This window comes from Carboxylicivirga litoralis (assembly GCF_025499605.1).
GTDB lineage: Bacteria > Bacteroidota > Bacteroidia > Bacteroidales > Marinilabiliaceae > Carboxylicivirga > Carboxylicivirga litoralis.
Map to the genome: position 1 here is coordinate 115,344 of NZ_JAFMVC010000001.1, position 57,671 is coordinate 173,014.

The following is a 57,671-nucleotide window of genomic DNA, read 5'->3' on the forward strand; positions in this document are numbered from 1 at the left end:
CAAGATGCTGATTTTCTTTCGGAAGTGTTTCCAGAATATCTAAATATTCCTCTTCTGTCAAGAAATCCATTTTATTGATGCCATCCTCAGCTTTAATACCAGGATTAATTACAACATAGCGTTCGTAATAAATGATGGTATCCAACTTTTTAGTTGGCAAACCAAGTAAGTAACCAATTTTGTTTGGCAACGACTTAAAGTACCAAATGTGTGCAACAGGCACCACCAATGAGATGTGTCCCATACGCTCACGACGTACTTTTTTCTCTGTTACCTCTACCCCACATCGATCACAAACGATGCCACGGTAACGAATTCGCTTATATTTACCACAGTGACATTCGTAATCCTTAACAGGACCGAAAATTCTCTCACAGAATAATCCGTCACGCTCAGGTTTGTATGTACGGTAATTTATTGTTTCTGGCTTCAATACCTCACCACTCGACATCTCCAGAATCTCTTCAGGAGAAGCTAGTCCAATCGTGATTTTATTGAAGTTACTCTTTTGTTTCTGATCTCTTCTAAATGCCATATAGCGTAGAGTATTATTGTAAATTATATAATATGGTTATCAAGAGAGAAGCACAGAGCCTCTCTCTTCGATCAGACTATTATTCTAGGTTCACACTTAGTCCAAGACCTCTCATCTCATGAAGCAATACGTTCAATGATTCAGGAATACCTGGTTGTGGTAGTCCATCACCCTTAACGATTGATTCGTAAGCTTTAGCTCGACCAATCACGTCATCCGACTTAACAGTCAAGATTTCTTGCAGGATATTAGCGGCACCAAAGGCTTCTAATGCCCATACCTCCATCTCACCAAAACGCTGACCACCAAACTGTGCTTTACCACCTAATGGTTGCTGCGTAATTAATGAGTAAGGACCGATTGAACGCGCGTGCATCTTATCTTCAACCATGTGACCAAGCTTCAGCATATAAATAACACCTACTGTTGCTGGCTGGTGGAAACGTTCTCCAGTACCACCATCGTAAAGATAAGTACGACCATATCTTGGAACACCGGCATCATCCGTCCACTTGTTCATATCTTCCATCTTAGCACCATCGAAAATAGGAGTTGCAAACTTAACGCCTAACTTCAATCCGGCCCAACCAAGAACAGTTTCATAAATCTGTCCAAGGTTCATACGCGATGGTACACCTAGTGGGTTCAATACGATATCCACAGGCGTTCCGTCTTCTAAGAATGGCATATCTTCTGCTCGAACAATACGCGAAACGATACCTTTGTTACCGTGACGACCTGCCATCTTATCACCTACTGTAATCTTACGTTTCTTAGCGATATAAACTTTAGCAAGTTGTACGATACCAGCTGGAAGTTCATCACCAATAGTCACATTGTACTTTTGGCGTTTTTCTTTCGCTTCCAACTCTTTATATTTCATCCTGTAGTTGTGAATTACTTTGGCGATAAGTTCATTCTTGTCCTTATCAGTCGTCCACTTGTTAGGATTTACATTGATATAATCAATATCATTTAAGATCTTCTGAGTGAACTTAGTTCCTTTAGAAACAACATCAACTTCATAGTAATCTTTAACACCTTGTGATGTTTTACCGTTCACCTGAGTAAACAATTTGTCTACTAAACGTCCTTTCAACTCTTCAGTACCTCTGATGAAATCCTCATCAATCTTAGCAATCTGACTCTTTTCAGAAGTTCTTGACTTACGATCCTTAACGATACGGGAAAATAACTTCTTATCAATTACAACACCTTTCAATGATGGCGAAGCTTTTAATGATGCATCTTTAACATCACCAGCTTTTTCACCAAAGATAGCACGCAATAATTTCTCTTCCGGTGTTGGGTCGCTCTCTCCCTTTGGTGTAATCTTACCAATTAAGATGTCACCTGGGGTTACGTGCGCTCCAATTCGAATTAAACCGTTTTCGTCAAGATCTTTAGTTGCTTCTTCACTTACGTTTGGAATATCAGAAGTTAGCTCTTCTAAACCACGTTTTGTATCTCGCACCTCTAAAGAGTATTCATCGATGTGAATTGAAGTAAATACATCGTTACGAACCACTTTTTCCGAGATTACAATCGCATCCTCAAAGTTGTACCCTTTCCATGGCATAAAGGCCACTTTAAGGTTACGTCCAAGACCAAGCTCTCCTTTTTCGGTTGAGTAACCATCAGTAAGAATCATACCTTTCTCTACGCGTTGTCCTTTGCTAACAAGAGGCTTCACATCGATACAGGTACTTTGGTTAGTCTTTTGATACTTAACGATTGGGTAACGTTTCGTTTCACCTTCGAAGCTTACAAAGCGCTCATCATCAGTCAAGTCGTAACGTATAACAATTTCATCAGCATCTACATACTCAACAACACCATCGCCTTCTGCAACAATGTGTGTACGTGAATCCTGAATTAATTTACCTTCAAGACCTGTACCTACAATTGGAGATTCAGGACGTAATAAAGGAACTGCCTGGCGCATCATGTTTGATCCCATCAGTGCACGGTTCGCATCATCGTGCTCTAAGAAAGGAATTAATGATGCAGCAACCGAAGCAATCTGGTTAGGCGCCACGTCCATCATGTGAACTTCAGCTGGCTCTACAACCGGGAAATCACCCTCTTCACGTGCTTTTACACGCTCATTTTGGAAATGACCATCTTCTTTTAATGGTGCATTAGCCTGGGCAATAATCTTCGATTCTTCCTCTTCAGCAGTTAAGTATGAAACACCCTCGTTAGATAAGTCAACCTGACCATCTTCTACCTTACGGTAGGGCGTTTCAATAAAACCAAGATCATTAATCTTAGCATAAACACACAAAGAAGAAATCAAACCAATGTTTGGCCCTTCCGGTGTTTCAATCGGACAAAGACGTCCGTAATGAGTATAGTGAACGTCACGCACCTCGAAACCTGCTCTTTCACGCGAAAGACCACCAGGTCCAAGAGCTGACATACGTCTCTTGTGAGTAATCTCAGCCAGTGGATTCGTTTGATCCATAAACTGAGATAAAGCATTTGTTCCAAAGAAACTGTTGATTACAGAAGATAAAGTCTTGCTGTTAATCAAGTCAATTGGAGTAAATACTTCGTTGTCACGCACATTCATACGTTCACGAATAGTACGTGCCATACGTGCTAAACCAACACCAAATTGATTAGCCATTTGTTCACCAACGGTTCTTACACGACGGTTACTTAAGTGGTCAATATCATCAACGTCAGTTTTTGAGTTAATCAACTGTATTAAGTGTTTGATAATCGCGATAATATCTTCACGAGTTAACACTTTGTTTTCCCAGTCGGTACTCAGGTTTAATTTTTTGTTCAATCGGTAACGACCAACTTCTCCTAAGTCATAACGCTTGTCAGAGAAGAATAATTTGTCGATGACGTCACGAGCTGTTGCCTCATCAGGTGGCTCAGCATTACGCAACTGTCGGTAGATGTGAACTACAGCTTCTTTTTCAGAGTTACATGGGTCTTTCTGAAGTGTATTGTAAATAATCGCGAAATCAGAAAGGTTTTGATTCTCTTTATGAAGAAGAATTGTTTTGGTACCGGAGTCAATAATTTCCTCAACGTGCTCATCAGTGATGATGGTTTCACGGTCGATGATTACTTCGTTACGTTCGATAGATACAACTTCACCTGTATCTTCATCTACGAAGTCTTCGATCCAACTCTTTAGAACACGAGCTGCCAGCTTACGGCCAACAACTTTTTTAAGGCTTGCTTTATTAACTTTAATTTCGTCGGCCAAATCGAAGATGGCTAAAATGTCTTTATCACCTTCGTAACCAATGGCTCTTAACAGTGTTGTTACCGGAAGCTTTTTCTTACGGTCGATGTAGGCATACATCACACTGTTGATATCGGTAGCAAACTCAATCCATGACCCTTTGAAAGGGATTATACGTGCAGAGTATAATTTTGTACCATTGGCGTGTACGCTCTGTCCGAAGAATACACCAGGTGAACGGTGCAACTGACTAACAACAACACGCTCAGCTCCGTTAATAATGAAGCTACCCTTATCGGTCATATAAGGGATTGTGCCTAAGTATACATCTTGTACAACTGTATCGAAATCCTCATGCTCAGGATCGGTACAATACAATTTTAACTTGGCTTTTAGAGGTACACTGTACGTTAAACCTCTTTCAATGCACTCTGGAATGGTGTAACGGGCCGGATCAATCGAGAAATCAAGAAACTCTAACACAAAGTTATTCCTTGTGTCGGTAATTGGGAAGTTCTCGTTGAACACCTGATACAACCCCTCCAATGTCCGCTCTTCGGGAGTGGTTCCCATTTGAAAAAATTCGCGGAAAGATTTTAATTGCACCTCCAGTAAATCAGGGTAATTTAACCTGTTCTGGATGGAAGCAAAACTAATCCTTTCTGTAGTATTTGGAGTCATCTATCAACTTATTTATTGAACCTAAAATATAAAAGCACAAAAAGGTTTAGGAGTCAGCTCGCACTGATTCCTAAACCGAAAATCCTTATATAGGACTAAAATTACTTAAGTTCAACTTCTGCTCCCGCTTCTTCTAATTGAGATTTTAATGCTTCAGCTTCTTCTTTAGTAACTTTCTCCTTTAATGCAGTTGGAGCTTTGTCAACTAATTCTTTAGCTTCTTTAAGACCAACGCCAGTCATTTCTTTTACTAACTTAACGATAGCTAACTTAGAACCACCAGCAGAGTTTAAAATTACGTCAAACTCAGTTTGCTCAGCAGCAGCACCAGCTTCACCACCAGCAGCAGGACCTGCAACAGCTACAGCTGCAGCAGCAGGTTCGATACCATACTCTTCTTTTAATACTTCAGCAAGCTCGTTAACTTCTTTAACAGTTAAATTTACTAACTCTTCTGCCAACTTTTTGATATCAGCCATTTTTCTATTTATTAAATATTGTTTGTACTTTTTTTATTCTTTTTCTGCTAAGGTTTGTAATAAACCGTGAATTGTTGAACCTCCAGATGAAAGCGCAGAAACAACATTCTTCATTGGAGACTGTAATAATCCGATAACATCGCCAAGTAACTCTTCCTTAGACTTGATGTTAACAAGAGCTTCTAGCTGGTCTGCACCAACGTAAATTGACTCTTCAACATAAGCCCCTTTAAGTTCTGGCTTAGCGTTATCTTTAGCGAATTCTTTAATCAACTTCGCCGGAACGTTACCAGTATTTGAAAACAATACTGCTGTTGTTCCTTTTAAAGTAGGATAAATCTCTTCGTATTCGCCTTCCATTTGCTCTAACGCTTTCTTGAAAATGGTATTTTTAACCATCACCATTTTCACTTCTTTGTTAAAGCACTCGCGGCGTAGATTACTACTAACTTCTGCATTCAAACCACCCGCTTCCGTTACATAGAAGTGGCTGTACTCATTAAGGTTTGTAAGCAGTTCGTTGACTAATGTATTTTTATCTTCTTTTCTCATGATTCCTTCGTCTTTTTAAAGATTAAACATTAAGCATCCACTGATTTAGCATCGATGCGAATACCAGGACTCATAGTACTAGAAAGACTAACACTCTTTACGTAAGTTCCTTTAGCAGATGAAGGCTTAAGCTTCATAATCGTGCTCATAAATTCCTTTACGTTGTCAACTATTTTATCTTCAGTAAATGATACTTTACCGATTGATGTATGAACAATACCGTAACGATCAACCTTAAAGTCAATCTTACCAGCTTTCACTTCGTTTACAGCTTTAGCGATATCCATGGTTACAGTACCACTCTTTGGGTTTGGCATAAGACCACGTGGTCCTAAGATACGCCCTAAAGCACCTACTTTAGCCATTACGCTAGGCATTGTTATGATCACGTCTACATCAGTCCAACCGCCTTTGATTTTCTCAATGTATTCGTCTAATCCAACAAAATCAGCGCCTGCAGCCTTTGCTTCTTCTTCCTTGTCTGGAGTACACATTACAAGAACGCGAGTCTCCTTACCAGTTCCGTGAGGCAAAGTTACAACTCCTCTAACCATTTGATTTGCTTTACGAGGGTCAACTCCTAAACGCACATCAACGTCAACAGAGGCATCAAATTTGGTAGTGGTGATTTCCTTTACCAATTTTGCTGCTTCTTCAAGAGTGTAATGCTTTGAGGCATCCAATTTCTCTAACGCTAACTTTTTATTTTTTGTTAGTTTTGTCATTTTCGCAAAAAGGTCTTAATTAGTTACTACCAGGGAATTCTCCCGAAACGGTTACTCCCATACTTCGGGCGGTACCGGCGATCATCCTCATTGCAGATTCTACAGTAAAACAATTCAAGTCAGCCATCTTATCTTCGGCAATTACTCTTACCTGTTCCCAAGTAACAGATCCAACTTTCTTACGGTTAGGTTCTGCTGAACCACCTTTAAGCTTAGCTGCTTCCAATACTTGAACAGATGCCGGAGGTGTTTTAATAACGAAGTCAAAAGACTTGTCTTTATACACCGAGATGACCACAGGTAAAACTTTACCAGCTTTCTCCTGTGTTCTGGCATTGAATTGCTTACAGAATTCCATGATGTTCACTCCTTTAGCACCTAATGCTGGTCCTACCGGAGGTGAAGGATTTGCTGCACCACCTTTGATCTGAAGTTTGATAAAGGTTTCTACTTCTTTAGCCATTGTAGCAATTCGTATTTATTAATAAATATAGTTTATCGGTAAAAAATTTAGTACTTGTAAATGCAAACAAGTTGCACGGAAGCGATTCTTACTAAGTATTACTCTTTTTCTACCTGCATAAAACTCAATTCCAATGGTGTTTTTCTTCCGAAAATTTTCACCATCACTTTTAATTTCTTTTTCTCTTCGTTGACTTCTTCAATTAAACCGTTAAAGCCGTTGAATGGTCCATCAATCACTTTTACAGTTTCACCAACAAAGTAAGGCACATTGATTTCCTCATCGGTCTCATTCAACTCATCAACCTTACCTAAAATACGGTTAACTTCAGATTGACGCAATGGCACCGGTGTATCATCATTGTCATTTAAGAATCCGATAACATTTGGGATATTTCTTAAGATATGCGGTATCTCACCAACCATAGCAGCTTCTACCAATACGTACCCTGGCAAATAAGGACGCTCTTTACTCACCTTTTTACCGTTACGAATTTGATATACTTTTTCGGTTGGTATCAACACCTGGCTAACGTAATCGGTCAGCTTTAAGCCGGCGATTTCGCTCTCCACATATTCTTTTACCTTTTTCTCTTTTCCTCCGATTGCTCGAAGAACATACCATTTTTTATTGACTTCTGCCATTATCTGAGAGTCCTAATAAGATTAGTAAAGGCGTTTATATACCCAATCAAGAATGTTATCAAACGAGTAATCCATAGCGAAGATGATGCCAGCAATAATTACTGAAGCAATCATTACAACAATTGCGCTATTTGTTAACTCCGACCAGCTTGGCCATGAAGTCTTGTTCATCAACTCGTTCTGAACGTCCTTGAAATATGTTGTTATCTTACTCATAGTATTTTCATTAGTTTGCCGGCTCTAAATTTGCTACAATCTAAAACCGGCTCTTTTAGCACGGGAGGAGCGACTCGAACGCCCGACACCTGGTTTTGGAGACCAGTGCTCTACCAACTGAGCTACACCCGTAAAATAACCGGAAGCAATACTTCCGGTTATCTATATTCTAATCAGTGATTAGTCAAGAATTTCAGTAACCTGACCAGCACCTACAGTTCTACCACCTTCACGGATAGCGAAACGTAGACCTTGGTTCAATGCAACTGGGTAAATCAAATCTACTGTAATAGTTACGTTATCACCAGGCATTACCATTTCAGTTCCTTCAGGAAGAGTAATCTCACCAGTTACGTCTAATGTACGTAAATAGAACTGAGGACGGTATTTGTTGTGGAAAGGAGTGTGACGCCCACCTTCTTCTTTCTTCAATACATAAATCTCACCTTTAAACTTAGAGTGAGGGTTAATTGAACCAGGCTTAGCTAATACCATACCACGCTTGATCTCTTTCTTGTCGATACCACGTAATAATAGACCAACGTTATCACCAGCTTCACCACGGTCAAGAATCTTACGGAACATCTCAACACCAGTACATACAGTTTTCTTACCTTCAGCACCAAGACCGATGATCTGCATTTCTTCACCTGAGTTGATTACACCAGTTTCGATACGACCAGTTGCTACAGTACCACGACCAGTAATCGAGAATACGTCCTCAACAGGCATCAAGAAATCTTTTTCAACGTCACGTGGAGGAAGTGGAATCCACTCATCTACAGCGGCCATTAGTTCCATGATTTTGTCAACCCACTCTGGCTCGTTGTTCAAACCACCAAGTGCAGAACCCATGATTACTGGAGAATCATCACCTTCGAATTCGTAGAAATTCAATAGGTCACGAACTTCCATTTCAACAAGCTCTAATAATTCTTCATCGTCAACCATGTCAACTTTGTTCAAGAAAACAACGATTTTAGGAACGTTTACCTGACGACAAAGTAGGATGTGCTCACGAGTCTGAGGCATAGGACCGTCAGTAGCAGCACATACAAGGATAGCACCGTCCATCTGAGCAGCACCAGTTACCATGTTCTTTACGTAGTCGGCGTGACCTGGACAGTCAACGTGAGCGTAGTGACGGTTTTCTGTTTGGTACTCAACGTGAGCAGTGTTAATTGTAATACCCCTTTCTTTTTCTTCAGGAGCGTTATCAATCTGATCGAAGTCTTTCACTTCAGAAAGTCCTTTTTCTGCCAATACTTTAGTAATTGCAGCAGTCAAAGTAGTTTTACCGTGGTCAACGTGACCAATGGTACCGATATTAACGTGAGGCTTCGTTCTTACAAATGTTTCTTTAGCCATAACTCGAAATATTAGACAATTAGATATAAATTGAATCTTTAATTAATATTTTTAAGGAATCGTCATCACAGCTCCTAAAGAGAGCGGGAGACGGGGCTCAAACCCGCGACCCTCAGCTTGGAAGGCTGATGCTCTATCAACTGAGCTACTCCCGCATTTTTTCGCAGGACGTTAAAGATAAGTAAATTCCATCTTAATGTCAGCAAAAAATAGATTTAGATCCTAAAAAAGTGGGGAGAGCAGGATTCGAACCTACGAAGACATAAGTCAGCGGAGTTACAGTCCGCCCCAGTTGGCCACTTTGGTATCTCCCCAATTAAAATCACATCACTTTTACAAAGATCGTTGTTAGCAAAACACTAACTTTATTTCATTTCAATAGGCCGATAACCTTAGTCAATCAGCCTATTTATAGTACTTTAGCATAGTTTTACTACCCTAAAATCGGTGTGCAAATGTATAATTTATTTTCAAGAACACAAAAAAAACTATTCTTTTTTTCATTATTTGGCACGCACCTTTTCCTTCCATTTAATCAGTTGTTTACGCAAAGCGTCTACCGACAAATCAACCCCTTCTTCGAATGTTTTGCACTGCTTTTTTGCAAACAGATTTTCTCCAGGAATATTAAGATTTATTTCAGCCACTTTATTCTCTGTTGAATCTGACTTATCCAAGCGCAGAATAATCTCTGCAGAAACAATCCCATCAAAAAATTGATCTAATTTTCCTACCTTCTGCTGAATAAACTCCTCTAACTGTGCTGACGCTGTAAAACGTACGGATTGAATTGTAATATTCATATATAATCCTCCATCTTTTCGGCTCTGGGATGAGCCTGTTTATAAATAGAATTAAGTTTTTCAAATGTATTATGCGTATATACCTCTGTTGCTGCCAGGTTAGCATGCCCCAACAACTCTTTTATCGCATTTAAGTCCGCCCCTCTGTTCAACAAAGCTGTAGCAAATGAATGCCGAATCACATGAGGACTTTTTTTAACAACAGTTGACACCTGACTCAAGTAGGCATTCACCACACGATACACTAATTTATGATACACAGGCAAACCCTTTTCGGTTAATAGCAGACTTGAATTAGCCCTATCAGGAAACACTTTGTTTCGTTCATTTATATAACGAACAAGCGATATCTTTAGTTCTTTTATTATGGGAACAATTCGTTCTTTATTTCGCTTACCCCATATTTTGAATACACCATTCCCAAAATCTATGCTTTCATCTTTTAAGCCAACCAATTCAGACAAACGCATGCCGGTGTGATAAAAAATCTCAACTATCAACCTATCGCGTAAACCCTTAAAATCAGAACCGAAATCGACACTATCCAACAAAAAGTCCATTTCCCTTTCTTTTACAAAAACAGGCAGACGCTTAGGCACTTTAGGCGTAACAACATGTTCGGCCACATTATTATCAACCACCTCCTGAACCATTAAAAATCGAAAGAATACTTTGAGTGTGGACACCTTGCGTGTCACCGTCCTTGGCGATGCTCCTCCGTTAACCAAAGACACCATCCAGGAACGGACGGTTTTTGAAGTTACTGTTGTCCAGAGCTCGATTTTTTCTTGCTCCAGAAACTCACAAAATTGATTTAAATCCTTTTTGTAAGCAGTAATCGTATGAGCCGAATTTCTTCGCTCATACACTAAATAATTATAGAAAGATTCTAAGTATTGCATTAACAGAGGGTGTCTTTTTATGCTGTAAACGAATATACGAAAAAAGCAGTAAACAGACGCCCTCCGCGAGCAATTTATTCAGACTCGCGCTGCAATTGCTCGATATATATAGCTTTCTTTACTTGCTCTCTTCTTACTACAGAAGGTTTAGTAAATGCCTGACGAGACCTTAACTCACGCATAGCACCTGTCTTCTCGAATTTTCTTTTAAATTTCTTTAAGGCTCTCTCAATGTTCTCGCCTTCTTTAATAGGAATTACTATCATAACGCTTACTTTTTATTTGAACCGCAAAATTAGTCATTAAACCGCAAAAATTCAACATTTTGAAGCTTACCAAAGCAGCTCCCTCGAAATTTTGCAGGTGCAAAGAAAATGAAGTTTACCGACTACAACAAATTTTTAGCCATACTTTTTTCAATTAATTCTCTCCACTCGCTTCTTTTCCAACCACAAAATAGCGTTTAAGCTTGCTTGTATCGGCTTTCTGAAAACAATCTGACTCCCTAAACTGCATAATAGAAATCAACTGCTCCGCCTTACGTGCTTCATATATTTCCTTTGCCATATAAAAATCTAAATAGGGATGATTCTTCATTTGTCGCAGACTAGCTGTCGAAATATCCATTGGCTCCATAGCTGTTTCATCTACTTCCAAATAAGGTAAGTTATAATCGATCACCTCTTGCGAAAGACCATAAACCTCAGTTAATTGTTGAATCGAATAGTATCCTCCTATCTTCTTGCGGTAGGCCACAATTCGTCTCGATAGTACAGGACCAATGCCCTTTAACAGCGCAAACATAGCAGTATCAGCAGTATTAATCTCGAGCTGTAGATCTACCCTATCTGACACCTCCTCATTTTCATCAACTCTATTTATCTGAACCTTATTAAAAGAGCCCCTGGAAGATGCATACTCATATTTCTTCTTTGGCTTTTGTTGCTTAATATCCAGTGCAATATAACCCTTTAGTTTATCAAACAACATTGAGTCTATTCCATAAATTTGCTTCAACTTATCCGGCGACTTAATGACTCCACCAGCTTCGCGATACTTTAACAGATTGACAATGGCCAAATTGGAAAACCCGAGCATCTGCAGGCGCTTAACACTTTCAGTATTGGGATTAAAGCGAAAGACCGTATCTTTCTTTGATTTAATGACATTTTCAGACAATCGTACACTTTCGACCCAATTGAGCAACTGTTTATCTATTTCTTTTTCAGCAACAGGGCGTTTCTTGAAAATCACACCAACAACAATAAACAAAATGACAACCAGACCAATAAAACCTAATTGCTCTCTTCGGGAGAGAGATAACCAATCGCGCCACATAAGCCGTAAGTTTTAATTAACCTAGCAAACCAACCGAATAAAGAAAAACGAGTGCAATCGCAAATGGGGCTATAAATCGAATGATAAAATATAAAGTATCGAACAGCTTGAGTTTAAAAGTGCCTTCATTGGATAATTCTCCATAGAAATCACTTCGTTTAATGGCCCAACCTGCAAACAAAGCGATTAAAAAGCCACCAAGAGGCAACATTACATTGGAGGACAAATATTCCATCGCACCAAAAATATCCCGTCCAAATATTTTCACATCGCTTAACACATTATTCGACAATGAACAGAACACACCTAAAGTGGTAATTAAGATGGTAGTGATTATGGTTGCTTTCACCCTGTTTACCTTCAATTCTTCTGCAAAATAAGCCACAGCAACTTCCAATAAAGAAATACTGGATGTTAAAGCTGCTACTGCCAACAGCAGGAAGAATGCCAAGGTCCAGAAATAACCTCCAACCATTTTTTGAAATATACTTGGTAATACGGTAAAAACCAGTCCAGGTCCTTCAGTTGGTGCCACATTAAAGTAAAAAACTGCAGGAAATATAGCAATCCCAGCCAATAAAGCAATTAGGGTATCCAGAAATGCAACCTGAATAGCTGTCCTATTCAAGTTATTATCCTTACGAATATATGACCCATAAGTAATAATCGTTCCCATGCCCAGGCTTAAAGAAAAGAAAGCCTGACCTAAAGCATCAAGAATGACATCAATATTAACTTTGGAAAAATCTGGCTGAAACAAGAACTTCAATCCATCAAATGAACGACCAATTACCTCACCAGACGCCGATTCGTTAGTTCCAAGCGTTAAAGAACGCACCCCCATCACAATAATGATAACTAACAATACCGGCATCAGTACTTTTGTAAGCTTTTCAATACCATTTTTGATTCCTCCGATGACCACAATTGCAGTCAGTATCATAAACAACACTTGCCACACAATGGGGCGGATGGGATTACTCAAAAAAGTATTAAACCCTTCAGATAATTCAGATGGCGACATCCCTTTAAATGAGTTTATCACAGCCTGATAAATATATTCCAATGTCCACCCTGCTACCACTCCATAAAAGGCCAATATCATAAAAGCAGCGGCTACTCCCATAACGCCTGTAAAATACCATGGACGATTCGGAGTTAGTTTCTTAAAAGCTCTCACTGCATTGGCATTGGTTCGACGACCAATAACAAATTCCGAAATCATAATGGGTAAACCAATTGTGATGATAAAGAAGAAATAGAAAACCAGGAAAGCTCCACCACCATTTTGCCCAACTTCATAAGGGAATTTCCAGATATTGCCCAAGCCGACAGCCGAACCTGCTGCCGCAGCAATAACTCCAAATTTACTCGTAAAACTATCTCTTGACGATGGTGATGTAGGACGCATAATGATGTGTTAGATTATCTATTCGATATAGTGAAGCACCAAAATAAAAAAAAAGAGGCACAATGTATAACATTGCGCCTCTTTGTTTATGTATTATCGGTATATTATAAACGATCGATGCAGTTAAGATCTTCGAAGGCTACTTTTAAACGGTCCACCAAAGTCTCTTGTCCTTTGCGTAACCAAACGCGAGGATCATAGTACTTTTTGTTTGGCTTGTCGTCACCCTCTGGGTTACCAATCTGAGCTTGTAAGTAATCGCGGTTAGCCGCTTCAAACTGACGGATACCATCCCAAGTTGCCCACTGTGTATCAGTATCGATATTCATTTTGATTACACCGTAACCAATGGCTTCACGGATTTCTTCTAAAGTAGAACCAGAACCACCGTGGAATACAAAGTTAACAGGCTTCTCTGCTGTATTGTGTTTTTCCTGAATGTACTTCTGAGATGCATCAAGGATAGAAGGCTTCAAAACAACGTTACCTGGCTTATATACACCGTGTACGTTACCAAATGAAGCAGCAATAGTGAAGTTAGGAGATACCTCCAACAACTGCTCGTAAGCATAGCTTACTTCTTCTGGCTGAGTATATAACAACGCATTATCAACATCTGAGTTATCAACACCATCTTCTTCACCACCAGTAATACCTAACTCAATTTCCAAAGTCATACCCATTTTGCTCATGCGAGCTAAGTATTCTTTACAAATAGCGATATTTTCTTCCAATGGCTCTTCTGATAAGTCAAGCATGTGCGAGCTGAACAATGGCTTACCCGTTTCAGCAAAGTGCTTTTCACTGGCGTCTAATAATCCGTCAATCCAAGGCAATAATTTTTTTGCAGCATGGTCAGTGTGAAGCACGACAGGTACACCATAAGCCTCTGCCAAAGTGTGCACGTGCTTAGCAGCTGAAATAGCTCCTAATACCTGAGCTTGCTGACCATCTAATTTTAAACCTTTTCCTGCGTAGAAAGCAGCTCCACCATTTGAAAGCTGAATCATAACCGGAGAGTTAACTGCCTTTGCAGCCTCAAGAATACCATTAATTGAATCTGTTCCAACAACATTAACAGCAGGCATTGCAAAACCTTCTTCTTTTGCTACTGCTAAAAGTTTACCTAAGTCATCACCAGTAACAACACCAGGCTTTACAACATCTAATACTCGCTTCATAGCTTTTAATTTATAGTTCGAAATAATAATTTTCTCAAAAACTCTACGAAATTAGTGAAAATCATTTAAAAATGATTACACTTTTTTAGCCACCAAGCTCCTATTGCTTACACTTAATTTTAATTTAGTATTTCAAATCAAAAGCAAAAAGCATGATATTTATCACTTATTAGCTTGTTGGTCAATACATTTCACAACACTTCATAAACTCTTCATTGATTAAAAGCACAAAACCAGAAGTCAAAAAACAGGCTGCTGAATAATCGTTTTTTTGTGATCTTAAAAGAAGTTTAACGATTATTTACAATCGCTTAGAACGGATATCCGATAGCAAAATTAAATGTGATATCATCCCAGGTCGTTGGTTTAACACCTAAAACCCAACGCTGCCCCTCGGGCAATATTGGATCGCGCGCCTTAACACCCATATCCAGTCTGAAAACAAAGTAGTTAAAGTCAAGACGGGCACCAGTTCCAACTCCAATAGCTACTTGTTTATAGAAAGTATCAAAATTAAACAAGCCCTTATTATCTATCTCTTCATCACCCGTTGGACGGATTGTCCAGATATTACCAGCATCGATAAAGAAAGCGCCTTCAAGCAACCAAAATAGCTTAAAACGATACTCAGCATTGGCCTCTAATTTAATATCGGCTGTCTGATTATAATAATCCAACTGCGTTTCTTCATACGAGCCAGGTCCTAAACCTCGAACCGGCCATGCCCTAAGACTGTTAGCACCACCAGAAAAATAGCGTTTTTCAAAAGGCAATACAGTTAAGTTTCCATAGGGATAACCAGCCCCCATAAAAAGACGATAGGCAAACGAATTAATTTTATTGACTTTAAGATGGTAACGCCAATCAATATCAGCCTTTACATATTGAGCATAACGAATACCAAACACCTCGTTATAATCTTTGCCCTGATTGCTCTTAATCAAGGAGCTCACCCCATCTAATATATTACCCGCCAATTGCAGATTAGCCTGAAAATATTGATAATTCTTACTACCTGCCAATGATTGTTCATTATATATAAAAGTATAAGAAGTACTACTGATCAAATGATCCTGATAACTATACTTTAGGAATGTTGGTTCTATCTGAGCTTGAAAATCCGGATCGATGTAGGGCACATTAATGACACTAAAATCAATAGGCGAGAGATAATGAGTTACCAACGGTGTCGCCTTCCAGGTATAACCCAGTCGACTATTGGCAATTGTACGGGTATAATCCGGGCGACGCTGATAGTTATATGAAATTGAAAAATTAGTGCGTGGATTAAACCGTTTTCTAAAGTTTTCGACCTTGAAAGGCATCAAAAACTTTGGAATTGTCAATGTTGCATCACCTCCAACCTCAAGAGTCTGAAACATTTCACCAGCGCGTGAACGTTGGTTCTCTCCAGCAAGTCTAAAGCGCATATCAAACACTTCACCCCCACGTAAAAAGTTTTTGTGCTTATAGTTAAAACTACCTGCCGCCCCCAGGTTACCCGACGAGTTAGTTCCCTCAACTTCAACCGTATAGCTTTGCAACTTAGATGATGACAGTTGAATAAAGCATTGCAACAAACCTTTACCATCCTCATCAAATTCCCCTTCTAATTCTCTAAAACGAATGTTAACAAAACGAAACAGTTGCAATTCAGCCAAAAGCAATTGAGTTTTCTCAACCAACTCCTGATTATAGGTATCGCCAGGAAAAATATAGTTGGAATTCATTAACACATCGGCTCTGAAATCCAGGTTCTCGCCATATAAAATTTTGCACCCTTCATACGCCAAGCTGTCGAAACTATTGAGATAAGCCGCTCCTTCTTTTAATGCTCTTTGTGGCTCATAACCAACCAAAAAGTAAACATCCTTTATTTTGTATTTATGATGATTTATGATCGAATCCTTGCGCCCAGCCATCTGAATTCTATCTTTTACTACAATCAGTGAGTCATTGACCGAGTGATTACCCAAAGCACTATCAGCCAAGAAATAAATAAACTCTTTACGAAAACCATAATAACCGTTATTTCGCATTTCCCGTGTGATACGCGAACGCTCTTTATCATGAAGATCGGCGTCGAACGGAACACCACTCTTTAACACAGCATTTATAGTATCCTTCAGAATATAGCCTTTGATTGAATCATCATCAATCCGGTAAGAAACTTTATTAACACTGTATCGTTCACCAGCGTTAATCAAGTATTTAACTTTAGCTTTCTTCTTACCAGTGATAATCATGGTATCACTCACCTCAGTATGATAATAGCCTTTATTATTCAGATACAAACGAAGTTGTTCCTTCGATTTTTGTTGTAACAGCTCATCATACAAAACCGGCTCCTCACCAATTTGCCTCAACCATTTGTTAAAACCTTTGGTAGTGTTCTTCCCCGATAAATTGTATAATCCAAGGTGAAAGCGCCAAAATCCTAAAATCTTCACATTCTCGCGCTGACGAACATAATATCGAAGCTCTTCTTTCGACAAGTCTTTTGCTTCGTTTTCAATTTCAATCTTATTGAGTAAATAAGCATCATCAGGCACGTATTTCGTGCTTCGACAGCCATAGGCCATCAAAGCCAATACCACTCCAATGAATACTTTATACTTATTCCCCATTGTAACTTTGCTGCTGTAAAACCAGAAGTTTAGGACTATGATTTCCGTTAATTTGCCATAAAGATATTTAATTAGCGCGATAAGATATAACTTTGCCCAACATAAACTTGATTCAATTTTAACACCTCACAATATGCTAAGTAAAAACAAGCAAAAATTCATTTTGTCATTAAACCGAAAAAAGATGCGCGATCAAAATGAACTCTTTGTGGCCGAAGGTCATAAACTGGTTAGTGATCTACTTAGCTCAGACATTCACCCTTCAACAATAATTGGCACCGCTCAATGGCTTGTTCAAAATGATAAACGAATACCTCACAACACTGAGGTGATAGAAGCCACCAATGAAGAAATTAAAAAGGTGAGTGCATTGAAAAGTCCACCCGAAGTTATCGGTTTATTTCATCAAAATAACAACATTCTTAATATTTCTCAACTAAGCGATAAGCTATGTCTTTTTTTGGATGAAGTACAAGATCCGGGCAACCTGGGCACCATTGTCAGGTTAGCCGATTGGTTTGGAATAAAGGACATTATCTGCTCAAAAAACTGTGCCGATATCTACAACCCCAAGACGATTCAATCGACCATGGGCGCCATTAGCCGTATCAATGTATATTACGTGGAAAATACTAGCTTTTTAGAAACCTATTCTGAGCTTGGCTTACCTATTTACGGCACTTTTTTAGATGGGGAGAACATGTACAATAAGCAACTAAGCATCAATGGATTAATCATCATGGGCAATGAAGGCAAAGGCATTAGCTCCGAGGTCGAACAGTTTATCAATCATCGATTGTACATCCCACCATTCCCGGCAGATGCACCAACATCAGAATCGTTAAATGTATCGGTTGCCACAGCAATTATTTGCGCTGAATTTAGAAGGCAAGTGAAATAAACCCTATTTCCTGTTTAGGTCGGCTATTGTTTTTCCGGTAATAAATTCCCAGGCTTTTTCAGCACAACGCTCACCATCAATAGCAGAAGAGGCTATACCTCCTGCATATCCTGCGCCTTCACCACAAGGATACAAACCTTGTACCTGGACATGCTGAAACGTCGCCCTGTCGCGCGGTATACGAACCGGCGAAGAGGTGCGGCTTTCAACACCAACAACCAGTGCCTCGTTAGTCACAAAGCCATGGGCACGCCTGTCGAAATAATCGAATCCTTTGCGCAGTCGCATACCAATATTTTCGGGTAACCAAAAATGCAAAGGTGAAGCCACCAAACCAGGCACATATGAACACTCCGGCAAATCATAAGACAACTGTCCATCAACAAAATCAGCTAAAGACTGAGCTGGCGCCACAACTCCCTGACCTCCATTAACGAAGGCCAATCGCTCTAATTCTTTCTGGTACTCCAAGCCTCCTAAAACACCTTTGTTTTGAAACTCGCCAATATCTTCAGGTTTTACCTCAACCACCATACCGGAATTAGCCCAGGGTGAATTACGCTTGGATGGCGACATACCGTTTACCACCATTTCATCAGCATCGGTCATTGCCGGCACAATAAAGCCTCCCGGACACATACAAAACGAATAAACGCCACGGTTATCCATCTGGCACGATAAACTATAGGTAGCTGCCGGTAAATAATCGCCCCGTCCTTTTGGAGAGTGGTATTGAATTTGGTCAATCAGTTCCTGCGGATGCTCAACACGCACCCCCATCGCCCATGTTTTGGCTTCCAACTCAACATTATTCTCATCCAGCATGTAATATACATCGCGTGCCGAATGACCGGTAGCCAACACGACTGCTTGCCCAAGTATTTTATCTCCCGATTCTACCTCTACACCGGTAATTCGGTTTTCGTCCAAAATCAGATTCGTAACCTTTGTATCGAAATGCACCTCACCACCTGCATCAATTATTGATTGACGCATGGCTTTAATAACCTCGGGTAGTTTATCTGTTCCAATATGCGGATGGGCATCAATCAGTATATCCTCACTGGCACCGTGAAAGTTGAATACTTCCAGTACTTTTTTGAAATCACCTCTTTTTGTACTGCGTGTATACAGCTTACCATCAGAAAACGTTCCGGCTCCTCCTTCGCCAAAGGCATAGTTCGATTCTGTATTAACCGACTCGTTGCGGTTTAACAAAGCCAGGTCTTTTTTACGTTCATTCACGCCACGCCCACGCTCCAGTACAATCGGTCGAAGCCCCAATTCAATCAATCGCAAAGCCGCAAAATAACCTCCGGGACCTGCCCCTACAATAACCACTTCGGGTTTATTGTTAACATCAGGATATTCAAACTTTACAGGTTCTAACTTTGGTGGCTTAGCATTGGCATATGCCTCAATGTGCAATTGCACCAACACCTTCTTTTGGCGGGCATCAATAGAACGTTTAACCACACGAAAATAAGTCACCTTTTCGGGGGTAACCTTCATTTTTTTGGCTACCAAACTTTTGATAATCGTATTATCAGCAGCCTCTTTAGGAGATAAACGTAAAACTATTTCGCGTTTCATTGATGCAGTGTATTATAGCCCATTCATCATGAATGAGCCTATTCAGACGCAAAAGTAATTGAATTTATTCAAAATAGAAGGTCAGACAAAAGATTCGGGAGTTGAGTTTATTTAGTGCCTCGGTATAAGCCTCATCGCCCGGTTCGCCTGTTCCGTCATGATTAAGCATATCTGCCAGACCAATCGACATCTTCGCTTCAACCGACAATCGGAAATAAGTCAGGTAAAAATCAAAGCCGGCACCAAATTCAAGATACCCATCCAAGGAATTTAACAGCAATTTATCCTGCTTATCCTTGGCTAAATCAAAACGTGTATTGAAACCTCCAACCAGATAAGGCTTGGCATTGTGCATTCGAAAAGCGTTATATTTAAGCAATAATGGAAACTCCAGGTACGTCGACTTAATTTTAAAGGTTTCCCGCTCTCCAACCATGTTACCATCCCCGTCATAGCGAATGTAGCTCATATTTCGTTGCCCAAAACTAATGCCTGGTAAAAAACGCAGATTTAAATGTTCTCGTAGTTTATAACTGGAAACAATACCGATATTCAAACCCGGTGTAAGATCTACCACATCCGCATACAAGAGTTCGCCATCAACACTAATGGGCATACCTGTATTATACACCTTAAAATCCATGGTATTAATACCAATAAGGAAACCAAAATGCAGCGGCCGCTCATCAAAGGAACGAAGATTAGGTATACGGCTTCTTTTGCCTTGTGCAAAAACGGCACTTACCTGAACCAATAGAAATATGACAATTAATAGTTTTTTCAATGGATGCGAATTGACTTTACATTATAACAGATAAAACAGCTTTTTATTGCGCCTTCTTTTCCGACAGGTAAATTGTTGCAATGCCCATTGTTTGATTATAACGCTTGACTGGTGTCATGCCAGCCTTTACCAACTCCTCATCAAAACGTTGTCCATCGGGGAAAGACAGCACGGATTCAGGCAGATAGGTATAGGCTGCTTTATCTTTCGAAATAATCCCACCCAACCAAGGCAAGATGTAACGAAAATAGAAAAGATACAATTGCTTAAACGGGAAATAAGCAGGCTTCGAAAATTCTAACACAACCATTTTTCCACCTTCTTTGAGCGTTCGGGCCATATCTGTCAAGCCCTTGTTCAGGTTTTCAAAGTTACGAACTCCAAAAGCCACCATCACTGCATCAAAGGTATTGTCCTCGAATGGCAGGTTTTCTGAATCACCTTCCTGCACCGATATGCTTTCTGTTAATTGACGCTTTTTTATTTTCTCTTCAGCTACTTTCAACATCTCTGTAGAAATATCGACACCAACCACCTTACACCCGAGACGACGCTGCGCTTCCAATGCCAGATCACCAGTTCCTGTGGCTACATCTAAAATAAGAGGTTCCTTCATCCCTTTAAAGAGGTTAATAGCTCTTTTACGCCAGATTTTATCAATGCCCATTGATAAAAAATGATTTAGAAAATCATATTTAGGAGCAATATTGTTGAACATACCAGCCACCTGTGTTTTCTTGGAGCCTTCCGATGTATATGGTTTAACTGTCATCGATATTTATTTTTCGTCAAAAATATAAAAAAGCAAGGATTTATAGCTACATAAAAAAAGAGGATGTTTGCTTTAAACACCCTCCAATTCTATCGTGTTGATTATTTACAACTGTCGTTTTAATACATCAATCATGTGCTCAAATTCCTGGTGACTATAACCAACCGAGGCATATACTATTTTCCCACCTTTGTTGATGATATAGTTACGCGGAATTGATTGCGTGGCAAACTGACTAAAAACTTTTCGTTCTTCATCGGGGCAAAAAGGTAAATCAAGCCCTTTATCCTCAGCAAACTTCTTTAACTCTTCAGGATTATGCTCACGGCCAACAACTAGAAGAACAAAATCCTCGTTGTCTTTAAATTGCTTCCATACTTCCTTTTCGAGTACCGGTAATTCCTTTACACAGGGCGGACACCAGGTAGCAAAGAAATTAATGAGAACCACTTTTCCTTTTAAATCAGCCGTTGACACTTCCCCATCGGGTGTCATCACTGTAAAGTCGGGTGCCACATCACCCACTTTTATCTTATCTGCTTCGTTGCCACTTGCCCAGGCAACCAGAACACCAGCGGTCATAACTGCAACTACAAGCAGTAAAATTCTTAATTTAGACTTCATAGATTATTTTGTGTGAATATTATTCTCCTTCAACCCAGGTTGCCAGCTTTTGTTCAAATGCATTTTTGAGTTCATCGATATAGCCATACGACTCATCGTCGATTCTGATTTCTCCTTTGGTTACATGTCCTAATATTGAAAACGGCACATTGGTGCTCATCATAAAGTCAACGAAATCATCCTGTTTTTCTGGCGATACAGAAACCACAACCCGGCTTTGAGATTCACCAAATAAGAAAGCCTCTTTTCTGATTTCAGCATCGGATGTAATATCAAAACCAAATTCCAAAGGTATACCCGACTCTAACAAGCTAAAGAACAACCCTCCATTGGACACATCGTGTACAGAACGCACCAGCCCCTTTCGAATCATTTCAGACACTGAACTTTGTAGCTCTTTTTCTTCTTCGGCATCGTAATTGGGCGCTGCCGACTTTTTAATATTTAAGATACTACTGGCATATTCCGACGAGTTAACATCATTGCGTGATTGACCAACCAGGAATATCATGTCACCTTTATGACGGAAAGATAAGGTGCTATGATGCTTTTTATCATCAACTACGCCAACCATACCAATAACCGGAGTTGGTGTAATTGCCTTTAATTGTCCATTCTCTGAACGCTGATTATAGAAGCTCACATTGCCACTTACCACCGGTACATTATAATCATTACAAGCTTTACTAATGCCTTTTACGGAATCAACAAATGTGCGATACACTTTTGGATCATATGGATTGCCGTAATTGAGACAATCTGATAAAGCAATTGGCTTACCACCTGCACAAATTATATTACGGGCAGCTTCTGCAACAGCTATCTGTGCCCCAACGTAAGCATCCGATTTCATATAACGCGAGTTACAATCCATGGTGGCCACTAATGTCTTATCAGAACCTTCGATGCGGATAAACGAAGCATCTGCTGGATAATCACCACTATCACCCTTAGAGTGAGATGGTTTACTAAATTTATTTGTCAGCCAGCTTTTGGATGTCACATTTAGGTTCGACAACATCTTACGAACTACATCAGGATAATAATCCGGCTCATCGTAGATATCCAGGTTAATCTCAGGTGATTTTATCGGTTCTTGTTCAAACTCGCGCTCATATTCCGGAGCTGAATCACCCAACATGGCTATATCAACCGGCACCTCAGCCACTATATAGTTTTTATCAGAACAAGCTACCTTATTGTCATCTGTTACTTTACCAATAACTGCCATCGCCACTTCCAAACGCTCAACCACCTCTTTTACTGCAGGAAGATCTTCTGGTGAAATACACAACAATACGCGTCCCCAGGTCTGTGAGAGCAATAAATCTTTTACTTCTAAGTCATTCTGTCGACGAGGTATCTGATCTACATCCAGGTGTATACCTGACTTTCCTCGATTAGCCATATCTATTGCAGCACCAACAACTCCCTGCGTACCTATTGACTGAGCTCCAACAACATTAACTCTTTCAGCTATTTGATGAATAGCTTCTTGTAGTTCCTTTTCAATCGAAACATCCATCATCTGGTCGATTGAAACAGGTGGGGTATCAATTTCAGCTAATATATCCGTTTCAAACACATCGGTATCAACGCCATCTTTTCCTGTGCGAGCTCCAATTATCAATATCAGGTTATCTTTTCCTTCTGCTTTACCTAACAACAACTTATCTTTAGGTACAAGGCCAATGGCCATATTGTTAATAATTGGTGTTGTGTTGTATCCACGTGAGAAAAAGGTTTCACCTCCTACTATTGGCACCTCGGCACCGCGTTCGTATTCACATATTCCTTCGGCAACCTCTTCAAATAACCAACGAGCTGTATCGCGTTTTCCATCTCCAAATCGTAACGAACTTAAAAAAGCAGCCGGCTTTGCCCCCATCGAGAAAATATCGCGTACAACTACCCGCAGGCCTGTAAGAGCACCAAGACGTGGCTGTATGGCACAGGGGCTATTGTGCGATTCAACTTTAAAAACACAGGCATTGCCATCACCCAAATCAACAACGCCGGCATTTTCATCACCTGCTTCAACCAGCACTCCTTTGCCTTTGGTAGGTAAAGTCCTTAACCACTTTATGGAGTTTTTATAACTGGCATGCTCCGACCACAGTCGCGAAAACAGTTTTAGTTCCAATGAATTCGGATGGCGACCAAGTAAAACTTTAATCTTTTCAAATTCTTCAGAAGTTAACTCTAACTTCTCAGCTTCTTCTATTGTAGGTATTGTTTCACTCATAGCTCAGCATTTTAGAATTGTCCTTTCTTACAGAAACAATTTAATATACATTTGTAAGGTTTCAGGCTAAGGAGATATTCATGTTGAAAGTATAAAAAATAACTCAAACGCCAAACGGAAAAAAGCTTTTAAACGTAACACTTGAGAAACGTCAGGAAAATTTACGCGAACTCTTGATTTTAATTGAGGAACGAAATAAAAACACATATCTATGAATAAAATAGCCATGGTTACCGGAGCCACTTCCGGCATTGGTAAAGCGACTGCTCTTAAACTTGCTCAAAACGGTTTTAACCTGATTATTACCGGTAGACGCAACGACAGACTGGAGGAATTAAAAAGTGAATTAGAAAGTAAAAACACCAGCATCTTCTCTCTTTGTTTTGATATCAGAAACACATTAGAAATTGACAAAGCAGTAGCCTCCCTACCTACCGAATGGAAAAGTATTGACGTGCTTGTTAACAATGCAGGATTAGCGGCTGGTGCTGACCCAATTCATGATGGTTTGTGGAGTGATTGGGAACAAATGATTGACACTAACATCAAAGGTTTATTGTACCTATCGAAGCAGATTATCCCTGGTATGATGGAGCGTAAAAAAGGCCACATTATTAATGTATCCTCCATTGCCGGCAAAGAAACCTATGCCAATGGCAATGTTTATTGTGCAACCAAGCATGCAGTTGAAGCCATTACCAAAGGTATGCGCATCGACTTATTGCCTTATAACATTAAAGTTTCTTCAGTATCACCGGGCATGGTGGAGACTGAATTCTCCATTGTGCGCTACCATGGCGATACAGACAAAGCTGATAATGTTTACAAAGGACTAACGCCGCTTTATGCTGATGACATTGCCGATGCCATCGAGTACATGGTAACACGCCCACCGCATGTCAATATTAACGACATGTTGATAATGCCAACTGCACAGGCCAGTGCTGTTTACAATCACAGAGAAGAGTAAATGATATATTCAGCTGAACAGCTTAAAACATTTGTAAAAAATGCATTTTTAGCAGCCGGAGCCAGTGAAGAACATGCTTTACTGGCCTCGGAAGCATTGCTTGCTGCCGACCTGCGCGGTGTGGATTCTCATGGAGTAGCACGGCTATCCGGTTACATCCGGCTATGGCAGCAACAACGCCTTAATATGCAGCCTAACATTCAGCTTGAACACGAAACACCAAGTACAGCAGTTGTCAATGGAGACCTGGGAGCCGGACTCATTGTTGCACAACGTGCCATGGACATTGCCATTGAAAAAGCCAACAATGTAGGAACCGGCTGGGTAGCGGTTAAAAACTCCAACCATTTTGGCATTGCCGGTTATCATGCTATGAAAGCACTAAAGCATGATATGATTGGCATTAGCATGACCAATGCCAGCGCATTGGTGGCTCCCACTTTCTCCAAAGACCGAATGCTGGGAACTAATCCTATTGCTGTAGCCATTCCTGCCGGCAAAGAACCACCTTTTGTGATGGATATGGCCACTACTCCTGCCGCCAATGGCAAGTTGGAAGTAAACGAACGACTCAATAAAGACATACCGAAGGGCTGGGCACAAACCAAAGAAGGCCACTCAACAACGGATAACTGCGCATTGAAAAATGGTGGCGCCATGCTACCCTTGGGTTCCGATCGCGAACATGGCTCGCACAAAGGGTATTGCCTTGGAGCATGGGTCGATATTTTTTCGGCCGTTCTATCTGGTGCTAATTATGGACCATGGGTGCCTCCCTTTGTATCGTTTCTATCACCACCTCCTAACCCGGTTGGCGAAGGTATTGGCCATTTTGTTGGTGCTATGCGCATTGACGCCTTCAGGCCTGCTGACGAATTTAAAGCACACATGGATAACTGGATTCAGGCTTTTAGAAAGGCAAAAAGTGTGGAAGGTCAACCAGTAGTGCAAATACCCGGTGACCAGGAACGCTTGATTGAAGAAGAAAGGATGAGGCAGGGTATCTGTATTCATTCGAGCGTTGAAGAAGATATGGCTGAAATTGCCCAACTTCTCAATATAAACCGACCTTAAACCTCGGGCTGATATACCTGCCCTAAAAATAGAATCGCACCCGTATCTTTTTCGCGAATGACAAATAAAAATGGGCGATCAACATTGAATACCATTGGTGAACCGCCCTGCCCAATTGTTGTATACACAACCTCAACGCTTGTTACTGCTGCCGCTTCAGTACCTTCTTCATTGACCTCAACAAAGGTCTTATGTTTTACCTTGTCAATTTTTAATTCTGGCATTCCATCCGCATTCATTCGGCTAAAATCAGCTCCATCACTAAAAGCACTTGTCATTCCCAAATCTATAAGGGGCTTATTAAGCTTCAAATTATTTTTAAATGTGAACTTTGGTAAGAACAAAGACATTCCTTTTATTTCCAGCTGATTTACAACTTCGCCCCACGCTTCATCATCTAATTGTGCTATAAAATCAGGCAAAGAACTTCCCTCATTGGGCAAAGCAATAATCATTTCAAAATGAGCATTACCATAGGGAATTGACACATACCGACATGCAGCATCTTCATAGTATGCTAAATCAGCTTCCACATGCATTGTTGGCACATCAACACTTGAATTATTAATCAAATTAAAAGCTCTATCCTGTGTTTCATCTTTATCGAACTGATAAGTCCATTTCCCTTTAAAGTAAACAGCATTAATCAGAAACATAACATGACCTGGCGTTATATCGTCAACAATTTTGGAAATACACCCTTTGGTTTTATCATCAACCCAGTTATTGATGGTTGTCTTACTTTCTTCTTTTTTTGAAAAATCAAGTCCCTCCACTTCAGCATCGTAATAGTTTTTATTGAGTGCTAAAAAATCACTGGCTATTGGATAACCTTCTCGATACCAGATTGAATTAGCAATGCCTAAGTCTATTTTACTATCAGCTGCAATAAGTGCTTCTCTAATAGTTTGATTGGCTTGATTGATTGTTTCGGCATCTTCATCAGGCAGGCACAACACCGAAGTCATCTCGTCAAAAGTGGTATTTGAGGCTCCATTCCAAGTCATGTCCAATGCTTGCGAAATACTAAAGGGCGAAATCATCAGGTTCTCTGGTTTCTCTTCTGCGAGTTCGGTAAATAAATTAAAGCCAAACTGATTGGATGCTTCAATGGTTTGTTGAGCTTTTAAATTCAATTCAATCGGACGATATTGATTGGATGGTTCATCCCCGGAAGAACAGCTAGCAATTCCAATTAAAAGAATTATGGAAAGAAGTTTGGCTATCATTTTCATAGAACTTTGATTTACATACCTATAGAAGAGAAATACAATCAATGGTTGCGTATAAAAACAAAAAAGTGAGCCTAAACTCACTTTCGAACAGACAGTAATTTTCTATTACATAAATCCCTGATTCTTCAACACCTCCAACAGCACTTTGCTAAAGTGCTCATTATCGGCTTTTTTATAACGTACATCGGTAAACACTTGCGCCAATGATTCTTTATTATTTTCTGCTACAAAGGCTTTGTTTTCTTCCAACTCCTCTTTATCTGCATATAGTTCATTTATAAGAGCCTCTGAATAATCCTTATAAGTTTCGTGGTGAACAACAGCTTCCAATGGCAAGCGATCTACTTGTTTTGGTTCTTCTGCAGGATAGCCAAGCGTAACCGTAGTGATTGGCACAACACCTTTGGGTAAACCTAAAATATCGACGATTTTATCGGCTAAATAAGTAGTGGTCCCCAGATAACAGATACCCAAACCCTTAGCTTCAGCCGCCACACAAACATTTTGAGCCACTAACAGAGCATCGATAGCAGCCGTTACAAACGACAAAAAGTTATCGTAGCCAGGCTCTGCATTATTTTGCTTGCACCAAAGGTTAAAACGATTAAAATCGGCACAAAACGTTAAAGTAACAGGTGCTTTCGTTACCATTGGCTGATTAAAATGACAAGGCGCCAGCTTTTCTTTCATTGCTTCATCCTGTGTTACAACAATGCTGTAAACCTGCATATTGCCGGTTGTTGAGGCGCGCACACCTGCTTCCAAAATTTCATTCAGAAGGCTTTCTTCAATTTTCTGATTGGTGTATTGACGTATGGTTCGGTGATTTTTAAGAATATCTATCATTGCGTGGATTATTTTAATTGAGCACCAAATGTAAAAAATTAATCAGAACCAATCCATGACTTAACCCTGCATTAATACGCAACAACATAAGACCTGAATACCAACTCAGAGTGTTTTGACAGTAAGACTATTCAATATTTATTCATATTTCCTTCAAGCATGATTGAATACTCATTGAAGGAACTTCGAAGAAACTTCGTTTAAACTTTGTATTAGATGTATAATTATTACATTGCTGCTCCCTTTTAGAGAAGCTTCCGTTTAAGACATAAAAAAAGAGCATTTCCGTTGAAACACTCTTTTTTATCCAATCCAACAACAACTAAATTATCTATATAATATTTAGTTTTCTTAATTCATTAACTAACTGAGCCTTGGTATTATCTTCCATTGTACACATTGGTGAACGGAATACCTCTTGTACTTTTCTCATCTCAGCCAGCGCTGTTTTTACCGGAATAGGATTCGATTCGATAAACATTAAATCCATGAGCTCGCGGTATTTATAGAAAATAGTATTCGTAGTTGCCACATCTCCTTCTAAGGAAGATTTCATTAACTGCGAAAATTCTTTAGGAATCACATTGGCTATGACTGAAATACATCCATCGGCTCCTAATAAATTAGCGGATGAAGCTAAAAAGTCATCTCCACTGTAAACTACAAAACCATCCGGACGATTAGCGACTAATTCGGTGAAGAGCGCTAAATTACCTGAAGCTTCTTTAATACCTACAATATTATTAAAGTCATTGCCCAGCTTAATTGCGTTAGCCACTGATATGCTTGAACCGGTGCGACCAGGCACATTGTAGAGAATAATAGGCAAATCAATCGCTTTTGCCACGGCAGCAAAATGCAGGTACATGCCTTTTTCGGTTGGCTTATTATAATAAGGACCTACAACTAAAATGGCATCCACACCTATAGCTTCTGCTTTACGTGAATATTTTATACACTCTTGAGTCGAATTACTTCCAGTGCCAGCAATGATAGGAATTTGACCTGCCACTTTTTTCACTGCCCGTTCGATTAAAAAAGCATCTTCATCACCGGTTAAAGCAGGTGTTTCTCCTGTTGTTCCACAAACCACCAAACCATCTGTTCCATTCTTCAGATGCCACTCAATTAAGCTATCGAAAGCATCCACATCAATCTCTCCATTCTCCAGAAATGGCGTTACTATAGCAACAATTGAACCTTTTAAATCAAATTTCTTCATATATCTTTCTTTCGACCAAAGTCAAATTCAACTAGTTAATATCATTAATCTGGTCTCAAAAATATCAATTGCAATGTGTTTATGAAAGTTTTTCAACAAAAAAAACTTCTTTATAACACTTTGTTAATATCTTAACAATTAATATATTTGCACAAAATAAAAAGAGTATGAAGACTGTAAGCCAGGCCGTAGAATCGGTAATCAAAGTTAAGCCATTTGTGATTGAAGCCTTATGCGAAGGACTATTGAACATCTCATCGTTAGCGCGCCAGATACAACCGATGGTAGAAAAATTAACGGAGAAACCAGTTAAACAAGGAGCTATTGTAATGGCATTGAACAGGCTTGCTCCACAGCTGGATTATTCGCTTAACAGGAATCTTCAAAAACTACTGGAGTCATTGGGTGATATAATTGTTCGTTCAAATTTAACGGATTACACCTTCAGAAACAGTAATACAATTTTTAATAGTCACACAAAGGTGATGCAGGAAATAAGTAATCACCAGGATGTGTTTTACACCTTAGTACGAGGTGTTTTTGAATCGAACCTGGTGGTGAGCTCGGCCTATGAAGATCTTGTGGAAAAGTACTTTGCAGCAGAAGATTGCTTGTTACAACAAAGCGAATTATCGGCCATCACCTTAAAACTACCAGCTGACAATGTGCAGGTTACAGGTTTTTACTACCACATTATGAAAGCCATTGCCTGGGAAGGCGTTAACATCAAAGAGGTTATTTCGACCACCAACGAGTTTACTATTATTGTGAATGACGAAGACGTTGACCGTGGTTTTACCATTTTGAAAAATCTAAAAACAGCTTATAAAAAGAAATAAGATAATATGAAAAAATCCATCCATGAGGCGCTGGCTGTGCAATAAAACACCATGTAACTAATCTTTTTTGACATTGAATCGTTAATTATATTAACAACCTAATTTCGTGCAGCTTATTAGCGAACTAAAAGTCAAACCCAAGTGAATTACGGATGGATGAAAATGAGTTACTAAATGAAGGTGAGCGATTAAAGCGCGAAGACGAAATCCTACAAAATGAGAGCAGCCAACTTGAAGCGGTTAACTCGAATCTAAATGCTTTAATCAACAATCAGGATGCATCAATCTGGTCGATTGACACCCAGTACAATTATGTCCTTTTCAACGATTTTTTTAAACAGGTTAACAAAGACATTTTTGGCGTTGAACTAAAACGAGGCCTTAATTCACTTAGCATCTTACCTGCTGACATAGCTGACTTCTGGAAAGAAAAATATGATCAGGCTCTTTTAGGTAAGCAGGTGCGCTTCGAATTTGTCGCTGACACTAATGATGAAGCACACATATACGACATCGCGCTTAATCCTGTTATTTCTAAACAGAAAATTATTGGTGTCTCTGCCTTAAGCATTGAAATAACTGAACAAAAGAAAGCCGAGCAAGCATTATTGGACAGTAACACCAATATGTCTGCCATTATGGAAAATACCTTAGAAAGCATTTGGGCCATCAATACCAACTACGAAATACTGTATTCCAATACTGTATTTACAAACAGTTTTCTTAATAGTTTTGGTGTCAAACTCAAAAAAGGCACTAACCTGCTTGAATCATTACCCGATACATTAAAACCCGTTTGGAAAGCCCGGTACGACAGAGCGCTAAGCAATGAGCGTTTCTCTTTTGTAGACGAAATCAACCTTGATGAAAGCATAATTTATGTTGAAGTCTCGATGAATCCCATTATCAGGAACAACAAAGTTATTGGCGCCTCCTTTTTTGCCAATGACATCTCTAAACGTATTAATGCACTAAAAGCTCTGGAAGAGAACGAACAGCGCCTGAAAGAGTCGAATGTAACCAAAGATAAGTTCTTCTCTATCATTGCCCATGACCTCAAAAGTCCGTTTAATAGTATTGTTGGGTTAAGCGATTTACTTGTCAGTTCAAGTGAAAAAGGAGAAGATATTGAGCGCATAGCTAAAATCATTCAAAAATCATCGCATCAGGCCATGAACCTCATTACCAATCTTCTGGAATGGGCACGCTCGCAGTCTGGTAAAATTGCTTTCAATCCAGAATACTTTAATGTAACATCCATTTTAAGGGAAGAAATCACTGCATTTGAATCCAAATCCAATAAGAAACAAATAACCATTAACAACAAGGTAAATAGTAACACCATTATCTTTGCTGATAAGCACATGGTTAGTTTCATTTTCAGAAACCTTATTTCAAATGCTTTAAAATTCACCCATTGCAAAGGGCAAATTACTATTTCTTCTCAACTCAGAAATGAAGAAATCATTTTCTCAGTTATCGACAATGGCGTTGGTATTTACCCCGATGATATTCCCAAGCTTTTTGTTATTGATCAGAGTTACTCAACCATTGGAACAGATAATGAACAAGGAACAGGGTTGGGATTAATTCTTTGTAAAGAGTTTACCGGGAAGCATAAAGGGCGTATATGGGCGAAGAGTAAAAAAAACAAAGGCAGTGAATTTTACTTTTCACTGCCTGTAAATACGATATAAAGTAATACCCTATTCAAACTCCACCGGCACCACCAATGTTGTTGACACAGGTTTACCACGCTGCATACCCGGTTTCCAATCTGTTAATTCAGAAACGATTTTAACAGCCAATTTTGCTTCTTTTTCATCCAAACGTTCAAGCGCTTTTGTTTGACTTATGCCTCCTTTGTGCCCTACTGTAAATTGTACTTTAACCGTACCTGTTAAACTGGCTTTCTTTTTCTCCTGTTCAATACGCGTATATAAATTAGCAAAATAACCGTCCATACCACCTTTATAGCTTGGCATTTCTTCTACGACATAAAATACAGGTTTTCCGTCCTCAGCTGGAGGAGGCGGAGGGGGTGGAACCACTTCCTTCTTCTTTATAGTCGGTGGTGGTGGAGGGGGCATTACCTTACCTTTATATTTTGCCCTGTAAGCCGATGGATTTAATTGAAAGGCAGATTTACTAAGCATCACATCCATGCTTTTATTATTAATAACCTTAACCACCTTCGTTTCAAAGCCAACAAAAGAAAACACAATTTCATCGCCCACAGAAACCGGCAATTCAAATTGTCCCTTCATATTTGCAACAGTTCCAGTTGTTGTACCTTTAATTACGATACTTGTCCCAGGGAGAGGTGATGCCACTACTTTCTCATCAAACATTCCAGTATCAACATTTCTAATCATCTGCGTATCAATCTGACTAAAAACATTGCCTTTAAGAATAAACTCGTCTTTTTTATCCTGAACAAAAGTGTCGTTTATTGATTCAGAATTAGAACGATACTCATATACCGGCTCGCTAAAAGCCCACAGCAAACCACCAACCATTGGCAGCACCAGCAGCAACTTCAGCAGTCGCCATTTGGATTTTTTGTCGTTTTTCATCATTTTTAATCGTCGTTTATTTTGGGAGAACCGGAAGTGATTGGCTAGCACTGACGCTTCCGCTCCCATTGTTTCACAAATAATTGTTTGTATATAATCTTCATAGTTGTGCCCACTTTCGAGCACGCCCTGATCAGCTAAAAACTCCAGATTCTGTTTGACCACTCTGGCATAGTACCAGGCAAATGGATTAAACCACTGAAAAACAATAAACAGCTCACTCATTATCACATCAATCCAATGCTGTTGATTTAGATGCACCCTTTCATGGTTAATAATTTCGCTATTCTGAGAGCTCAGGTAACGTTCATGTTTTATAAATATCCTATTCCCGAAAACAAACGGCATTTCCACTTTCGGATGAATGCAAACGACCGCCCCTTTATAATTTACCTTGTGAGAACTTTTAGCCAATAACAGCATCTTAATCAGCATCATCGCTAATCTCATTACAAAGCTGACTGTTACAACTATATATAAGTACCAGACCCAGGCAAACCAATTAAAACTATTTGAAACCTCTTTTTCAACAGAAGTAGCTTTAACCTGGGATATTTCTACAGGCTCAAATAAGCTATTGGATGTAATTGGCTCTACAAACACTGTATATTTCAGTTCGGCCAATGGTAAACACAAAGCACTAACCAAACCAAGCAACAAGAAAAAGCGAACTGCCTTGTAATGAGCATCATTTCTTAGTAACAATTGATAAGTCACCAAAAACAATAACAGTATCAAAAATGACCTTGATAAATAAGTGAAAAGTTCCATGGGTTTGTTTTTATTTGGCTTTATCAGCTTCTTTTAATAATTCTTCCAAATCCTGAATATCCATATCATTATCCTTGGCAAAAAAAGCAGCCAAACGAGCGAAGCTTCCACCAAAGTAATTTTTAAGCAGGTGCTTCATCTGAAAAGATGAATAGTCTTCTTTAGTAATTAATGGAAAATACACGTAAATATTACCCACCTTTTTATAATCAACCACCTCTTTCTTTTTCAAAACTTTAAGCACAGTCGCCACTGTATTATAGGCCGGTTGTTTATCTTCAAATCCGTTTAGTATGTCTTTAATTATGCCCTCTCCCATTTTCCACAGGATTTGCATCACTTCTTCTTCCGCCTTCGTTAATTGTTTCATTTTAAAATAATTAATAACCTACTACAAGTATAATACTATATTATTAGTATTGCAACTATTTTCATAGTATTTGAATTGTTAATTCTTAATTTATTATGAAAACCAATAATAAATCACTGATTTAGTGAAACAAAGAATTTATGATTCCGTAATAAAAAAGCGTTGGGAAAATACCGTGTTTATGAATTTGAAAGCAATAGCATTATGTTGCTTACTGGTCTCGTATTGTCTTATTTCTGAGGGACAAGAGGCAGTGGGAAAGAATACAGAAAGGAAAGTTGAAGATACAATGTCGACATCGAGGGATACGATTGCGGCTAAACGTATAGCTAGTGCCAAAAATTTAGCAATGGCCGACTCATCTCTTACCGATTCCGTTGTAACAACTACGCCCTATCCTTCAACTACAGATACAACCCTCAACATACAAGAGGCAACTACAACAGTTATCAAAGGGTATAGTCCATTTACCAATTACACAGATACTTTTAAAGTAAACGCCACTATCCGCGATACGGCAACTGTCCCTGCACCTAATTTGCAACTACAAAAGAGACTTGCTGCCTTAAACGACACCACTATTCAACAATCTTCAGATAATTTCATTCACCAAAGCGATATTAAGTACTCTAAATCGTCGTTAACCGAATTATGGCATAATTATATTAACACTTCCTATACCAGCTCAGTTAGCCAAAATGATTCAGCAGCAATGATAATTGCTGAAAATATCGAAGAAAGAGCCAATGCATTAACCACAAACAACAATGCTGAATTCAAACAAGCAAGCAAACAAGACGAATCAAATCATATAACGCAAGTGATGTCTTTGGCAAAACCAGCCACTGAACAGGCAAAGCCTGCACCAACATTAGCCCATAATGATAGTATATGCTACTTTATGCAGATTGCGGCTGCCCGAACCGAGCTAACAACAACTGAAATTAAATTTGTCAACAAAACCAATGCTGACTATAGAATAATCACCGAGAATGGTTGGTTTAAATACCAGTTACCGTTAGGTTCCGACTACATTATGGCTCGTCAGTCCATTAATGCTTATCCGGGTAAGCAAGTATTTTTGGTTGCTTATAAAGGCCATAAACGCCTAAACCTTTGGGAGACGGTTAAGCACATTGAGCTACAAACACCTAAACAAGATGACCTTTTGTTTGTGGTGCAGATTGCTGCTAGTCGCAGCCCTCTTTCTGAAACAGAAAAGAACAAATTGGTTTCTCCAGCTGATAATGTACGTATGGTCCATGAAGACGGCTGGTACAAATACCAGATAATCACCGGTTCATCCTACCAACTAACCCTCAACAAATGTAAGTTGATCGGAATTAGCAAATCATTCCCTGTTGCCTACCTCAGTGGTGAAAAAATTGACATGGCACAGGCTATAAAAATGACAATAACTAACAACTAATATCATGAAAAAGACATTATCAACACGTGGGATAACCATGCTTGTACTGGGATGTTTGGCTTTATTCGGCACATCGTGCATCAGCCTAAAAAAGAGCGAATTGATACAACCAATATCAATTCCTGATTATAGCAACGAATTTGTGAATGAACAGCGCGATGCTTATCACATTAATGTTGGCGATAATTTATACATGAAAGTTTATAGCTCTGATGTAAAGACATCGAAATTTTTCAGAACTGACTTTCCTGAACTGATGAACGACTCCTACATTTACCTAAACTCTTACAAAGTAGATGAAGACGGTTATGTCAAGTACTCATTTATTGATAAAGTGATGGTTAAAGGCTTGTCAATCGAAGAAGCACAAACGGCAGTTCAAACAGCCGTTGAAGAGTATTTCGAAGATGTAACGGTGCAAATAAAGCTGGTTAACTTTAGCATTTCCATCATCGGTGAAGTCAATAAACCTGGCAACTTCAACATCGACCGCGAGCAAATCACTATTCTTCAAGCCATTAGCATGGCTGGTGGATTAAAAGAATTTGCCAAAGCTGATGAAGTTCGATTGGTCAGAAAAAGCCCCAATGGAACAGTTGTTAAAAACCTGGATTTAACAAATAGCAAATTACTGGAGTCGGAGTATTTTTTCCTCTTACCCGATGACGTTGTTTATGTCACGCCTCGTTCCTCAAAGTCATTTGCATTCGAGAAATTCCCATATGGTTTATTTGCCGGAATCATCAGTATTGGCCTTTCAATTTATGCCATCACCAAGTAAATGTGGCGTGTTTAATGTTCTACTAAACATGATATAAGATGACTACGAATACAAGTCCTCAGGCAAACTTTGATTATTATCTGAAGCAGATAATTAAAGCCAGCAAATACTGGCCAATTATGGCCATATCGGTTATTATTGCCCTCGTTGCAGCGTTTTACACGAATGCCACAACATTGCCTGAGTATCTTGTATCCACTAAAATTCTTGTTCTGGATGAAGAGCAGGTTGATCCAAACAGCATTCTTGGTTTAAGCGAATTCAATAAGTCAAAAACCAAGATTGCTAACCAGAAGGGCATTCTTAAATCGTATGAATTCATTAAAGGAGCCATTAATGGACTTGATTTTGAAATCAATGCTTATCAAGAAGATGCCTACGGCAACCAAAAGCGTATTTACCCGCTGTCGGATATAAGAATTGCTTACAATGCTTTTCATCCGCAGTTAATTAATACGCCTTTTCTTGTTGAATTCATGGACAATGAACAGGTACGAATTAAGGCTACAACTGAAAACGGTTCTTTGTATAACTACAGCACTGAAACCTTTACTGCCAAAGGAATTACGATTGAATTAGATACGATTATTAAATTCAACGAGCCTCTAAAAACAGACATCGCCTGTTTTACAGTTGATTTTAACAAGAGTAAACATGCCAACAGTAGTTTTCAGTTTGAATTTCTAACCGACCATCATTGCGTTCAGCAGTTTAGTAATTTCACCATCGATGAAGAGCCGCAATCATCCATCTTAAACGTGACTTTTAAAACGAGTAACACCAAGGTTGGAACAGCTTTCTTAAATCAACTAACTGCCGCCTACTTAAATAAGGATGTTGAAGGAAAAAATAAGGCAAAAGAACGCACCATTGACTTTATCAACCAACAACTGTTACAGGTATACGACTCACTCAGCTATACTGAATCGTCTATCCAGGAGGTTATTGACAACAACGGAGGCATTGAGCTGGAAGTGAAGCGAAGTGCAATATATGGCAAGCTGGATACTTATCAATCCAAACTTTCGGAGTTAAACATGCAATTGCGTTATTACGACTATCTGCAAAACTACCTCAACGAAAACAACTCTCTTGAAAATGTTGTGCCTCCAACCTCAATCAAACTAGACGATCCACAGTTGACCAAACTGTTATCTCAATTATTTTCGGCCTATATGGAAAACGAAGATATTGAAAGTATTACCAAAAAAGACATCCCGCATTTAGCACATAACCGGGCTGAAATTAAGAAACTGAAGCGAACGATACACGAAACGCTTGACATGTCGACAACTACACTCAGACATGAAATCAGCACGCTCGAAAACAAGCTTATGCAAGTACAAGATGATTTAGGCCAACTTCCTCAACATCAACAAAAAATAGTTTCAATACAGCGCAAGCATAAGATTAACGAGACGCTTTACACCTTGCTTCTAACCAAAAAATCAGAATTACAAATAGCTAAAGCTTCCACACTTCCAAGTCATGAAATATTGGATTTGGCACGCGCAGATCAAGCTAAATTAGTAAGCACGCTACCATCAAAAGTGTACATTAAATTTCTGGCATTCGGTTTTCTTTTACCTACTGGTTTTATCTGGCTGATACTCTTTTTTAACGACCGTATTCAAAGTAATGAAGACATTCAGATGATTACTAATTCTCCTATGGTGGGGCATATTATTCATAACAAACGCCAAGATCAATCAATAGTAATGTCGCGACCCAATTCGCTGGTGGCCGAGTCGTTCAGATCTTTACGCACCAACCTGCAACATCTTCAAGAACCTAAAGATAAACAGGTAATATTAACCACCTCGGGTAACATGGGTGAAGGTAAAACCTTTATGTCTATCAACCTGGCGGCTTCTTATGCGCAAACAGGTAAAAAAGTAATAATACTTAACTTCGATTTACGCAAACCTAAATTAGAACTATACCTCAACAACGACACAAAAGAAAATCAGGGAATTACCGAATACCTGACTGGTTTCAATACTAATATTGAGGAACTGATAAATCCAACACAGCAAGACAACTTGTTTTATATTGCAGCTGGAGCTAAACCATTGAATGCCTCTGAACTACTAACCAAAAGCTCATTAATCAAAGAACTGATAAAAAAACTGCATCAACAATTTGATTACATCATTTTAGATACACCTCCAATTGGTCGAGTAGCTGATGCCATTTCGTTATTACCGTTTGCCGACACACACTTATTTGTTGTTCGCCATAACCTATCGCGTCGTCACCTACTAAAGCAGCTGTTTAACGATTTACAAGATAAAAACATCAACTCCTTCAAGGTGGTCATCAATGGGATTAACATTACGAGCAACCGCTTGGGATATGGCCAAGGTTATGGATACGGATATGGGTATGGATATGGGTATGGTCATGAGTAATCATATGATTTTCAAACATCCAATTACATCATTCAACATTCACTCGTGAGCAGGTATAAACCATACTTAGCTCATACACCAATAGCACACCGGTCATCCATTCACATTGCTTAACTGACCTTTGTTTCTATCACAACAAACAACCTACATTATATCGGCAACCTAAAACTAAAATGCGAACCTTTTCCTTCCACAGAAGATAACGAAATAGTTCCATTTAATAATTGCACCAGATTTTTGGTAATGGTTAACCCAAGGCCATTCCCTCTATTCAGGTTACTTACATCATTTTTCACCTTTAAAAAACGTTCGAATATTTGCTTTTGATGGGCTATATCGATACCTAAACCTGTATCTTCAACAAAAAAATTCACAAACTTCCCCTGAACCTGAAATCCAAGTTTCACATAGCCTTCCTTAGTGAATTTAAGAGCATTACTAACCAGGTTATTTAATATCTGCTTTAACCTTAACTCATCCGTTGTTATAGTTACATTACCCGATGGTACATCTAAAATGAGGTTAAGCTCTTCTTTTGATTTATATTCTTTCGAATTCTGAAATTCACTATAAACCTGCTCCATTAATTCCTTGACAATAATTCTGCTTGTTGAAATTTTCAACAGACCAGATTCAATCATAGAAATATCAATTATATCGTTTAGAAGATTCAATAAAGTATCGCCGTTACTTTTTATCATTTGTGCAAATTCAATTCTCTCCTCTTCTTCAAAATCTGGCTCAAGCAGCAATTCAGAAAAACCTACAATGGCATTCATAGGCGTGCGAATCTCATGGCTCATGTTAGATAAAAAGGCTGTTTTAAGCTGGTCAGCCTCTTCTGCTTTCTGCTTCGATTTTAACAGTTCTTTTTCAGTTTGCTTATGCTCTTCTATTTCTTCTTCCAGACTTTCAGTTCGACGCTTAACTCTTTCTTCAAGTTCTTCGTTAAGCAATTGCAGCTTTCGTTTTAACTTCACATTGGACAAATACCTGAAATAAATAACCACTACAACAAGTACAAGTAGTATCGTAAAATACACAAAGCTGTATATGTAATTTTTACTACGCTCAATCTCTAAATCGCGCTCAACAATGTTATTTTTTAATACCAACTTATCTTTTTCAAGTTGCTGCTTGGTATAATCCAATTCCAATTGTGCAATTCTGCCCAACTGATCAACCGAAAGAACCGAATCTTTCAATTGAGAATATAGCATGTATTTATCAAGGCTTTCTTCAAATTCTCCTTTCTTCTGATGTATCTGCGATTGTAATCGATAATTCTCCATGAGCATTTTAACCAAACCCGATTGCCTGGTCAGATCAATGCTTTTGTTCAAACATATATTTGCCCTGTCTAACCATCCTTTTGAAACATAAACCTTAGCCTCATTTTTTAAGGTGATAGCAGCCAGATTACTCAGTTCGTTCAAGCGACTTTCTTTTAAGGAAAGCTCATAATAATAAAGTGCACTATCTAACTTACCTGAAGTTCGGTACACATTTCCAATATTATTTAATACTGCACAGTGCCTTTCTTTGAGTTCTAAGGTGACAGGCTTATAAGCTAAGGCCTTTCTGTAATAAAAAAGCGCAGAATCGTTTTTTTGCTGATACCAATAAAACGAACCCACCGAATTATAAACGGTTGCTAATACATCGGAATGGGTTTTGCATCCCAAATCAATGGCAGTAAAATATAAATCTCTCGCCTGGGGATAATTATTTAAGTTCCGATAAAGAATACCTAAATTATTGATTGAATAAATCAAGCCGGTTGTATCGCTTATTTCGGTATAAATACCTTTAGCCTTTAAATGAAACTCCAGGGCCTTTTCGTACGAACCACTATACCTGAATATACTACCAATTGCGTCCAGGCAATTTGCTATACCTTGATTTGAATTACTCTGAATATAAAAATCCAATGCTTTGTTCAAATTAGTATAAGCAGCATCGTTTTGCCCTTGCAATTGCTGGTTTTTGGCAAGATAAAAATAGGCCTCAGCCAGGCGGAAGGTATCCTTTGCCAACGTTGCCTTCTCTATTTCAATTTCTGTTTTTTTTCTTTCCTCAGAAAACGTCAATTCTTTTTTGGCAACAACATCTTTTCCTAGTTTAATAATAGAACCAAATTCTGTAGGTACATTATTATTTGCGCAGGCTAGATTTACAGTTATTACAGCAATAGCACATAACATTAGATACCCTGTAAAGTTGAATAATTTTATGCCACCTTCCATTTCTTGACTCGCAAAGATAAAAAAATGACCAAACCTTTTACCCAGATAATCAAACCAATGGATGAAAAACTAAAACAGCACATAAGGTTTAATACACATTATGATTGAAACTTTAAAAATGCTTATCTTTTGGAGGTCTTATAAAAAATATAACAACCCCAAATCTTTATATGATGATAAAACAATCATTAGGAAAACTCACCTCACTCCTTTTGGTGGGTACATTATTACTAGGTAACACCTCTGTTTTTGCACAGAAAAAAAAGAAAAAAGAGGCTGAAGAAGAAAAATCAGCTATCAATAGCGAATTGGTATCTGGATTAAAATTACGCAATATTGGTCCGGCATTTACTTCAGGTCGTATTGCCGACTTCGCTGTTAACCCCAATAACCACTCCGAATTTTATGTGGCAGTAGCCAGTGGTAACATCTGGAAAACAACCAATAAAGGCATCACATTTGAACCGGTGTTTGACAAGTATGGCTCCTATTCGATTGGTTGCCTGGCGATGGATCCGAATAACAGTAATGTGGTTTGGGCTGGTACCGGTGAAAACAACCACCAACGTGCCTTAGGATATGGAGATGGCGTCTATAAAACCGTAGATGGTGGTAAATCGTGGAAAAACATGGGTTTAAAAGAGTCGCGTCAAATTGGAATGATTCTGATTGACCCACGTAATTCGGATGTGGTTTATGTGGCTGCTGAAGGTTCGGCCTGGGGGCCAGGTGGCGAGCGCGGCTTATACAAAACAACTGATGGTGGCGAAAACTGGACTAAAGTACTAGACATTAGCGAGAACACCGGCATCAACAATATCATTTGCGACCCGCGTAATCCGGATATTTTATACGCCACTTCTGAGCAACGTCGCCGCCGTGTACATACTAAAGTTGGTGGTGGACCAGAGTCGGCTGTTTATAAATCGACCGATGCAGGAAAGAACTGGCGCAAAATAATGAAAGGCTTGCCGTCAGAACACATTGGTGGTATGGGCATTGCTATCTCACCACAGAATCCCGATGTGTTGTACATCATCGCAGAGGCAGCTAATAAATCAGGTGGTTTCTTCCGCACAACAGACCGTGGTGAATCGTGGAATAAAATGAGTGACCACCATTCAAGCGGTCAGTATTACAACGAGATTTACTGTGACCCGGTTGAGTTTGACAAAGTATATTCGGTAGAGACGATTTCACATGTTACTAACGATGGTGGTAAAACATGGCAAAGCATTAACACAGAAGACCGCCATGTTGATGACCACGCCCTTTGGATTGACCCCACGGACAATAAACACTATATGATTGGTGGCGACGGTGGAGTATACATCACCTACGATGAAGGTAAAGCCTGGCGTCAGGTAAGCAACCTGCCGGTTACTCAATTCTATCGCGTAACGGTTGATAACGAAGCACCTTTCTACAATGTTTATGGAGGCACACAGGATAATGCCACACAAGGAGGACCGGTTCGTAACACGTCTGAATTTGGCGTCACCTCAGGCGAATGGTTTGTTACTGTCTTTGGCGATGGTTTCTGGTCACGCGTTGACCCAACAGACCCGAATATTGTCTACAGCGAATGGCAATATGGTAATGTGGTGCGCTACGACAAAAAAAGTGGCGAGAAAATCACCATCAAACCACAACCTCGCAAAGATGAACTGACCTATCGCTGGAACTGGAATGCACCATTGATTTTGAGCAAACACAATTCTTCCACAATTTACATGGCGGCCAACAAAGTATTTAAAAGTACCGACCGTGGAAATACATGGGAAGTCATCTCTGATGATCTAACTGCTCAGATTGATCGCAACACCTGGCCGGTGATGGGCAAATACTGGAGTGTTGACGCGGTAGCTAAAGATGTGTCAACGTCGCAATACAATACAATTGTGTCATTGGATGAGTCGCCTGTTAAAGCCGGATTAATTTATGCCGGAACGGATGACGGTCTCATCCAGGTGACAGAAGATGATGGCCAAACATGGCGCAAAACATCTTCTTTCCCGGGTGTTCCTGAACACACTTATGTTAGCGACATTTATGCCTCTCGCTTCGATGAAAATGTAGTGTACGCCACTTTCGATGGCATGAAAAGTGATGATTTCAAACCATATGTATTGAAAAGTACAAATAAAGGACAAAGCTGGACTGCTATCACAAATGGTCTTCCTGAAAATGGAACCGTTCACACTTTGGAGCAGGATACAAAACGCAAAGAGCTCTTATTTGCAGGTACCGAGTTTGGTATTTTCTTCTCCATTGATGAAGGCGCCAACTGGACACAATTAAAAGCCGGTATCCCAACCATTGCAGTGCGCGATTTAGCTATTCAGGAGCGTGAAAACGACTTGGTGATGGCTACTTTTGGTCGTGGTTTTTATGTGCTGGATAACTATGCACCACTACGCGAATTAAGTAAAGAGTTAACCAACAAACCAGCACACCTGTTTGAAATCAAAGATGCCCCACTCTTTATGCAAACTGACAAAATTTACGGTCAGGGGGCAACCTATTACGGAGCTCCTAACCCTGAATATGGAGCAACATTTACGTTCTATCAAAAAGAAACGCCTAAAACAAAGCGTCAGCTTCGTCGTGAAAAAGAAAAAGAGTTGTTCAAAAACGGGGAGCGCATCCCACAACCAAGCTGGACCGACTTAGAAGCGGAAGAAAAAGAATTGGCTGCTTACCTGTTAGTTACCATTAAAGATGAATCAGGTAGTGTTATTCGCACTTTCACTAAAAAGCCGTCGAAAGGTATTACACGTTTCAACTGGGACTTGCAATACAATAGCACCAGGATGCTAAAAGCAAAGAAATTCGATCCTTTCAAAAAATCAGAAGGTGGTATTTTCGTTTTACCGGGCCAATACACGGTTGAAATTGCACAAATTAAGGATGGTAAGGCCACTTTGCTGGCAGAACCCAAACCTTTTAATGTAGTTGCATTGAATAACACCACACTACCAGCCAAAGATCGTCCAGCCATGGTGGCCTTCCAAAAAGAAGTCAGTGAATTGTCTAAAGCCATGAATGGAACACTCGCCTTAGTTAACGAGATGAAGCAAGACGTAGCTGCCATGAAACAAACTGCTTTGGTACTACCTGATGCTCACGAGGACGTGCTACCAGCTTTAAACGACATCGAAAAAGAATTAGACGATGTCTATTTCGCCTTCAGAGGCTTAAAAGCTAAAGCAAGCTGGGAAGAAGTGCCTCCTGCCGAAATGCCATTGATGAACCGCCTGAATAGCATTATTAGGGCACAAATCAATAGTACATCTGACATTACAACCACATCTAAAACAAGTTTTGATATCTTGAAAGAGAAATTTCCTCCTGTTTTAAAACAAGTAAAAAATATTGTAGAAACTAAACTGCCAGCCGCCAGAAAACAACTGGACAGCATGAATGCACCTTATACCAAAGGCCGTATTCCGCAGTGGAAGTAAAAAAATAGTGAGAGATGAGAATTGAGAGATGAGAAAATTACAAAAGTACATCTATTTTGTTTTTCTCATCTCTCAACGCTCACCTCTTCAGTCTTCTGTCTTCTGTCTTAAAACATCTTTTAAACTTCTCTTAACAAAAACAGTAGAATATCTCAAAGGTGTTTTCTATATTTACCGCATTAACTTTTAATACTTAAAAAATAAAATGACACCAAAAGCCATTTTGCCGTACATTGGATTCGGCAGCATCAAATTCGGGATGGAAGAACATGAAGTATCTAATTTCTTAGGCGATCCTGATGAAACAGAAGTACAAGATTACGGCGAGGGAGCCGAAGCTAACGTGCTTTATTTCGATGAAATGGGTATTTCCATGTCGTTTGACAAGGAGGAAGATTACAAATTAGTTGAAATTTCGTTTGAAACAGACAACTTTGTCTTGCACGATGCCATCAAGGTTGGTATGCCGAAAGCAGACTTTCTGGCAGCGCTTGAAAAACTAAACATGGGCGACTATGATTTAGAAGAAATGAGCGAAGAAGGCTTTGACGACAAAGAGTTGTATGTTTTTGAAAAAGAAAATATCAATATCTGGATGGATGAAGAAGCTGTTTCTTCTATTCAGATTGGGCCAGAATGGGTGGATGATGAAACTATTCGCTGGCCAGAATAAAAGACAACAAACTCCTTTAAAGCCCTGCTAAAGCAGGGCTTTTTTATTCATATCCATTCGTGTAAAAAAACAAGTGATTCGTGTAGAATATGCATCCATTGCCCAAGTAGAGAATAATTATTGAAACCCTACACCTGCTTTTGCGTTTACTTGCATGGAAACTAAAATATTTTGGAGATATAGAATTATCTTCTATTTTTACAGACAAAGTAAAGGATATAAAGATGAAAAAGATTTCGTTGATTGCCGCTGTTTTATTTTTGATGGTGTTGGGAATGAGTTCATGCAAGAGCACAGAAGATTGTCCGGCTTACGGTTCTACTGAAGTTGTTGACAACTCAGAAAGAGCATAAATAATACAGTTCAGAAAAGTATTACAGTAACATAAAAGGAGCATAGCACTCGCTTTTATGTTACTTTTTTTCGTTTTACCCCCCTACCGTTATCTACTTGTCTTCCAAGTAGTCGTTTTCATTTTTGCATTTTAAACTTTATTAAGAAAATCATTTTCGTATTTCTTGATGATTTAATTATGATTTGCTACTTTTGCGATGCATTTTTGAAGACCTTATTAAAACAATTCTTAAAAAAGCAATAAAATGTCAAAAATCAAGATTGGGATTAACGGTTTTGGCCGTATCGGACGTTTCGTTTTCCGTCAGGCTGTAGCTAAAGGAACTGTACAAGTTGTTGCAATCAACGACTTGATCGATGTAGATTACATGGCTTACATGTTGAAATATGATTCAACTCACGGTCGTTTCGACGGTACTGTTGAAGTAAAAGACGGTAAGTTAATCGTTAACGGTGATGAAATCCGTGTAACTGCTGAAAGAAATCCTGCTGACATTGCATGGGGTGCTGTAGGCGCTGACTATGTAGTTGAGTCAACTGGTCTTTTCTTAACAAAAGAAAAAGCACAAGGTCACATCGACGCTGGTGCTAAAAAAGTTGTAATGTCTGCTCCTTCTAAGGACGACACTCCTATGTTCGTAATGGGTGTTAACAACAAGAAGTACACTAACGACATGACTTTCGTGTCAAATGCATCTTGTACTACTAACTGTTTAGCTCCTATCGCTAAAGTATTGAATGACAAATTCGGTATCGTAGACGGTTTAATGACAACTGTTCACGCTACAACTGCAACTCAGAAAACTGTTGACGGTCCTTCAGCTAAAGACTGGAGAGGTGGACGTGGTGCTGGTCAGAACATCATTCCTTCATCAACTGGTGCTGCTAAAGCTGTAGGTAAAGTAATTCCTGAGTTGAATGGTAAGTTAACTGGTATGGCATTCCGCGTACCAACTCCTGATGTATCAGTAGTTGACTTAACTGTAAACTTAGCAAAAGGTGCGTCTTACGAAGAGATTTGCGCTGCAATGAAAGAAGCTTCTGAAGGCGAATTAGCTGGTGTTCTTGGATACACTGAAGATGCAGTTGTTTCTAACGATTTCATCGGTGAAACTCAAACTTCAGTATTCGACGCTAAAGCTGGTATCGCATTAACTGACACTTTCGTAAAAGTTGTATCATGGTACGATAACGAAATGGGTTACTCAGCTAAAGTATGTGAATTGATCGAGTACATGGAATCAGTAAAATAATTGATTCTCTCAATCATATTGAAAAGGCTTCCAGTTTTGGAAGCCTTTTTTGTGTCTAATAATTACCGAGCGCCAAAATAGTTAATAGCTAAGAAACTTGTAATTATGTCGTTTATTTCGTCTTTCAATTGAACAGGGTATTGCACTCTTACTCTTATCGCGACATATGCGGTAATTAACCACCAGCTGGTAAGTATTACCATAAGCCGAACGTGCCTTAGTTAAGCCAAATTGATATTCGAGTCCAACACTAAAGTTTTTGTACACCACTCCTCCTGTCACAGCCATTCCAAGCGATTTGCCAATCTTTTCTTCAGTGGTATGCCGATACGATACAAGTCCCCATGTGGCCCAATCTGGATCAGGTGTCGGCATATAAAGCTTTAAGTTAGCATCCATCCGGCTATCTACATACATATTACGTCGATAAAGAAACGTTGGTTCAATATAGAAATCTCGATCAGGAATTTTGTAGCTTCCCCCGGCATGAATATGAAAATCAGTGGTCAAATCGGGTTCATCCTCATGGGAATACATCGGATTGGTCTGTGGCAATAAGTTGGTTACTCCCACTCCGATATGGTAATCGTTGTATTTCAGCAAAACACCAGCACTCGCATTAAAACCCCAGCCACTTTCGTTACCACCGGTAATGGCCGGATCGAAGTAATCTGGATCTAACAATTCTTCCACCTGCAAAGAGCTCTGCTCCAAGTTAAAGGCTAAGCCAAACGACAAGGTCATCGCTCTTCTTTTCGTTTTTGTGAGCTGCAGCTCGTATGAAAAAGCCTGATGGAAGCCCATCTCTTTATAATAACCATTACGATCATTGTAAACATAGGTACCCGAGCCTAGCTGTTGCATGATCGGTATTTGAAAACTAAACACCTGATAAGTTGGTGCCATATCGGTTCCAAACCATTGTTTTTGAAATATACCGGTGGCCGTCACACAGTTTTTATGAAATGCGGCAGCTGCCGGATTCATCTGAAACAAATCATACACATATTGATTCGTCAGATAGTATTTCTGCGAATAGCCAATCTTTACAAGCAAAAGCAACAATAATATTACCTTGATCTTCCTCACAATATCAACAGTTAAGGTTTATCGTTTAATAGTTAGGTGACCTTTCAATATTTTATTGACAGGCATAAGTTGAATGACGTACCAATACGCATCGGACTGAACAGGTTTGCCCAGATACTTTCCATCCCACGGTGGATCACTGGCATAATACTCTGTTAATAACTTTCCATATCGGTCAAAGATCCGAATGATCGTATCCGGTAGCCTTTCCAGACCGCCAATTTGCCATGTATCGTTATAACCATCACCATTGGGCGTCAGAACTGGTGGAATGGCAATATCCAGAATATTATTCATGCTAATTGTATCAGCAGCCATACAACCATTCAAATCCTCCACAGTAAAAATATAATCCCCATTTGACAGGTTGGAGAACACATTACTTTCTTGTAAATCCTCTTCGTTAATAGCATATTGATAAGGCTCTGTTCCGCCATCGGCCAAAACAATAACCTGGGCATAAATCGTGGTATCCAGCGCAGCGACAACTGGCGTTGGATGCACAATCAGCTGCATGGTATCCGTAGCCCAAATACAACCATCATAAGCTCGCAACCAATACGTTCCTTCTTCTTGCAGTTCAATGGTTGGAAATACTTCACCAGTACTCCATTCGTACTGCTCAAAACCAGCATCGGCATCTATCCAGATGGTTTCCAGCGAACAGATTGCTGTATCATTCAATAATTCTAATGGAGCAGCCACTTTATGCTTGACCGTTTGCGAATCAAAACCCTGACATCCGAATTCATCTGTTACCACAACCGTATTCACAGTATCCATTAAGTTGGCGGTAATTAATTGAGTACTCTCTCCATTGTGCCAATCATATGAGGCGAAACCATCGCCGGCATCAAGCACCCATAATTCCGATGGACAGATGATCATATCCGGTCCTAAATCCACTTTTGGCACGGGTCGCCACATTACTGAACCTTCACCAGTTCCAACACAGCCATTTTCATCGGTTACTTTTAGTGAATACGCACCATTGGTAACCGTAATGCTCTGTGTTGTTTCACCCGTACTCCACAAATATTGATACGTACCAGAAGGTCCTGTGAGCGTAAACTCAGTTCCGGCACAAGCGATATTATCGGGCAAATCAACTTGCGGAGCAGCACTTAGTGTTACCGCTATGTTATCTTCGGCCACGCATCCATAATTATTCCACACCTTCAGCTTATAATTACCTGATTGGGTCACTAATAGTTCATGGGTATCTAAAGCCGGATTATCATTCCATTCATATCGGTCATGCAAACTACTCGGCGTAATACTAAGGCTAACATCACCACAAGCACTGATATCATCGCCTAAATCGACCGAAGGTGAAGGATGCACGTTAACCACCACCTCATCTGATGCTTCACAACCATTGTTATCAATCAGGCGCAAAATATAAGTTCCTGAATTAGTCACATCGTACGATGTATTTTCAATCAACAATGTCTCTCCTGTTGATGAAGCCTGATACCAACTATAGCTTTGTGAGTTAGCTGCCTCAGGATTAACCAATGTTATCGTCTCATAATCACAGACTGTTTGAGGCTGCCCCAGCTCTAAATTTAATGAAGTCACACTGCCCACATCAACCTGGTCACTTGCCTCACAACCAAACTCATCAACGACTGTAACAGAATATGTTCCCGGTGCATCAACTGAGTAAGTTGCCGTTGGCCAATCGCCATATCGCTTGGTGTCATCATTATTCCAATACAGGTAGTCTAAGGCTGCAGAAACCGGTGAGTGATAAGATTCTACATTTAATTCTCTAGAGTCACCATCACAAAGAGCTAACTGAGCCGGAAGCGTTACCGTTGGAAGCTCATGCTCATCCACCGTAATTTCATTGCGCTTCTGGCAAGTACCTGCCGTAGCAACCACTTCATAAACAGCCTCTGATGACACATTTGTAATTTGATTCTGGTCATCAAACTCAGGTCGTGCGACCCCATCAATTGTCCATGAATAAGAGTCATAACCAGGGCTGGCAATAACGTCCACTGAGTTTCCCACACACAAATCTTCTGTTATAATTAAATCAATTGGATTGGCTGTTTGAAAAGTAAACACAATTTCATCACTCACCGGACAGCCATTAACATCGGTTGCTTCAACCCGGTAACGTCCACTATTATCAACTGTTGAGTTAACAATATCATATTGATACGCCGGTGATGGATTTAAATCAACAACAGTTCCGGGATCATTATCCGGTTCAAATGTCCATTTAAAATCCGAATAGTTCGATTCATTTGAAATACTAATAGTAATGCCAACACACTCTTCCCTGTCGGGCCCCAGATCAATGGTAAGCGGCTGATGAAAGCTCACATCAACATCATCCGTAGCTATACAACCATTCTCATCGGTAACTTCCAAAGTATACGTTGATGATGACGTCACATCAATCGACTGCGTTGTTTCACCCGTGCTCCAGCTATACGAATTAAACCCGGACGGAGCTGTAATAGTTGCTGTACTTCCTTCGCAAGCAGCTTGATCACTAAGGTTTAAAACAGGCGATTCCACCACTGTAATATCAATCGTTTCGGTTTTTGAACAACCTTCTGCCGTCCAGACTGTGAGCGAATACGTTCCGCTTTGCGTTGGACGAATCCAGTTTTGTGACTCATCGGTATTTAAAACAACGCCATTAAAACTCCACTCGTAACGTTCGAAGTCGCTGGTGTTAGTTACAGCCTCCCCCTCACAAACAGTGGTTGTACTTAGGCTAATTTCAGGAACAGGCGCTATTCCAACCTGCACTGTGTCGCTATTGGTACAACCCATTGCATCAGTAACCAGTACACTTAGTTCTGACGCTGTTCCATCAGCTACAAATTGTGTTTCCGAATCATTATCGCCATTGCTCCACAAATAAGACGCATAAGCATCATCTAATGAATAGTCTATCACCTCACCTTCACACACCACGGTATCATTGCCCAATTCCACTTCAGGAAAAAAGAAATCAACATCCAGCGTGTCGGCTATAACACAGCCACCAAAGGCAACTTCAGACTCCACCCAATATTTGCCTGGTTCGGTAACTGTAAATATCCTGTCGGTAGAAAGCACCTGGTTACCTGTTTCGATTGAATACCAGGTGTAAGTTTTCATACCATCTTTCGCTTCCAGTTGTATTTCCTCGCCCAGGCACTTATCTCCGGCTCCACTGGCATAAAAGGAATTATAAGATGAAAAGTAGCCAAAACTGGCGCCTCCTCCGGTGATGTCCGAATCACTTTCATCAAGAATGCACAAATGAAATAAACCAGTTGAGTTCACTAATCGATACGGCACACCAGTACTTAAGTTATTTAAGTTGACAGCGCAACACACCCAGGCCTCCTGACCGGTATCCTGACCAGGTACGGTTTGCCAGCTATTAATGTATTTATTTACATTTATATCATGCCCGGTATTATCATAAAGACTGAAGTTTTTTACATCTTTTCGTTTGATAATAATATTGACCCAAAAATCGCGGTTAAACACCCGCGTAAACGAAACGCTGTTGGAACCATTACAACTGTAACTTGGTAAAATAGCACTTCCTATTTCATTGGCAATCGTGCTGGCATTAGGATTAACCAAACCAGTTAACTGGTAGGCATATACACGTTTGGTGGCATAAATAAATAAGGCATGGTCCGAAATATCAAACTCCGCTATCTCACCTTTATTTAAAGCCTTTGTATTCTTAGTGGTGTTATTTGTAAAAACCAAGGTATTATCCTCAATGGCCATCACAAATACCTTTTGAACCGAGTTTTGGTTCTTATAACTGGATGCTGCTTTACTGGTATTAATGGCCACATACTCATTACCAATCACATTAACCGGAATGAGTTGATCACCTATTAAATCATTCGGAAAGTTATCAACATCTTCAATAATGGCGTCGTCGGATATGGTAACGGCGATCCGCTTATCTGCGGTAATTTGTGTTCCGGCCAATGCGGCTGATGTAGATATATCGCGACACTCAATGCAATAGGTTTGTCCCTGGTTCAGAATAATATCAAATGGCTCACCTGCCGAATGGCCGGTTATATCAACAGAAGGAGTAATGGTAACCGTTGTATTGTCTTCGCTAGCAACAATATCTGCTTTTTCATTGGCATTGCCACCATATTCCGAATTGTTACTATAAACATTTTGCGATGGGATAAAAAACTCAAACCCCAAAGCATTATCCTCTTTCAGAATAAACTTATCAGGATTATCAACTGCGCTAACATCATAGTAGGCAGCAATATCGGCACTTGCCCTTATTAAAATTCCTTTGTTATTAACCTGGTTAGCAGGTCTGTTTTCCACATCACTCTTATTTAGCTGAAAGCCATAATGAGAGTGGGCTCCCACAGTTTGTTTACCCAATATTTTACCGCCTTGTGCCGGTAAACTAATTGTTATAGTTGCGGCTTCATCAAAGGTAGTTACCCTTAACACAACTGGCTCATCGCCACAGCCTTCCCACACGTCAGGTGCTGCAAACCAAAACTCACGACCGATCTGACCATTGACCGTTGTATACAACGTCAATAGTAGAAGATAAATACAAATTCTTCTCATGTTGGTTAATGTAAGGTGAGATGTAAGATACCGTCCAACTCTCACTTGTTATTACCAATGTTACAATAAATATAACCACCTACACTATGTAACCCCCTATGTGATATACTTCTCTACATTTTCATGCAAATTTTACGCATCTGAATGAATAAAGGTTGCAATAAACCTTACTTTTATTAACATTAAGAATCAATCAACCACTACTAGTACACACATCAAATCCCTAATATCATGCACTTTATGATACTACTATTGTTTGCATATTTAATTATCTTTATATCCCTAAAAAAAATATCACAAACGATAGAAATTTTATACACCAAACTTTTCATAGGAAAGCACTAATAACTCTTGCGTGTTAAGGCATGTTTAATGCAAAAATTGAAATACATCAAGAAATAAAATAATATATCAGACTAATTTACTGTTATTTATAATAAGAACAGGTATCAAAAGTACCAGGTGCAAGTTCTAACCTTTTAAGTTCCCAAACCCAGATGTGAAAATCTAAAAATTGTCCTACTTATTAATAAACCTTCAACGACTCATGATAACCTGTTCATATAACTCTTTAGGATAAATGACGATTGAGCATTTACACAATAACATAATAATAGCAAATAGCACGAATGTCAATACTTTTGCAAAAGAAATTAATTACAATGTTATTTTTTCTGAAATATATCAGCTTTGCCAAATAAAAATACACCAGACAGAGAAGCTCTATATAATCAATCTCTAAATGGAAATTCTTTCTTTTCTATTACCGATTAGAAAGCCTAATTCTTCCATTCTGATTTTATGATAGTTGGTCACATTGAGTTTTCTACCTCTAAATGAAGGATAAAATTCTCATAAATCAAACTCAAGCTCCGCTTCATTCTCCTGAAGGCTGAAAGTAAGATATAAATAAGCATCATCGCTATTGGACTTAACACGTAACAAATACTCTGACTATACCCTATTATTCGAATCTCTATTTTCTGACAGGAATTTACATCTGAGGAAATAAGCCTCGCTCTCAACGATGAAAACACACTATAAATATCCAAGGAAATAACTCCAGAAAAGACACCGTGACTTTTATTATTAATGGCAATGCGTCCTTTCAACAACCACCTATTAAGCCATCATTAACAATTACCCATTTTAACTGATCGTCTCCTTTACTAAAATCACAAATTATTTTGGTTGGCATTATATCCATAGCACAAAAACAATTATATAATTCTTATTTCATCACTTTATGAACACAATCTATTATTCCTTACGAAGTATTCATCTATGGCTTTCTTTCTATAGTCAAATATTTGCTTCAAGCGATTCGTAACTACCAGGTAATTACCTAATCGACCCAATAATCCCATTGGCAATTGATAACTCACAATATCAAACATTTCAACACCACTACCACTTGGTTGTAATCGATGTTGGTGGTGCCACATTTTATAGGGTCCTACACGTTGCTCATCAACAAAATAATCTCCATGCTTGATATGTGTAATTTCTGTGACCCATTCAGTTGTGTAAAATGGTAAAGGCCGTACTCGATAATGTATAATCATTCCTTCGTACATTTGTGAGGGCAAATCAGAAGTCAAAATTTCAAAACCCATCGATTGTGGCGTAATCCTGTTCAAATTTGATGGTGTGGCAATAAAATCCCACACCTCTTCAAGAGAAGCATCAATATATTGACGACATGTAAATTGATAAAAAGCCATCTTCAAAACGTTCTTTCTTACCTGACAATAGACCCAAGCAATTAAACAATGCATTAAGCCGTTTATATAAGAAACTTCGTTATAAGGATTTTTGTTTAATAATTATAGATATAATCAAAACAACAATTCAATATTATTCATATCGTAATGACTCAATAGGATCTAATTTTGAAGCTTTAACAGCAGGCATTAAACCCGAAGCTAAACCAACACCCAGACAAACAACAACCCCGAGTATTACCCAGTTCCAGGGCACAATAAAATCAGATTGCAAGGCCATTGACATAAGGTTACCAACCAATATGCCAAGTATGATGCCAACCAATCCTCCCAATTGGCCAATAATGATCGATTCGAATAAAAATTGATTACGGATAGCTTTGCTGCTGGCCCCAATAGCCTTACGAATACCGATTTCTCGTGTACGCTCTGCTACTGCTACGAGCATAATATTCATCAGACCAATAGCTGCCCCCAGTAAGGTAATTAAGCCAATTATTGCTGCTATCATAGTCACCTGACCAGTACTTTCAATTAACAAGCGAGAGAGGTTATCACTTTTATTAATATTGAAATTATCCTCATCATGGATGGTCAAACGACGAATAATCCGGAACAAACCGGTCGCTTCTGAAATAGCTACATCGACTTGCCCACTATCATTGGCCTTCACTACTATTTTATAAGACATGTTTGGTCGACTAAAAACCTGGCGTACATTTGTTACCGGAAGCAACAAAATATTATCGCTTTGTGAACCAAAACCCGCTCCTTTCTCTTCTAGAACACCTATAACCCTATATTTAGCACCGCCCGAAAGAATAACTTTATCCACCGGATCTTGATTATTTGGAAACACTTTTTTTGCCAGTGCACTTCCCAAAACAGCCACATAGCGATTATCCTTTATTTCTTGTTGTGTAAAATTCCTACCTCGCGCAATATTATGCCCTTCAACATCCATAAAATTCTCATCAACACCAATCACCATCACGTTCGGGTTCGATTTATCAGACTCATGTTTAACAGTTGCTCCACCAGTGGCATTATGCGAAACAGCCACGACTGCAGGAAAATCAAACTCATCTTTAAATTGCATGGCTTCCCTAAAGGAAATTGACCCATAGCGCTTATTACGCAATTCACGCTTACCAATCTGCACGTTAATACCCCTGTTCTCAATCGTAAATGAGTTGGCTCCCATGCCTGTAAATTTGCTACTTATAGTCGCCTGAATAGATGATATAGCTGTTAATATCCCAATGAGTGCCGTTAAGCCAATACCAATAATCAGGATGGTTAAAATGGTCCTTAGCAGATTTGTTCGGATCGAACCCAATGCTATGCGAAGGTTCTCATATATCAGTGTCAGCTTCATATCGGGTGAGTTTCAGCAAAAATAATTCAGGCATCAAGTTACTAAAACTATTCAGATTGCCTGCTAAATCTACAACCAATTCCCATTTTAACTGTTACAAAACATAACACTACCTAAGCTCTTTTTTAGTAAGTTTGTTGTCCTTATAATTCGTAATAAAATCGATAATAATAATATTAAACCAATAGTAGAATGGCTTTTGATATTGAAATGATTAAAAAGGTCTATAACGAGCTACCTGGCAAAGTTGAAAAAACGCGCCAAATGCTTAATAAACCTCTTACTTTAACCGAAAAGATTCTGTATGCGCATCTATCTGACAATCTACCAGGTACACCTCATGAACGAGGTGCATCATATGTCAACTTTAACCCCGACAGGGTAGCGATGCAGGATGCTACTGCGCAAATGGCATTATTGCAGTTTATGCAAGCTGGCAAAACGCGAGTAGCCGTTCCTTCAACTGCACATGCCGATCACCTGATTCAGGCTCAAGTGGGTGCTGATAAAGATTTGGCCACTGCTGAAGTGACCAATAAAGAAGTGTACGACTTCTTAAGTTCTGTATCCAATAAATATGGCATTGGCTTTTGGAAACCGGGAGCTGGTATTATTCACCAGGTAGTACTTGAAAACTACGCCTTTCCAGGTGGTATGATGATTGGAACTGATTCACACACTGTTAATGCCGGTGGGTTAGGTATGGTTGCGATTGGTGTAGGTGGTGCCGATGCCGTTGATGTAATGGCGGGCATGCCTTGGGAACTGAAATTTCCAAAACTTATTGGCGTTAAATTAACCGGCCAACTAAATGGATGGGCTGCGCCTAAAGACATTATCTTAAAAGTGGCTGGCCTTTTAACTGTAAAAGGAGGAACCGGATGTATTGTTGAGTATTTTGGCGATGGTGCCAAATCAATTAGCTGTACTGGTAAAGGAACGATCTGTAACATGGGTGCTGAAATTGGCGCAACCACCTCAACCTTTGGATATGATGCATCAATGGCGCGCTATCTTGAAGCGACTGGCCGTGCTGATGTTGCAGCGGCTGCCAATGAGGTTAAAGAACACCTGACAGCCGATGCAGAAGTTTATGCTAATCCTGAAAAATATTTCGACCAGGTAATCGAAATCGATTTAAATACTTTAGAACCACATTTAAATGGCCCATTTACGCCTGATAAGGCAACCCCAATATCAAAAATGCGTGAAGAAGCTGAGAAAAATGGCTGGCCACTAAAGGTTGAAGTAGGCTTAATTGGTTCATGTACCAACTCTTCATACGAAGATATTTCAAGAGCGGCATCTGTTGCCAAGCAAGCAGCAGAGAAGAACTTGAAAGCAGCTGGCGAATTTAAAATTACACCAGGCTCAGAACAAGTTCGCTACACCATTGAACGTGATGGTTTGATTGACACGTTCAACCAAATGGGTGGTGAAGTTTACGCTAATGCCTGTGGACCATGTATTGGAATGTGGGCGCGTGTAGGAGCCGAAAAACAAGAAAAAAATACCATTGTTCATTCGTTCAACCGTAACTTTGCCAAACGTGCCGATGGTAATCCAAATACCTATGCTTTTGTTGGCTCTCCCGAATTAGTTACGGCTTTAGCTATTGCTGGTGATTTAGGCTTTAACCCTATTACTGACACACTCAAAAATGAGAAAGGTGAAGAGGTGAAGTTAGATGAACCAACAGGGCACGAATTGCCGCCTAAAGGCTTTGATGTGAAAGATGCGGGTTATCAGGCTCCTGCTGAAGATGGCTCAGACATTGAAGTAGTAGTGAGTCCTGAAAGCGATCGTCTTCAGTTATTAACCCCATTTACCCCCTGGGATGGAAAAAATATTACCGGAGCTCGATTGCTTATTAAAGCTAAAGGCAAATGTACGACTGACCACATCTCGATGGCCGGTCCATGGCTGAAGTTCCGTGGTCATCTAGATAACATTTCTAACAACATGTTGATTGGTGCCGTTAACTTCTTCAATGAAGAGACTAACAATGTAAAAAATCAATTAACAGGTGAATATGGTGAAGTACCAGCTACACAGCGTGCCTACAAAGCAGAAGGTATCCCAACCATTGTTGTGGGAGATCATAACTATGGCGAAGGTTCGTCGCGCGAGCATGCTGCTATGGAACCGCGTCACATGGGAGTTCGTGCTGTTTTGGTGAAGAGTTTTGCCCGCATTCACGAAACAAACCTTAAGAAGCAGGGAATGCTTGGTTTAACCTTTGCCAATGAAGCTGACTACGATAAAATTATGGAAGATGATACGTTTAACTTCCTTGATTTAGATGCATTTGCTCCTGGCAAACCTTTGCA

44 protein-coding genes and 3 tRNA genes (2 of these 47 cut by a window edge) are annotated in these 57,671 nt (G+C 39.5%); 13 read left to right on the plus strand and 34 right to left on the minus strand.

The genetic code is table 11. The annotated features are described in order from the left end of the window. The 19 genes from rpoC to tamL all read right to left on the minus strand — a co-directional run. Positions 1-535 carry the 5' portion of a DNA-directed RNA polymerase subunit beta' gene (rpoC, locus tag J1N10_RS00485; RefSeq protein WP_262324711.1) on the minus strand. 3,740 nt of this gene lie to the left of the window's left edge, so only the first 535 of its 4,275 coding nucleotides appear in the window; it begins with the start codon at positions 533-535; its stop codon lies off the left edge, out of view. A gap of 79 nt (positions 536-614) precedes the next feature. Next, entirely contained in the window at positions 615-4,424 is a 3,810-nt protein-coding gene (gene rpoB, locus J1N10_RS00490) for a DNA-directed RNA polymerase subunit beta (protein WP_262324712.1), read from the minus strand. A 101-nt stretch (positions 4,425-4,525) separates the two neighbouring features. Next, complete coding sequence (rplL, locus tag J1N10_RS00495) at positions 4,526-4,903, minus strand: 50S ribosomal protein L7/L12 (protein ID WP_262324713.1); 378 nt, start codon at positions 4,901-4,903, stop codon at positions 4,526-4,528. A gap of 33 nt (positions 4,904-4,936) precedes the next feature. Continuing rightward, the gene (gene rplJ / locus J1N10_RS00500) at positions 4,937-5,455 is read right to left on the minus strand and encodes a 50S ribosomal protein L10 (RefSeq protein ID WP_262324714.1); all 519 of its coding nucleotides are present in this window, start codon (positions 5,453-5,455) and stop codon (positions 4,937-4,939) included. 29 nt (positions 5,456-5,484) lie between these two features. Continuing rightward, positions 5,485-6,180 (minus strand): 50S ribosomal protein L1, encoded by a 696-nt coding sequence (rplA, locus tag J1N10_RS00505; protein ID WP_262324715.1) that lies wholly within the window; start codon positions 6,178-6,180, stop codon positions 5,485-5,487. A gap of 19 nt (positions 6,181-6,199) precedes the next feature. After that, positions 6,200-6,643, minus strand: a complete 444-nt coding sequence (gene rplK, locus J1N10_RS00510; RefSeq protein WP_262324716.1) for a 50S ribosomal protein L11 — start codon at positions 6,641-6,643, stop codon at positions 6,200-6,202. Positions 6,644-6,741: 98 nt separating this feature from the next. After that, entirely contained in the window at positions 6,742-7,287 is a 546-nt protein-coding gene (nusG, locus tag J1N10_RS00515) for a transcription termination/antitermination protein NusG (RefSeq protein WP_200464028.1), read from the minus strand. Positions 7,288-7,308: 21 nt separating this feature from the next. Next, complete coding sequence (secE, locus tag J1N10_RS00520) at positions 7,309-7,503, minus strand: preprotein translocase subunit SecE (protein WP_262324717.1); 195 nt, start codon at positions 7,501-7,503, stop codon at positions 7,309-7,311. Positions 7,504-7,562: 59 nt separating this feature from the next. Continuing rightward, a tRNA-Trp gene (locus J1N10_RS00525) sits at positions 7,563-7,635 on the minus strand. 48 nt (positions 7,636-7,683) lie between these two features. Next, a complete protein-coding gene (tuf, locus tag J1N10_RS00530; RefSeq protein WP_262324718.1) occupies positions 7,684-8,871 on the minus strand; it encodes an elongation factor Tu in 1,188 nt (395 codons plus the stop codon). Between the two features lie 82 nt (positions 8,872-8,953). Continuing rightward, positions 8,954-9,026: transfer RNA gene (locus J1N10_RS00535), tRNA-Gly, on the minus strand. Between the two features lie 76 nt (positions 9,027-9,102). After that, a tRNA-Tyr gene (locus tag J1N10_RS00540) sits at positions 9,103-9,185 on the minus strand. A gap of 189 nt (positions 9,186-9,374) precedes the next feature. Continuing rightward, entirely contained in the window at positions 9,375-9,674 is a 300-nt protein-coding gene (gene hpf, locus J1N10_RS00545; RefSeq protein ID WP_262324719.1) for a ribosome hibernation-promoting factor, HPF/YfiA family, read from the minus strand. After that, the gene (locus J1N10_RS00550) at positions 9,671-10,576 is read right to left on the minus strand and encodes a tyrosine-type recombinase/integrase (RefSeq protein WP_262324720.1); all 906 of its coding nucleotides are present in this window, start codon (positions 10,574-10,576) and stop codon (positions 9,671-9,673) included. Before J1N10_RS00550 ends, hpf begins: the two co-directional genes overlap by 4 nt. 74 nt (positions 10,577-10,650) lie before the next feature. Next, entirely contained in the window at positions 10,651-10,842 is a 192-nt protein-coding gene (rpsU, locus tag J1N10_RS00555; protein WP_212228489.1) for a 30S ribosomal protein S21, read from the minus strand. A 154-nt stretch (positions 10,843-10,996) separates the two neighbouring features. Then, positions 10,997-11,914, minus strand: a complete 918-nt coding sequence (locus tag J1N10_RS00560) for a helix-hairpin-helix domain-containing protein (protein WP_262324721.1) — start codon at positions 11,912-11,914, stop codon at positions 10,997-10,999. Positions 11,915-11,930: 16 nt separating this feature from the next. Beyond that, entirely contained in the window at positions 11,931-13,325 is a 1,395-nt protein-coding gene (locus J1N10_RS00565; protein ID WP_262324722.1) for a sodium-dependent transporter, read from the minus strand. A gap of 104 nt (positions 13,326-13,429) precedes the next feature. Continuing rightward, entirely contained in the window at positions 13,430-14,506 is a 1,077-nt protein-coding gene (gene fbaA / locus J1N10_RS00570; RefSeq protein ID WP_262324723.1) for a class II fructose-bisphosphate aldolase, read from the minus strand. Between the two features lie 311 nt (positions 14,507-14,817). Further along, positions 14,818-17,133 carry a translocation and assembly module lipoprotein TamL gene (tamL, locus tag J1N10_RS00575; protein ID WP_262324724.1) on the minus strand — a complete coding sequence of 772 codons (2,316 nt, stop codon included), beginning with the start codon at positions 17,131-17,133 and terminating at the stop codon, positions 14,818-14,820. 133 nt (positions 17,134-17,266) lie between these two features. Here tamL and J1N10_RS00580 point away from each other — a divergent pair, with 133 nt between their 5' ends. Continuing rightward, positions 17,267-18,034 (plus strand): TrmH family RNA methyltransferase, encoded by a 768-nt coding sequence (locus J1N10_RS00580; protein ID WP_410053428.1) that lies wholly within the window; start codon positions 17,267-17,269, stop codon positions 18,032-18,034. Between the two features lie 3 nt (positions 18,035-18,037). On the opposite strand, the gene J1N10_RS00585 is transcribed toward J1N10_RS00580, so the two are convergent. From J1N10_RS00585 to purL, 5 genes are all read right to left on the minus strand, one after another. Then, on the minus strand, positions 18,038-19,627 hold the full coding sequence (locus tag J1N10_RS00585) for an NAD(P)/FAD-dependent oxidoreductase (RefSeq protein ID WP_262324726.1): 1,590 nt from the start codon (positions 19,625-19,627) through the stop codon (positions 18,038-18,040). A 64-nt stretch (positions 19,628-19,691) separates the two neighbouring features. After that, positions 19,692-20,411, minus strand: a complete 720-nt coding sequence (gene porT, locus J1N10_RS00590; RefSeq protein WP_262324727.1) for a type IX secretion/gliding motility protein PorT/SprT — start codon at positions 20,409-20,411, stop codon at positions 19,692-19,694. 43 nt (positions 20,412-20,454) lie between these two features. After that, positions 20,455-21,183, minus strand: coding sequence for a bifunctional demethylmenaquinone methyltransferase/2-methoxy-6-polyprenyl-1,4-benzoquinol methylase UbiE (gene ubiE, locus J1N10_RS00595; protein WP_262324728.1), 729 nt, complete (start codon positions 21,181-21,183; stop codon positions 20,455-20,457). A 105-nt stretch (positions 21,184-21,288) separates the two neighbouring features. Further along, complete coding sequence (locus J1N10_RS00600) at positions 21,289-21,807, minus strand: TlpA family protein disulfide reductase (protein WP_262324729.1); 519 nt, start codon at positions 21,805-21,807, stop codon at positions 21,289-21,291. A gap of 19 nt (positions 21,808-21,826) precedes the next feature. Next, a complete protein-coding gene (gene purL, locus J1N10_RS00605) occupies positions 21,827-24,052 on the minus strand; it encodes a phosphoribosylformylglycinamidine synthase subunit PurL (RefSeq protein ID WP_262324730.1) in 2,226 nt (741 codons plus the stop codon). Positions 24,053-24,263: 211 nt separating this feature from the next. Here purL and J1N10_RS00610 point away from each other — a divergent pair, with 211 nt between their 5' ends. Next, positions 24,264-25,022 carry an SDR family oxidoreductase gene (locus J1N10_RS00610; RefSeq protein WP_262324731.1) on the plus strand — a complete coding sequence of 253 codons (759 nt, stop codon included), beginning with the start codon at positions 24,264-24,266 and terminating at the stop codon, positions 25,020-25,022. Then, positions 25,023-26,096, plus strand: coding sequence for an Ldh family oxidoreductase (locus J1N10_RS00615; RefSeq protein ID WP_262324732.1), 1,074 nt, complete (start codon positions 25,023-25,025; stop codon positions 26,094-26,096). On the opposite strand, the gene J1N10_RS00620 is transcribed toward J1N10_RS00615, so the two are convergent. From J1N10_RS00620 to dapA, 3 genes are all read right to left on the minus strand, one after another. Continuing rightward, on the minus strand, positions 26,093-27,331 hold the full coding sequence (locus tag J1N10_RS00620; RefSeq protein ID WP_262324733.1) for a serpin family protein: 1,239 nt from the start codon (positions 27,329-27,331) through the stop codon (positions 26,093-26,095). The genes J1N10_RS00615 and J1N10_RS00620 overlap by 4 nt on opposite strands. 105 nt (positions 27,332-27,436) lie before the next feature. Then, positions 27,437-28,177, minus strand: a complete 741-nt coding sequence (locus J1N10_RS00625; RefSeq protein WP_262324734.1) for an NADPH-dependent oxidoreductase — start codon at positions 28,175-28,177, stop codon at positions 27,437-27,439. A 331-nt stretch (positions 28,178-28,508) separates the two neighbouring features. Further along, positions 28,509-29,399 carry a 4-hydroxy-tetrahydrodipicolinate synthase gene (gene dapA / locus J1N10_RS00630; protein WP_262324735.1) on the minus strand — a complete coding sequence of 297 codons (891 nt, stop codon included), beginning with the start codon at positions 29,397-29,399 and terminating at the stop codon, positions 28,509-28,511. 167 nt (positions 29,400-29,566) lie between these two features. Between dapA and J1N10_RS00635 the strand changes: the two genes are divergently transcribed. Both J1N10_RS00635 and J1N10_RS00640 read left to right on the plus strand, forming a co-directional pair. Further along, on the plus strand, positions 29,567-30,238 hold the full coding sequence (locus J1N10_RS00635) for a hypothetical protein (RefSeq protein ID WP_262324736.1): 672 nt from the start codon (positions 29,567-29,569) through the stop codon (positions 30,236-30,238). A 152-nt stretch (positions 30,239-30,390) separates the two neighbouring features. Continuing rightward, a complete protein-coding gene (locus tag J1N10_RS00640) occupies positions 30,391-31,935 on the plus strand; it encodes a sensor histidine kinase (protein WP_262324737.1) in 1,545 nt (514 codons plus the stop codon). 9 nt (positions 31,936-31,944) lie between these two features. On the opposite strand, the gene J1N10_RS00645 is transcribed toward J1N10_RS00640, so the two are convergent. Together J1N10_RS00645 and J1N10_RS00650 are read right to left on the minus strand one after the other, a co-directional pair. After that, positions 31,945-33,585, minus strand: coding sequence for a M56 family metallopeptidase (locus J1N10_RS00645; protein WP_262324738.1), 1,641 nt, complete (start codon positions 33,583-33,585; stop codon positions 31,945-31,947). A gap of 10 nt (positions 33,586-33,595) precedes the next feature. Then, positions 33,596-33,955 carry a BlaI/MecI/CopY family transcriptional regulator gene (locus tag J1N10_RS00650; RefSeq protein ID WP_262324739.1) on the minus strand — a complete coding sequence of 120 codons (360 nt, stop codon included), beginning with the start codon at positions 33,953-33,955 and terminating at the stop codon, positions 33,596-33,598. A 181-nt stretch (positions 33,956-34,136) separates the two neighbouring features. On the opposite strand from J1N10_RS00650, the gene J1N10_RS00655 reads away from it, so the two are divergent. The 3 genes from J1N10_RS00655 to J1N10_RS00665 are packed head-to-tail and all read left to right on the plus strand — an operon-like array spanning position 34,137 to position 38,576. Further along, positions 34,137-35,384: a hypothetical protein gene (locus tag J1N10_RS00655; protein ID WP_262324740.1), complete on the plus strand. Its 1,248-nt coding sequence runs from the start codon at positions 34,137-34,139 to the stop codon at positions 35,382-35,384. Positions 35,385-35,388: 4 nt separating this feature from the next. Then, positions 35,389-36,165 (plus strand): polysaccharide biosynthesis/export family protein, encoded by a 777-nt coding sequence (locus tag J1N10_RS00660; protein ID WP_262324741.1) that lies wholly within the window; start codon positions 35,389-35,391, stop codon positions 36,163-36,165. Between the two features lie 38 nt (positions 36,166-36,203). Continuing rightward, a complete protein-coding gene (locus J1N10_RS00665) occupies positions 36,204-38,576 on the plus strand; it encodes a polysaccharide biosynthesis tyrosine autokinase (protein WP_262324742.1) in 2,373 nt (790 codons plus the stop codon). 149 nt (positions 38,577-38,725) lie between these two features. Here the strand turns inward: J1N10_RS00665 and J1N10_RS00670 are convergent, their stop codons facing one another. After that, positions 38,726-40,780, minus strand: a complete 2,055-nt coding sequence (locus J1N10_RS00670; RefSeq protein WP_262324743.1) for a tetratricopeptide repeat-containing sensor histidine kinase — start codon at positions 40,778-40,780, stop codon at positions 38,726-38,728. Between the two features lie 212 nt (positions 40,781-40,992). Between J1N10_RS00670 and J1N10_RS00675 the strand changes: the two genes are divergently transcribed. From J1N10_RS00675 to gap, 4 genes are all read left to right on the plus strand, one after another. Next, on the plus strand, positions 40,993-44,286 hold the full coding sequence (locus J1N10_RS00675) for a YCF48-related protein (RefSeq protein ID WP_262324744.1): 3,294 nt from the start codon (positions 40,993-40,995) through the stop codon (positions 44,284-44,286). 205 nt (positions 44,287-44,491) lie between these two features. Then, positions 44,492-44,959, plus strand: coding sequence for a hypothetical protein (locus J1N10_RS00680; protein WP_262324745.1), 468 nt, complete (start codon positions 44,492-44,494; stop codon positions 44,957-44,959). A gap of 224 nt (positions 44,960-45,183) precedes the next feature. Next, positions 45,184-45,312 (plus strand): hypothetical protein, encoded by a 129-nt coding sequence (locus J1N10_RS00685; RefSeq protein WP_262324746.1) that lies wholly within the window; start codon positions 45,184-45,186, stop codon positions 45,310-45,312. A gap of 246 nt (positions 45,313-45,558) precedes the next feature. Then, on the plus strand, positions 45,559-46,566 hold the full coding sequence (gap, locus tag J1N10_RS00690; protein WP_262324747.1) for a type I glyceraldehyde-3-phosphate dehydrogenase: 1,008 nt from the start codon (positions 45,559-45,561) through the stop codon (positions 46,564-46,566). Between the two features lie 81 nt (positions 46,567-46,647). Here the strand turns inward: gap and J1N10_RS00695 are convergent, their stop codons facing one another. The 4 genes from J1N10_RS00695 to J1N10_RS00710 all read right to left on the minus strand — a co-directional run bounded on the left by J1N10_RS00695 (position 46,648) and on the right by J1N10_RS00710 (position 55,341). Then, positions 46,648-47,655, minus strand: coding sequence for a PorP/SprF family type IX secretion system membrane protein (locus J1N10_RS00695; RefSeq protein WP_262324748.1), 1,008 nt, complete (start codon positions 47,653-47,655; stop codon positions 46,648-46,650). An 18-nt stretch (positions 47,656-47,673) separates the two neighbouring features. Next, complete coding sequence (locus tag J1N10_RS00700) at positions 47,674-52,239, minus strand: T9SS type B sorting domain-containing protein (RefSeq protein ID WP_262324749.1); 4,566 nt, start codon at positions 52,237-52,239, stop codon at positions 47,674-47,676. Between the two features lie 1,244 nt (positions 52,240-53,483). Next, positions 53,484-53,963, minus strand: a complete 480-nt coding sequence (locus tag J1N10_RS00705; RefSeq protein ID WP_262324750.1) for an SRPBCC family protein — start codon at positions 53,961-53,963, stop codon at positions 53,484-53,486. 133 nt (positions 53,964-54,096) lie between these two features. Then, positions 54,097-55,341, minus strand: coding sequence for an ABC transporter permease (locus J1N10_RS00710; protein ID WP_262324751.1), 1,245 nt, complete (start codon positions 55,339-55,341; stop codon positions 54,097-54,099). A 192-nt stretch (positions 55,342-55,533) separates the two neighbouring features. On the opposite strand from J1N10_RS00710, the gene J1N10_RS00715 reads away from it, so the two are divergent. Next, positions 55,534-57,671: the 5' portion of an aconitate hydratase gene (locus tag J1N10_RS00715; RefSeq protein ID WP_262324752.1), read on the plus strand. 127 nt of this gene lie beyond the right edge of the window; only the first 2,138 of its 2,265 coding nucleotides appear in the window; it begins with the start codon at positions 55,534-55,536; its stop codon lies off the right edge, out of view.

Bases quoted from the DNA above. Each gene is read 5' to 3' on its own strand.
- J1N10_RS00565 (WP_262324722.1), bottom strand. From the start codon at position 13,325: ATGCGTCCTACATCACCATCGTCAAGAGATAGTTTTACGAGTAAATTT.
- J1N10_RS00670 (WP_262324743.1), bottom strand. From the start codon at position 40,780: ATGTTATGTGCTATTGCTGTAATAACTGTAAATCTAGCCTGCGCAAAT.
- J1N10_RS00635 (WP_262324736.1), top strand. From the start codon at position 29,567: ATGAAGACTGTAAGCCAGGCCGTAGAATCGGTAATCAAAGTTAAGCCA.
- tamL (WP_262324724.1), bottom strand. From the start codon at position 17,133: ATGGGGAATAAGTATAAAGTATTCATTGGAGTGGTATTGGCTTTGATG.
- nusG (WP_200464028.1), bottom strand. From the start codon at position 7,287: ATGGCAGAAGTCAATAAAAAATGGTATGTTCTTCGAGCAATCGGAGGA.
- J1N10_RS00650 (WP_262324739.1), bottom strand. From the start codon at position 33,955: ATGAAACAATTAACGAAGGCGGAAGAAGAAGTGATGCAAATCCTGTGG.
- rplL (WP_262324713.1), bottom strand. From the start codon at position 4,903: ATGGCTGATATCAAAAAGTTGGCAGAAGAGTTAGTAAATTTAACTGTT.
- J1N10_RS00580 (WP_410053428.1), top strand. From the start codon at position 17,267: ATGCTAAGTAAAAACAAGCAAAAATTCATTTTGTCATTAAACCGAAAA.
- J1N10_RS00585 (WP_262324726.1), bottom strand. From the start codon at position 19,627: ATGAAACGCGAAATAGTTTTACGTTTATCTCCTAAAGAGGCTGCTGAT.
- J1N10_RS00550 (WP_262324720.1), bottom strand. From the start codon at position 10,576: ATGCAATACTTAGAATCTTTCTATAATTATTTAGTGTATGAGCGAAGA.
- secE (WP_262324717.1), bottom strand. From the start codon at position 7,503: ATGAGTAAGATAACAACATATTTCAAGGACGTTCAGAACGAGTTGATG.
- hpf (WP_262324719.1), bottom strand. From the start codon at position 9,674: ATGAATATTACAATTCAATCCGTACGTTTTACAGCGTCAGCACAGTTA.
- J1N10_RS00625 (WP_262324734.1), bottom strand. From the start codon at position 28,177: ATGATAGATATTCTTAAAAATCACCGAACCATACGTCAATACACCAAT.
- J1N10_RS00705 (WP_262324750.1), bottom strand. From the start codon at position 53,963: ATGGCTTTTTATCAATTTACATGTCGTCAATATATTGATGCTTCTCTT.
- J1N10_RS00560 (WP_262324721.1), bottom strand. From the start codon at position 11,914: ATGTGGCGCGATTGGTTATCTCTCTCCCGAAGAGAGCAATTAGGTTTT.
- J1N10_RS00700 (WP_262324749.1), bottom strand. From the start codon at position 52,239: ATGAGAAGAATTTGTATTTATCTTCTACTATTGACGTTGTATACAACG.
- J1N10_RS00620 (WP_262324733.1), bottom strand. From the start codon at position 27,331: ATGAAAATGATAGCCAAACTTCTTTCCATAATTCTTTTAATTGGAATT.
- J1N10_RS00665 (WP_262324742.1), top strand. From the start codon at position 36,204: ATGACTACGAATACAAGTCCTCAGGCAAACTTTGATTATTATCTGAAG.
- rpoB (WP_262324712.1), bottom strand. From the start codon at position 4,424: ATGACTCCAAATACTACAGAAAGGATTAGTTTTGCTTCCATCCAGAAC.
- rplK (WP_262324716.1), bottom strand. From the start codon at position 6,643: ATGGCTAAAGAAGTAGAAACCTTTATCAAACTTCAGATCAAAGGTGGT.
- rplJ (WP_262324714.1), bottom strand. From the start codon at position 5,455: ATGAGAAAAGAAGATAAAAATACATTAGTCAACGAACTGCTTACAAAC.
- J1N10_RS00610 (WP_262324731.1), top strand. From the start codon at position 24,264: ATGAATAAAATAGCCATGGTTACCGGAGCCACTTCCGGCATTGGTAAA.
- rplA (WP_262324715.1), bottom strand. From the start codon at position 6,180: ATGACAAAACTAACAAAAAATAAAAAGTTAGCGTTAGAGAAATTGGAT.
- J1N10_RS00645 (WP_262324738.1), bottom strand. From the start codon at position 33,585: ATGGAACTTTTCACTTATTTATCAAGGTCATTTTTGATACTGTTATTG.
- J1N10_RS00680 (WP_262324745.1), top strand. From the start codon at position 44,492: ATGACACCAAAAGCCATTTTGCCGTACATTGGATTCGGCAGCATCAAA.
- J1N10_RS00600 (WP_262324729.1), bottom strand. From the start codon at position 21,807: ATGAAGTCTAAATTAAGAATTTTACTGCTTGTAGTTGCAGTTATGACC.
- J1N10_RS00640 (WP_262324737.1), top strand. From the start codon at position 30,391: ATGGATGAAAATGAGTTACTAAATGAAGGTGAGCGATTAAAGCGCGAA.
- J1N10_RS00615 (WP_262324732.1), top strand. From the start codon at position 25,023: ATGATATATTCAGCTGAACAGCTTAAAACATTTGTAAAAAATGCATTT.
- J1N10_RS00675 (WP_262324744.1), top strand. From the start codon at position 40,993: ATGATGATAAAACAATCATTAGGAAAACTCACCTCACTCCTTTTGGTG.
- J1N10_RS00685 (WP_262324746.1), top strand. From the start codon at position 45,184: ATGAAAAAGATTTCGTTGATTGCCGCTGTTTTATTTTTGATGGTGTTG.
- J1N10_RS00710 (WP_262324751.1), bottom strand. From the start codon at position 55,341: ATGAAGCTGACACTGATATATGAGAACCTTCGCATAGCATTGGGTTCG.
- J1N10_RS00660 (WP_262324741.1), top strand. From the start codon at position 35,389: ATGAAAAAGACATTATCAACACGTGGGATAACCATGCTTGTACTGGGA.
- ubiE (WP_262324728.1), bottom strand. From the start codon at position 21,183: ATGACAGTTAAACCATATACATCGGAAGGCTCCAAGAAAACACAGGTG.
- rpsU (WP_212228489.1), bottom strand. From the start codon at position 10,842: ATGATAGTAATTCCTATTAAAGAAGGCGAGAACATTGAGAGAGCCTTA.
- tuf (WP_262324718.1), bottom strand. From the start codon at position 8,871: ATGGCTAAAGAAACATTTGTAAGAACGAAGCCTCACGTTAATATCGGT.
- J1N10_RS00655 (WP_262324740.1), top strand. From the start codon at position 34,137: ATGAATTTGAAAGCAATAGCATTATGTTGCTTACTGGTCTCGTATTGT.
- dapA (WP_262324735.1), bottom strand. From the start codon at position 29,399: ATGAAGAAATTTGATTTAAAAGGTTCAATTGTTGCTATAGTAACGCCA.
- purL (WP_262324730.1), bottom strand. From the start codon at position 24,052: ATGAGTGAAACAATACCTACAATAGAAGAAGCTGAGAAGTTAGAGTTA.
- fbaA (WP_262324723.1), bottom strand. From the start codon at position 14,506: ATGAAGCGAGTATTAGATGTTGTAAAGCCTGGTGTTGTTACTGGTGAT.
- gap (WP_262324747.1), top strand. From the start codon at position 45,559: ATGTCAAAAATCAAGATTGGGATTAACGGTTTTGGCCGTATCGGACGT.